The organism is Brevundimonas sp. (genome assembly GCF_035626535.1).
Taxonomy (GTDB): domain Bacteria; phylum Pseudomonadota; class Alphaproteobacteria; order Caulobacterales; family Caulobacteraceae; genus Brevundimonas.
The window spans coordinates 1-47,166 of sequence record NZ_DASPNO010000013.1; the positions used below are offsets into that span (position 1 = coordinate 1).

The window sequence follows — 47,166 nt, forward strand, 5'->3', positions numbered from 1 at the left end:
GGCGCCGTCGCCGCTCCGGCCCGCGTCGCCGCCCCGCGCCCGACCCACCGCACCGTCACCACCATGAAGACCGTCGGACGCGGCGGCGCCGCCCGCAAGCTCCAGCCCGTCGCCTCCGAAGACGGATGGGAGGAGTTCTGAGCGGTCCTCTACGAGGGGCGGGAAGGGTCGGGCCCGACCGCCGCGCGGCGGCTCAGGCCCAAGCGAACAGCAGGCGGCCCTCGCCCATGCGTTCGCGCAGGACGGGCAGGTCGTGGCGGGCGACGGAGAAGCAGCCGTAGCTGCGGCCCAGCTTGCCCTCGCGGGCCAGGAAGGCCGGGTCGGCGTAGTCGGCGCCGTGGACGATGATGGCGCGCTCGCGGGCCAGGTTGTTGGTGTATTCCAGCCCGTCGAGCAGGACGTTCGGACCCTGCTGGGCGCCGTGACTGGCCCCGGCGGTGGCGTAGGCGCCGACCGACGACATGTAGCTGTCGGGGGTGTTGGAGAACTGCCGGGCGAAGCCGGTGTGGGCCGGGTCCGAGCCGCGGCCGTGGGTGGTGCGCATCAGGGTGACGGCGCCGCCGTGCAGGTCGACCTCGTAGAGCCGCTCGTCGCCGGAGAATTTCTGGAAGTCGACCAGATACATGCGGTCGCGATTGGTGATCTTGCCGCGGTGGATGTCGAGCGCAGCCAGCGCCCGGTCCATCAGTTCCTTGCGCACCGAGCCGCGCGGATCGAGCGGGCGGGTGGAGTTCAGCTGCGAGGTGATGGCCTGGGGCGCGCGCTCGACCTGGATGACCGGCGCCGGCGGGACCTGCACTCCGGCCAGGGTGGCGACCGGACGGGCCGCCGCGGTGGCGCACCCCGACACAAGCGCCGCACCGCCCAGAATGAATCCACGTCTCGCCAACTGCATGCGACGCCCCTCGCACGTTCAAGAAGTCACGGGTTGTTTCAAATGATGTCGCCCGTAGCAACCTGAGCCTTGGCGCGAAGCGTTGGGCGTCTAAGGTGAAGAAGCCGTTTGGGGAGGGTTTCGTGAAGTCGATCACATCGCTGTTGGCGGCGACCGCCATGTTCCTGTCGGGCGCGGCCGCGGCGCAAACGCCCGCCGTCGCGCCGCTTTCCCCAACCGAGGGAACCACGTTCGTGCAAGTGGGGCGGCTTTTGGCTGATCCGTCGAGCGGGGTTGTGCAACGCGATAAAACTCTCGTGATCAGGGGGAACCAGGTCGTCGAGGTGCGCGACGGCTTTGTCGGGGAGGGTCGGATCGTCGACCTGCGCGACTCGTTCGTACTCCCCGGGCTGATCGACAGCCACGTGCATCTGACCGGGCAGCAGAACCCGAACGGGCGGCTGGAAGAGGTCACGCAGTCCAACGCCGAACAGGCCATGATCGGGGCGCGCTACGCCCGGCGGACCCTGATGGCGGGGTTCACGACGGTGGCCGATCTGGGCGGCGCCAACGAGGCGGTGTTCGCCCTGCGCGACGCCATTCGGCGGGGCGACGTGCCGGGGCCGCGGGTGATCGCCTCGGGCCAGTCGGTGTCGATCCACGGCGGCCATGGCGACATCAACGGCTACCGCGAGGACGTCATGCACCTGCTGTCGTCCGAAAGCGTCTGCTCGGGCGCCGAGGACTGCATGCGGGCGGTCCGCCTGCAGGTACGGTCGGGCGCGGACATCATCAAGATCACCGCCACCGGCGGGGTGCTGTCGAACACGGCCGCGGGGCTGGGGCAGCAGTTCTCGGACGAGGAGCTGGCGGCCATCGTCGGGGCGGCGCACCGGATGGGCCGTCAGGTGACGGCGCACGCGCACGGGGCCGACGGGATCAACAGCTTCCTGCGGGCCGGCGGCGACTCGATCGAGCACGGCACCTATCTGGACGCCGAGTCGATCCGGCTGATGCGGCGCGAGGGGGTCTATCTGGTGCCGACCCTGATGGCCGGTGATTATGTCGCGCGGATCGCCTCGGGGCCGGAAAATTTCTTCACACCCGCCCAGACCGCCAAGGCGCTGCAGGCCGGGCCTCTGATGCTGGCCATGGCCGGGCGGGCGCATGACGGCGGGGTGCGTATAGCCTTCGGGACCGACAGCGGGGTGTCGGCGCATGGCGACAACGCCGGCGAGTTCGCCCTGCTGGTGCGGGCCGGCCTGACGCCGCTGGAGGCGATCCAGACGGCGACCGTGAATGCGGCGGCGCACCTGAAGATCGAAGCCGAGGCAGGGCGGATCGCGCCGGGCATGCCGGCGGACCTGATCGCGGTGACGGGGGACCCGCTGGGCGATGTGACCGAGCTGGAGCGCGTGCGGTTCGTGATGCGGGGCGGGGTGGTTTACCGGGCGGAGTGACGTTCACCTCCCCATGAGCGACGGCGAATGGGGAGGACAGACCGCGTCAGTGGTCAGGAGGGGGCGGCGCAGGCGGCAAGGGAGTCCGGCGCGAATTCACATCGGTCTGCGCCGCCCCCTCCTGATCGCCGCTGGCGCGCCGATCTGTCCTCCCCATCGGCCTACGCCGATGGAGAGGTGACGCCTGAGCAGAAGCTCTCTGAACCCCGTCTCGTCCTCGAGCGTGGTTTTTACCGGCCAGCTGACGACCCGCGCACGCCAGTCAGGCGGGAGGCGGGACCAGTCCTTTTCGGTGGTGATCAGGCGGGCGCCGAACTGCGCGGCGCGGTCGGCGAGAAAGCGCAGGTCCCGGTCGGGGAAGGCGGCGTGATCGGGAAAGGGAGCGAAGTCGACGAGGTCAGCGCCGGCGGCCTTCAGCGAACGCTCGACCTTCCACGGCTTGGCGATGCCGGCGAAGCCGAGCAGCGGCCCGGGCGGCGGCGCGGCCGCAGGCTCGAGGCGGGCGATGAAGACCGGCAGGGCGCCGAAGGTCGCGACCAGTTCGGGGTCCGCGGCGGGAGCGTCGGCGGGGAGCAGGATCACGACGGCGTCGGCTCGGGCGAGACCGGCCTGCAGGGGTTCGCGCATGGGCCCCGACGGGAAGACGGAGCCGTCGCCGAAGGGCCATTCGTCGTCGCGCGTCTCGCCGTCAACAACGACGAGGCTGAGCGTCTTCTTCAGGGACGGGTTCTGGTGGGCGTCGTCGAGGACCAGCGCCTGTGCTCCAGCCGCGGCGGCGGCCTTGGCCCCGGCGACGCGGTCGCGGGCGATCCAGGCGGGGCTGTCGAGGGCCAGCATCAGCGGTTCGTCGCCCACGTCGGCCGCGGTGTGGACGGCGGGATCGACGCGGACCGGGCCCTCCAGCGAGCCGCCGTAGCCGCGCGACAGGGCGTGGGCGTCGACCCCTGTCTCATGGAGCAGGCGCAGCACCTCGCGGGCGACGGGGGTCTTGCCGGAGCCGCCGACGGTCAGGTTGCCGATCGAGATGACCGGGATGCCCGGGTCGACCGGCGTGGCCCGGGCGAGGCGATGGGCGGTGGCGGCGGCCCATATCCACGACGCCGGCTTGAGCAGCAGGCGGGCCATGGGCGCGTGCCGGCGCTCTCGGTCGTACCACCAGCGGGGGGTGTTGAGCTTCACCGGCTCCCCCGCGGCGGCGCGGGCGGGAGCAGCGGCGTCAGGGCGTCCCACAGACGGTCGAGGCCGGAGCCGGCCTCGGCGGCGGCGCGGCGGCCGCGCTCGCCCATGGCCTTTGCGGCCTGGTCGTCGGCGAGCAGCGGGGCGAGGACGGCGGGGAGGTCCCACGGCGCATCCACCACCGTCAGCCCGCCCGCAGCGACAAGGGCGTCGGTGACGGCGGCCCAGTTCGACATGTCCGGGCCGGTGACGGCGGGCTTGCCGAGACGGGCGGGCTCGAGCGGATTGTGGCCGCCGACGGGGGGCTTCTCCAGCGCGGCGGAGAAGCTGCCGCCCATGACCACGACGTCGGCGAGGCGCAGGAACAGGCCCATCTCGCCGAGGGTGTCGGCGACGTAGAGATCGGTGTCGCGGTCGGGCTCGCGGCCCGCGGAGCGGAGGGCGAAGCGGTAGCCGTCGCGCTGCAGGGCGGCGGCGATGGCGGCGCTGCGCTCTGGATGACGCGGCACGAGGATCAGGCACAGGCGGTCGGCCAGCTTGTCGAGGGCGCGGACGAGGGCGATCTCCTCGCCGTCGTGGGTGCTGGCGGCGACGACCACCGGCCGGTCGCCGATGGCGGCGCTGAGGCGGGTGAAGGCCCCCGGATCGTGCGGCGGCGCCGCGCCGGCCAGCTTGAGGTTCACGTGACCGTCGATGCGGGCGCCGAGGGATTCCAGCCGGGCGGCGGAGGCCTCGTCCTGGGGCAGGACGCGGTCAAAGGCCGAGACGATCTCGCGGGCGGCGGCGGGGAAGCGGCGCCAGCCGTCAGCGGTCTTTTCGGTGATGCGGGCGCTGGCGAGGACAAGTTTCACGCCGCGGCGGCGGGCCTCAAGGATCAGGTTGGGCCACAGCTCGCTCTCGACGAAGACAGCCGCGGCCGGCCGCCAATGGTCGAGGAAGGCGCGGACGGCTCCGGGCGTGTCGATGGGGGCGAACTGGTGGAGCACCCCGACCGGCAGGCGCCGGGCCAGCAGGGTGGCCGAGGTCAGGGTGCCGGAGGTGACCAGCACGGTTACGTCGGGACGCTTGTCGCGGAGGCGCTCGATGACCGGCAGCAGGGACAGGGTCTCGCCGACGCTGACGCCATGCAGCCAGACGAGGTCGCCGGCGGGGCGGGGGACGGAGGCGATCCCGAGGCGCTCGTCGACGCGGGCCGGGTCCTCCTTGCCCTGTTTGGCGCGGGCGTCGAGCAGGCGCGGCGCGAGCGGCTCGAACAGGCGGGTCAGAAGCCGGTATGCGATCAGGGCGATGCTCACCTCAGATGCGCTCCAGCCCGGTGAGGGCGTCGGCCTCGGCCTCGACGGCGGTGGTGCGTTCGGTCCAGTCGGCGGCGACCTCGGCGAGGTCCGCGCCCTCGGGGAAGTCGGCGCGGTCCCAGATCACGGCGCCCTTGCCGAAGGGCAGGGGCAGCAGGGAGCGGTCCCAGCTGTTCAGGCGGATGGCGGGGTTACAGGACAGGCCGAGAAACAGGACGGGCGCCTTCGACAGTTTCGCCATCAGCGGCAGGCCTTCGGCCATGCTGCGCACCGGGCCGCGGGGGCCGTCGGGGGTGATGGCGAGCCCGCCGACCTTGAGCTGGCGCAGGCCATCGCGCAGGGCCTGGGTCCCGCCCTTGTCGCGGTCGGCCTTGTCCTTGTTGGAAGAAGAGCCGCGCACGGCCGGGATGCCGAGCTGGGCCACGGCCTTGGCGACGAACTCTCCGTCGACGCTGCGTGAGATCACGCCCTTGACCGGCTGGGCCCGGTCGAGCGGCCAGCTGTAGGGGGCGAGGGAGGTGCGCGAGTGCCAGAACACCACGAGGACGCCGCCGCCCTGTTTCCAGACCGCCTCGGCCAGTTCCTGATTGCGGTGCTCCCAGCGGATCGTCGCGTAACAGAAGCGCATCCAGCGGGCGAGGCACCAGGCGAGGGTGCTCTGGATGACGGGATTGCGGAGGGGTCTCATGTGACGGCGGCGACGGTGACGGGCTCGCCGTCCAACGACTGCTGGCGGGCGAGGCGGGCGTAGAGACCGCCCTTGCGGACCAGTTGGGCGTGGGACCCGGTCTCGACGATGCGGCCGGCCTCGACGACGTAGATGCGGTCGGCGTTGCGGACGGTCGACAGCCGGTGGGCGATCATCAGGGTGGCGCGGCCTTTCATCAGCCGCTCGAGCGCGGCCTGGACCAGCGCCTCGCTCTCGGTGTCGAGGGCCGAGGTGGCCTCGTCGAGCAGCAGGATGGGGGCGTCCTTGAGAAAGGCGCGGGCGATGGCGATGCGCTGGCGCTGACCGCCCGACAGGCGCAGGCCGGCCTCGCCGGCGCGGGTCTGGTAGCCCTCGGGCAGGGCGGTGATGAAGTCGTGGGCGGCGGCGGCGGCGGCCGCGGCCTCGATCTCGGCCTGCGAGGCGCCGGGGCGGCCATAGCTGATGTTGGCGGCGAGGGTGTCGTCGAACAGGAAGGGCTCCTGGGTGACGAGGGCGATACGCGAACGGAGGTCGTGCAGCTTGAGTTCGCGCACGTCGCGGCCATTGACGGTCACGGCGCCGGCGGTGACGTCGTAGAAGCGCGGCAGCAGGCTGAGGATGGTGCTCTTGCCGCCGCCCGATGGGCCGACGAGGGCGACGGTCTCGCCGGGGGCGACGGTCAGGGAGACATCGGACAGCGTCGGGGCGCCGCCGCCTCCCGCAGGCGCGTAGGCGAAGCTGACGCGGTCGAGCGCGACGGTGACCGGCCCCTCGGGCAGGGGCGCGGCGTCGGGGGCCTCGCGGATCTCGGGCTGGATGTCGAGGGCGCCGAACAGGCGCCGCGCGGCGGTCAGACCCTCGGCCATGACGGTCTGCAGGTTGGTCACCTGGCGCAGCGACTGGCCGGCGGCCATCAGCAGGCCGATGTAGGCGGCGAAGGCGCCGACGGTCATGCCACCCTGACGGGCCTGCCAGCCGGCGTAGGCCATGACGGCCGCGACCACGAACATGGCCACCAGGTTGGAGAAGGGTCCGGCGAAGGCGCGGGAGTCGGCGGACTTGATGACGTGGCGCTGGCGGCGGGCGACGACCTCGCCGACGCGGGCCTCCTCGGCCGCCTCGCGGTTTTCGATCTTGATCAGGCGGACGCCGTCGAGGTTCTCCATCAGGGCGGTGGAGAGGTTGGAGGTCTCAACCATGGCTCCGGTGGTGGCCTTGCGCATCCGCTTGCCGAAGCGTCGGATGACGAAGGCGATGATCGGGGCGCCGAGGAAGACGATGGCGGTCAGCCGCCAGTCGGTCCAGGCCATATAGGCGAGGACCGCGATCAGGGTCAGGGCGTGCTGGGTGTAGTTGACCACGCCGTTGGTGAAGGCCTCGCGCACCAGATTGGCGTCGAACAGCACCGAGGAGACGAAGCCGCCGGAGTGCTGGCTGCGCAGGCGGGCGAGGTCGGCGCGGATCATCGAGCCGAACAGCCGCACCTGGATGTCGCCGACGATGCCGTGGCCGAGGCGGTTGACCAGCGCCGCCTGGCCGAGGGCGGCGGCGGTCCAAATCAGGCCGGCGCCGACGATGATCAGCGGGATGGCGGTCAGGGCCTGACCGGGCGGGACGGTGAAGACGCCCCAGATGGTCACCGGCTTGCCGAGGAACAGGCCGTCGATGGCCGGCTCGAGCAGCTGCAGCACGGTGGCGGCCATGACGCCGACGATCGCCGCGCACAGGATCGACAGGAACAGCGGCGTCCGGTGGTGCGAGAGGTAGTCGCGCCAGATGCGCGCCAGCAGCGGGCGCAGCGGCTCCTTCTCGTCGGCGGGGGCGGGCGTCGTCATCGGTCCGAGGTCGGACGGGACGGGAGGGAAGTCAAGCGGGGAGCAGGTTCTCGCTCAGTGGATGCGGAACTGGATGCGCGCCTTCAGGCCGGCCGGGTCCCAGATCTTGGAAATCGTGGCGCCGGCCTGTTGGGCCAGCTGATGGATGAGACGCGATCCGAAGCCGCGATGGTCAGGTTCACGGACTTCGGGGCCGCCGCTCTCCCGCCATTCCAGATGCACCTCGCCGCCGATGACCGACCAGGCGACATCGACGCGGCCGCCCGGTTGGCTGAGGCCGCCGTGCTTGAAGGCGTTGGTGGCCAGTTCATGGATGATCATGCTGGCGGGTTGGGCCTGATCCGGGTTGAGCTGCACGTCCGGTCCTTCGACGGAGAAGCTTTCCCTCGGACACAGGGCGAGCAGCTCTTCACAGACGATGTCGTGCAGGGCCGCGCCCTCCCATTTTCGTTCGGCGAGATTACCCTGGGCCCGCGCCAGTGCGCTGATCCGGCCGAGCAGAACCTCTCTGTAGGACTGCAGATCCGGCGCGGCCGTGAGCCGGACGAGCGACTGAACCACGGCCAGCGCGTTGCGGGCGCGGTGGTCGACCTCGCGCATGAGCAGCGTCCGGGTCTCTTCGTCCCGCTTCTCCTGGGTGATGTCCCGCACCTCGATGACGGTGCCGATGGTCACGCCCGCCTCGTCGCGCACGGGACTGGCCGTGAAGGCGACGGGATAGAAGCGCCCGCTCCGGTGCACGAAGACTTCCTCGCCCTGCTGGCGGTTGTTCTCAGGCAAGGCGCGGTCGATCGCGCACTCGTCGATGGGAAAGTGCGAGCCATCCGGCCGCTTGTGGTGGATTACGTCGTGGAGCGGCCGGCCGGTCGTTTCTTCGAGACGATAGCCCGTAAGAGCCTCGGCCGCGGCGTTCATGTAGATACAGTGCTGACGCTCATCCATCAGGAAGATGGCTACGGTGGCGTTGTCGAGCACCGCCTTCAGGCGCCGATCGGTTTCACGGAGGGACTGCTCCGCGGTGCGCCTTCTCGTGAGCTCGGCGCGGGCCTGGTCGTACAGTCGCGAGTTGTCGATGGAGATCGCCGCCTGGGCGGCGATGCCGATCATGACCCGCTCATGATAGGGCTCGAATCTGCCCGGTTCGGCGTGGCCGAAGAAAAGCCCGCCTATTACTTCACCCGACCGCGAAACCACTGGAACCGCGAGGTAGCTGCGCACCGGCAAGTGTCCGGCGGGCATACCATAATGGGGTCCCAGCTTGCCGTATCTGGGGTCGCGCGTGATGTCGTCCGAACGGACCACGCCTTCGCCATGGAAGGTTGGCGCGAATACGGGCGTGGCGCGTGGGTGAGGATAGGCGGCGAAGGCTTCCGGCTCGGCGCCGGACAGGGCGTAGAGGAGCAGAGCCTCGCCGTTCTCGTCGAGCACGTTGTAGAAGAACGCCCCGAATTCGGCCCCGGTGAGCTGAACGCCGGCGTCCACCACCGCACGCACGACCTTCTCGAGATCGAGCTGCGAGGCGATCAGCGCGCCGGTCTCATTGATGATCTGTAGAGCGTCGACTTCTTCCGCGAGCGAAGGTCGCTCCAATGTCGGCAACTCACTCTCGTTCGGCATCCGATTCCGCCTCAAGCGCAATCGCGCCGCTCACCCCGGGCGAAAAAGCACGGAACGGAAACGGGTTCCACCCCTCCGGACAGCCGTGTGAAGGCATGGCGTCGAAGCCCGGCTCGCTCTATTTGGCAGAATATGTCCCGCTACGACCTCTCCACCCGCGCCGGCCGGTTCAGGGCGCACTGGGACTATGTGTGGAAGGACCACGCCTTTCTGCGGCGGTGGTTCTCGAACGCGCACTGGCTGGGGCCGGATCTGGTGCGGACCAACCAGCCGTCGCCGCGGCAGCTGGCGGGATGGAAAGCGCGGGGCGTCAAGACGGTCATCAACCTGCGTGGGGCGCGGGACGAGGCCTGGTATGCGCTGGAGAAGGACGCCTGCGAGCGGCTGGGGCTGACCCTGATCGACGCGCCGCTGGATTCACGCGATCCGCCGCAGCGGGACCGCATCCACCGGGCGCGGGAGCTGTTCCGGACCATCGAGTATCCGGTGCTGATCCACTGCAAGTCGGGGGCGGACCGGGCCGGGATGATGGCGGTGCTGTATCGGCATTTCCATCTCGGCGAGCCGATCTCGGAGGCCATCCGGCAGCTGGACAAGAAATACCTGCACCACCGCGAGGGCCTGACCGGGGTGCTCGACTACACGCTGGAGAAATACCTGAAGGAGGTGGAGCCGACCGGGGTCAGCTTCATCGACTGGATCGACAGCGACGCCTACGACCCGAAGGCGATCCGGGCCGAGTTCAAGGCGCAGTGGTGGGGAACGCTTCTGACCGAGCGGTTGCTGAAGCGGGAGTAGGGCTCAGCCCCAGGGGCCGCGCGGCGCCTCGGACGGGGGTGGCGGGCTGTCGCCGCCCTGCTCGGCAGCGAGTTCGGCCTCGCGGCGCCCCTTGCGGTCGGCTTCCCAGCGCTTGAACCAGCGCCCCCAATCGCGTTCGCCGCGCCAGGCCGCGATCCAGATGACCAGCGCCATCAGCATGAAGACGAGGCTGGCGATTTCCTCGCCGCCGAGGGTGCGGCCGAACAGGCTCAAGGGCGGGGTTCCTGCGACGCCGCCGATGGCGCGTCCTCGTGGGTGAAGGTCTCGCGCGGGGTCGGAACCTCGCCGGGGGTGATGGGATCGTTCCAGGCGGTATCGGTCTCGCGGGGCCCGGCGGTCGGATGGTCGGGCTTGCGGCGCGTGGCCCAGATGACGATGCCGGCGCCCAGCACCAGCAGGGCCAGAACGATGAGGGCGGGGGTCAGCATGGGTCTCTCCCGGGAGGCGTGACAGTATAGGCCGAAAGCGGCCAGCCGGGGAGGGAGTTCCCGTCAGTGCTCGTGCGTATCGCCGCGCGGATCGATCAGGCGGTGGGCGTGCAGGATGAAATAGCGCATGTGGGCGTTGTCCACCGTCGCCTGCGCCCGGGCCTTCCACGCCTTGCGGGCCTCGGCGTAGTTCGGGAAGGCGCCGACGAACTCCACCTTCGACAGGTCGCGGAACACCGGGGCGTCGAGGTGGCGCAGTTCGCCGCCGATGACGAGGTGCAGCAGCTGCGGGGCGTCGGCGTCGGCGGGCTGGGTCATGGGCGTCCGGTCGGAATTGAACTAGCGGGGCGCAAGCGGAATAGGCGCTGTGCGGCGCACGATCAACGGGTGAAGGGCCGGGGCGCTGCAGATCAGGCTGGCCTGGCGCGGATCGGGCTGGTTGAAGCGCCAGGCGCCCCCGTGGTGGTCGCTGACCCTGCCTCCGGCCTCCTCGACGATCAGGGCCCCGGCGCAGACGTCCCAGTCCCACTTCGGCGTCAGGGCGATGGCGGCGTCGAAGGCGCCCGCCGCGACCAGGGCCATGCGGTAGGCGATGGCGTTGCGCTTCTCGAAGCGCATGGCCGGCCACGGCTCGGGCCAGTGCGGACCCTCCATCAGCCGGGCGTCGGCCAGCACCGAGGCGTCGTCGAGATCGGTGGTGTCGGAGGCGGTGATCAGGCGGCCGTTCAGGAAGGCGCCGCCGCCGAGCACGGCGGTGAAGGTTTCGCCCAGGGCGGGGGCGTGGATGACGGCGGCGACCGGGCGGCCGTTCTCGACGAGGGCGATGGGAATACACCACCACGGCTTGCCCTTCATGTAGGCGACGGTGCCGTCGATCGGGTCGACCACGAAGATGCGCCGGGCGGACAGGCGCCCGGGGGTGTCGGCGGTCTCCTCGGACAGCCAGCCGTGATCGGTGCGGGCGGTCAGCAGCACGTCGCGGAGCAGGCGGTCGACGGCGACGTCGGCGGAGGTGACGGGAGAGCCGCCGGACTTGGACCAGATCTTCAGCCCGGCCTCGCGCTCGGCCAAGGCCAGTTCGCCGGCGGCGAGGGCGGCGGCGCGGATCAGCTCGAGGTCGGCCGCCAGATCGGGAACGGGATCGCTCATTTGCCGGCGATGGCGACCGCGTCGAACATCAGGGACGGGCTGTTGTTGGCGCCGCGGAACTCGAGGTCGGAGCCGCGCTGAAGCCGGGCGTAAAGGTCGGTCAGCTTGCCGGCCACGGTGACCTCGCTGACGGGGTAGGCGACGGCGCCGTTCTCGAACCAGAAGCCGGACACCCCGGCCGACCAGTCGCCGGTGTTGCCGTTCAGGGAGGGCCCGAACATCGCGGTGACCAGAAGCCCGCTCCCGGCGTCGGACATCAGGCCGTCGAGATCGCGATCGCCCGGCTCCAGATGCAGGCTGTGGGTCGAGACGCCGGGCGGGCCGGCGAGGCCGCGCGAGGCGTGACCTGTCGAGGCCATGCCCAGCTGGGCGGCGGCGGCCGTGTTGAGCAGCCAGGTGGTCAGCACGCCGTCGTCGATGATGGACTGTCGGCTCACCGCCACGCCCTCGTCGTCGAACGGGGTGGAGCCGAGGCCCCGCGACCGGAACGGATCGTCGATCAGGCTGACACCCTTCGGCAGCACTGGCCGGCCGAGCCGGTCCTTGAGGAAGGAGGTGCCGCGGGCGATTGACGGCCCGGAGATGGCGCCGATCAGCGGCGACAGCACCTGCATGGCGAGGCGGTTCTCGAAGATCACCGGCGCGGTGGTCGACGCGATCTTGCGCGGGCCGGTGCGGGCGACGGCGCGGCGGCCGGCCTCGGCGCCGATGTCGGCGGGAGACGGCAGGTCGGACTGGTGACGGGCGGCGCGGTTCTCGCCGCCGCGTTCCATGGCGCCGTCCTTCTCGGCGATGACGCCGACGCCGAGCGAGAAGGCCGAACCTTGCCAGGCGCCGTCGAAGCCGTGCGAGGTGACCAACCGCCAGCGGCTGGTCGAGGTCGAGGCGTGGCCGCCCTCCGAGCGGACGACGCCGGGCACGGCCAAGGCGACGGCCTCGGCCTCGGCGGCGACGGCCTCCAGTTCGGCGGCGCTGCGTTCGGAGGGGTCGAACAGGTCGAGGTCGGCGAACGGACGGCGGGCGAGCCGCTCCTGGGGCGCCAGACCTGCGTAGGGGTCCTCGGGGGCGAGCCTGGCCATGGCCACGGCGCGCTCGACGAGCCGGGCGCGGGTGGCGGCGGACAGGTCAGAGGCGGAGACGGTGGCCTGACGCCGGCCGATGAAGACGCGCAGGCCGAGATCGCGGCTCTCCTCGCGCTCGACATCCTCCAGCTCGCCGTTGCGGACGCCGATGGAGAGGGCGGCGCGCTCGGCAGAGACGGCTTCGGCGGCGTGGGCGCCGGTCTTCAGCGCGGCGGCGACCAGATCGGACAGGATGTCGGGGGAGGCGGAGGACGGCGGACTGTCGGGCATGCCCCGATATGGCCGGGCGGCCCGGCCGGTGCAACCGGGCTCAGGCCGGAGCCATGCCCACGAGCGGGCAGGCGATCAGGAGGGCGGCGGCCGCGACCAGCGGCAACCAGGTCAGGGTCATGCCAATGACGCGCGCCGGCGGCGGCCCCTTGCCGAAGGCCAGGCCCAGCGGATGGACCACCCGGCCGACGAAGAAGGCGGCCCCGATCAGGTGGATGATCCACGCCTGCCAGCCGAGGAGCGCCAGCAGGACAAGGGCGGCGATGGCGACAGGGGTGTATTCGGCGGCGTTGCCGAAGCGCCGCGCGGCGACGATCATCACCTCGTCGCCGCCATCGCCGAGAATGATCCGCTGGCGCCGGCGGGTCATCACGACGCGGACCGACAGCACGATCAGTACGAGAATGAGAAGACCGCTCCAGAAGCCGGCGGCGTGAAGAGCGGTCATCTCGAGCATGGTCAGTTCTCGCGCCCCACCGGATAGAGCCGGTAGCGGTCATCATAGAACGGAGTTCGCTCGTAGAACCACTGCAATCGTGCGTCGCCGTTCGCCGCGAACTCAGGCTCGGCGGCGAGCTTCGCCTCGAACTCGGCCTTGAGGGCGGGATCGGCCGCCATCATGCGCTCGGCCAGCGGGGCGATAGCATAGCCCTCGATATACTCGACACGGCTGAGCACCTCGGGGAACAGGCCCCAGGCGAAGAAGCTTTCGGATGACTGCGGCTCCAGCAGCAGCACGACGACATCGCCGAGCGGCTGGTCGGTCGGCACGCGGACCGAGCCCGTGGGGAAGGTCCAGTCGCGGCGCTCGGGAGTGACCGAGGTGACGGTGACCGGCACATGGCCCTCGTTGGGCCGGGCGCCCAGCTTCGGATCGTCGAGGCGCAGCATCTCGACGGAGACGGTTCGCGGGGCGTCCAGCATCTCCATGGCGATGCCGTGGATGCGCAGGCGCTCGATGATGTCGGAGCGGTACGACGGCACCCAGTAGGCCTCGGGGCGGCGCAGGGTCAGGGTCGGGTGCGAGGAGTAGAACGGCATTTGCCACAGCTCGGGATCGGGCTCGCCGAGCCAGCGGATCTCCTGTCGGCCCGAGGCCGGGCTGTCGTACATCTCGTATCGGATGCCCTTGAAGGCGCGGGTCGCGGACGGCTGCTCGTCCTGGACGAAATTGGCCGGAATTTCCGCGGGACGCAGGGCGCTGTCGGCGGCGATGGCGGCGCGCAGGTCAGGACCTTCGGAGGCGAGCAGGCGCAGCGCCTGTTCGAGGAAGACATAGGTCCCGAGCACGCGCTGCTCGTGCGGCTTGAGGCTGTGGTTCTCGATCAGGATGGTCGGCACGTGGGCGGCGGAACCCCAGCCGTTGGAGAAGCGCTCGCCGAGGCCGCCGTCGGACAGACCCGCTTTCGGGTCGTCGCCGATACCGAAGACCAGTTCTCCGGGGATATGGCCCTGGGCCTCGAGCGCGGCGTTCATGGCCGGCTTGAAGGCGGAGTCCAGCCAGGCCGCGGTCGCGGGCGAGCGCGACCAGATGCCGTTCTCGCCGTTGTACCCGTAGGTGACGTCGTACTGGTAATCCATGCCGTCGGTGACGTGGATGTCGACGTAGAGGTCTGGCCGATACTTGAGGATCAGCCCCCGCACCGCCCGCATCTCGGGCTGGTCCAGCTTCAGGTAGTCGCGGTTGAGGTTCTGGTTGGTGGCCGTGTTGCGCCAGCCCTGGATGCGAGGCCCGCGCTGGTTCGGGCGGCTGTAAGCCGAGGCACGCTCGTGGCCGTCGACCGACAGGATCGGGATCAGGATCAGGTTGGCGCGGTCGAGCAGGTCCGACTTGCCGTGGAAGGCGATGTCGCGGAGCAGCATCATGCCCGCGTCCTTGCCGTCGATCTCGCCCGGGTGGATGCCGGCCTGGGCCAGCAGCACGGGCTTGGACGGGTCGAACGAGGCGCCGTCCCTAGAGGCGATGACAGCGTAGATGGGCCGGCCCTCGGGCGAGACGCCGAACTGCTCGATGCGGATCAGGTCCGAGGCGGCGTCGAGCCGGTCGAACCATGCCCGGGTGTCGGCGTAGGTCGGGCTGAAGTCATGCGCCGGATCGGCCTCGAACGGTGTCACCCACGGATCCGAGGCGTCGCGCAGCAGGGCCCGGCTGGCCCCGTCCCACTGCGGGGCGGGCGGCAGGAAGGACTGGTCCCAGGGCGCGGCGTTGGGAACGGACGGGGACGCGGACTGGGACATGACGGGACTCGAGACGAGGGCCGCGAGCGCGGCGAGGATCAGGGTGGAGCGCATGGCTCCCCTCATCCGCCGTCCGTCCGCCGGAGGCAACCCCGCAAGGCGAGGCTTATCCATAGGCGCGGCTTATCCATGCAGGCGCGATCGGACCGTGGGTTCAAGACGCAGGCGCTGGATCGACCGCTCCGTGAAGAGGTCAGGGACGGCGTCGGCGGCGTCCGGATCGGCGAAGGCCGCGAACCAGACCAGCACCGGCTCGCCCTCGCGCACCGGCAGCCGGGGGAAGGTGTTCGGGCTGCTGTCGGTGACCAGGGTCGCGACCGACCGCGCGCCGGCCTTCCGCAGCGCGGGGACCGCATCGCCCGCCAACCGCCGGAACAGGGGATCGTCGGGACCGTCGAAGGCGTGGACGCCGGCGATGATCCGGCCCTGTCCGGAGCGCAAAGCTCCGCGTGATTCCCGCTCGCCCGGGCTGAAGCCGGAGGTTTCGTCCAGCGGCTTCAGCAGCAGGACATTGTCGGAATCGATCATGGTTTCGTTCGCCGCCGCCCGGTGGGCCTGCCAGGCCGGGCCGTCGTAGAAGGCCTCCAGCGAGCGGCGGCGGGACTCCATGTCCGGAAAGCCGCGCAGCCAGACGAAGCGGTCCGGATCGTCGAGGTCGCGGAACTGGCCGATCAGCGTCATGCCCGCCGCCTCCTGACTCTCGACGAATTCCCGTTCGAACAGATCGATCAGGACGTTGCGCCGGCCGGGACGCAGGGTGTACTGGCGCAGCTCGACGATGGCGGGGCCGGTCACGCCGCCGCCCGCGTGAAGTCCATCACCCAGTTCAGCTCCCAGGTCTCTCCATCGTCGTAGGAGAAATGCTGCTCCCAGCGCGGCGCGCCCGAGGCAATGCGGGACCATTCGTAGCGGGCGAGGATCCGGCGGCCGCCGTCGACGTCCGGGCCTTCGAGGCGGCAGCCGTCGTCGTGGAATCGGCCGACCACCGGCGGGGAGAGCCGGCCGTCACGGTCGCTGATCCAGTAGATCGACCAGTCGCCGCTGGCGAGGTCGAGAGTCCGCAGGGCCACCCCGCGCCAGCCGCGGGCGGGGCAGTCGTGCTGCTCGATATTGCTGATCCCGCCCATGCGGGCCTCGGTGAAGGCCGTACCGGCGAAGGCGTCCCAGTCGTGGCTGCCGGCTCCCCGGCTCTTCAGCCTGCGGTGTTGGACGCTCCAGCGGCCGAACAGGAAATCGAAATCGTGGACGGCGGCGGGGTCGGGTTCGACGGGCAGGGCGGTCATGGCGAGCCTCTGAGGGACGGCGGGATTGCCGGCCGCGAGAGATAGCCACTGTAAACTGACACCTTATGTCAGGATTTATCGGCTACGATCGAAAAATGCGCGCCAGTCGACTCCTCTCGATCCTGTTGCTGCTCCAGACCCGGGGGCGGATGACGGCCGAGGCCCTGGCGGCGGAGTTCGAGGTGTCGGCGCGGACCATCTACCGCGATATCGACGAGCTCAGCGCCGCAGGCGCCCCGGTCTACGCCGACCGCGGACGGGCCGGCGGATATCAGCTGCTGGACGGGTACCGCACCCGGCTGACCGGGCTGACGGACGCTGAGGCCGAGACGCTGTTCCTCGGCGGGCTGTCGGGGCCGGCGGCCCAGATGGGACTTTCCGGCGCGGTCACCACCATGCAGCTGAAGCTGCTGGCGGCCCTGCCTCCGGAGCGGCAGGCGGCCGCGGAACGGCTGGCGGGGCGGTTCCATCTCGATCCGCTCGGCTGGTACCAGCATCCGGACGAGGCCGACCACCTGCCCGTTCTCGCCCGGGCGGTGTGGAACTGCCGGCGCATCGTGGTCAGCTACGAGAGCTGGAAGGGCGAGGTGGAGCGGGCGCTGGAGCCGCTCGGCCTTATCCTGAAAGGCGGCTTCTGGTACCTGGCGGCGCGGGCCGTGGAGGGGCGGCGGGAACCCCGGACCTATCGGGTCTCCAACATCCTCAGCCTGACCGTCGGCGAGGCGGGATTCGAGCGGCCGGAGGACTTCGACCTCGCCAAATGGTGGGCGGAGGCGTCGCGCCGGTTTGAGGCGGAACTCTTCACCGACAAGGCCACGCTGAGGATATCGGGCGAGGGCCGCCGGCGGCTGGCGAAGCTGGGGGTCGAGCAGGCGCGGATCGCGGGCGAGGCGGAGGCCGGCGCCGACGGCTGGACCGAGGTCGTCGTGCCCATCGAATCGCTCGAACACGCCGCGGTCGACTTCCTGCGCCTGGGCGCGGAAGCCGAAGTCATGGCGCCGGCGGCGCTGCGGGCTGAAATGCGCCGCACGGCCGAACGGCTGGCGGCGCTTTACCGGGCGTGAGGGCTAGCGGTTCCGCTTGGCCTCGAGGCGGTCGACCGTGCGCTGGGCTTCCTCGCGACGGCGGGTCAGGGCGTCGAGCTGGGCCTGCTGGGCCTCGGTCAGTCCGCCGGCAGTCTCGGCGGCGGCCTGGATGTCGGCGATCTCGCCGTCGATCTCGAAGATCAGATCCTCGGCCTCGGCGAGGCGGTTCAGTTCGGCCTCACTGAGACGCGGGCGCGGCGCCGGCCGGCGCGGCGCGCTCCGGCCCGTCAGGACCTGGGCGTCGGCGGGGCCGACGGGCAGGCTCATGGCAGGCATGGCGACGGCCAGGGCAAGGGCGGCGACGAGGGTACGTTTCATGGTGGAGCGTTCTCCGGGAAGGACGACCCCATTGTGTATTACAGTTCTGTCACGGGAAAGCGCTTTTTCGACACATTTCGCGATGGAAACGGCGAAGCCGGATATGTCCGCTCAGGAGGAGTCGCCGTTCTGGGACGCACCTATTTCCAGATCGGCGTTCCGTCACCGGGCAATCCGAGCGTGGCCCACATCTCCGACACCCGATCGACGACGGCGGCGTCCATGCGGATCTCCTCGCCCCACTCCCTTTTCGTCTCGGGCGGCCATTTGTCGGTGGCGTCGAGTCCGATCTTGGAGCCGAGGCCGCTCTCGGGGCTGGCGAAGTCGAGATAGTCGATCGGGGTGTTCTCGATCAGGGTGATGTCGCGCGCCGGGTCCATCTTGGTGGAGATGGCCCACATCACCTGTTTCCAGTCGCGGGCGTCGATGTCGTCGTCCACGACGATGACCCACTTGGTGTACATGAACTGGCGCAGATAGCTCCAGACGCCGAGCATCACCCGCTTGGCGTGGCCGGGGTAGGCCTTCTTCATCGACACCACGGCGATACGGTAGCTGCAGCCCTCGGGCGGCAACCAGAAGTCGGTGATCTCGGGAAACTGGGCGCGCAGCAGGGGGATGAAGACCTCGTTGAGCGCCTCGCCCAGCACCGAGGGTTCGTCCGGCGGGCGGCCGGTGAAGGTGGTCAGATAGATCGGATCGCGGCGCATGGTGATCGCGCTGACCTGGAAGACCGGAAAGGTCTCGACGGAGTTGTAGTAGCCGGTGTGGTCGCCGTAGGGGCCCTCCGGCGCGTGCTCGTCGAGCAGGACGTGGCCCTCCAGCACGATCTCGGCCTGGGCCGGGACCATCAGCGGCACGGTCTTGCAGGGGACCAGCTCGGCCTTGGCCCCGCGAAGCAGGCCGGCGAACTGGTATTCGCTGAGGGTGTCGGGCACCGGAGTGACGGCGGCGAGGATGGTGCCCGGATCGGCGCCGAGCACGACGGCGCAGGGCAGGGGCTCCTTCTTCCCGGCCTTCTTGTGCCGGGCGTAGTGCTGGGCCCCGCCGCGGTGCGCCAGCCAGCGCATGATCGCCTGGTCCTTGCCGAGCACCTGCATCCGGTAGATGCCGAGGTTGAAATCGTCCTCAGCGGAGTCTGACGGCCCCTTGGTGACGACCAGGCCCCAGGTGATCAGGGGGGCGGGCTCGCCGGGCCAGCAGCCCTGCACCGGCAACGCCGTCAGATCGATCTGGTCGCCTCTGAGCACCACCTGCTGGACCGGCGCGGACTTCACTGCCTTGGGCCGCATCGACATCACCGTCTGGGCCAGGGGCAGCATTTCCATGGCGTCGCCGAGGCCGCGCGGCGGGGTCGGGTTGCGCAGGAAGGCAAGCAGTTCGCCGACCTCGCGCAGTTCGCCGGCGGTGGTGCGGGCCTTCTTGTCCAGGGTCACGCCCATGGCGACGCGCTTCACCGTGCCGAACAGGTTGGCGAGGCAGGGGATGGGGCTGATCGAGCCGTCGGGCATGACCGGGTTCTCGAAGAGCACCGCCGGGCCGCCGTTGCGCAGCAGCCGGGTCTGGATCTCGGTCATCTCCAGATGGGTGGAGACGGGCTCCGACACGCGCACCAGCTCGCCGGCGGCTTCCAGCATGGCGATGAAGTCGCGCAGGGATTTGTAGGCCATCGATCGCTCCAGACTCACCGCTGGATTAGGCGGACGAAGCGGCGCTGTCACCCGTCGAGGCGGTCAGTGGGCGGCTGTGTCCGAGGTCAGGGCCCAGATGGGCAGGCCGAGCACGCGGGTGGCCACCGAGACCTGGGCGCTGGTCATGCGCGCGCGGCCGGCCTCGACGAGACGCAGATCGGCAGGGGTCATGCCCATGGCCTCTGCGAGTTCCTCGACGCCCGTGGCCCGCTCGGTGCGCCAGCGTTTGAGCCGGGTCCCGACGGCGACCTGATCGGGATCGGTCGCGGGAAAGCCGTGAACGCTCACCCCTCGTCGTCCCAGCAGAAGGCGGGGTCGATCCAGTCGCCGAGGCGGCCGTCCGGGCGGGCGAGGGCGTGGATGCGGTCCATCTCCTCCCCCGAGAGCTGAAAGTCGAAGATGTCGAAATTCTCGGCGGCGCGGGATTCCTTCGCCGTGCGCGGGATGGCGACGACGTTCTGCTGGATCAGCCAGCGCAGGGTCACCTGACCGGGCGTCTTGCCGTGGGCGCGGCCGATCTCGTTCAGAACCGGATCGTCGGCGATCTTGCCTTGGGCCAGCGGCGACCAGGCGGTGATCGAGGAGCCGAGTTCGCGGGCGGTGTCGAGCAGCTTCGTCAGCTTGAGGTAGGGGTGGTACTCGACCTGATTGGTGACCAGCCGGGCGTGGGACAGGGCCTGCGCCTCGCGGAATTCGGCGGACGGGAAGTTGGACAGGCCGATGCTGCGGGTCAGGCCACGCTCCTTCGCCTCGTTCAGCGCGCCAAGGGTCTCCGCGAAGGACGGCCTTTTCTTCGGCCAGTGCAGCAGCAGCAGGTTGGGGGTGAAGCCGAGGCTGGCGGCGGATTCCTCCGCCTGCTCCAGCAGGGCGTCGCGATGGAAATGATCGACCCAGATCTTGGTGGTCAGCCAGATGTCCTCGCGAGCGACATGGCCGGCCTCGACGGCGTCACGGATGCCGTCGCCGACGGCGGCCTCGTTGCGGTAGATCCAGGCGGTGTCGATGTGGCGATAGCCGATGCGCAGGGCCTGCCCGACCATGCGCCGGGCATCGTCGGGCTCCAGCATCCAGGTGCCGAAGCCGAGCAGCGGGATGGCGTGGCCGTCGACGGTGATGCTGGGCTGATCGGTCATAACAGGCTCCGGGGCGGGAGTGGCTTAACTAGGCGGCGCGCCTTCCGGTTCAACCAGCCAACCGAACATCTCGTCCCACAGGGGTTCCATGCCCCTGCGAAATGCGCCTTCGTGACCGATACGGGTCACGCCGTAGTCGGCGGGAGTTCGCACCACCATCTCGCGCGGAGCATTGGGATAGACCTCCATCAGGGCCGGCGAGGTGATCGGGGTGGCGATCGGGTCGTCGGTGAAGATCCAGGAACGGATCGGCGCCGTCACCGCCTCGGAATGGTGCGGCTGCAGCCGGTCCTTGAGCTCGTCGCGGAAGTAGGCCTCTTTCAGGCACCAGCGCCGCCAGGTTTCCCAGACACCGCGGGGCAGGTCGGTTCCGGCCCAGAGGCCGCCGCCCTTGATGTAGCCGTGGCGCATCAGGCTCCATGGGCCGTAGCCGAACCAGAAAAACAGCTCGAGAGGGTTGTAGGCGCGGTGGTGCCGTCCCCAGTAGCCGCTGCCCACCGAGACGAAGGCGTGCCGGGCGATGCGGTGCTGGTTGGGCATGAAGCCGAGGAAGTGGCCGCCGACGCTGTGGCCGACGTGAACGACGGGCAGGCCGGGCGCGGCCTCGATCAGTGCGTCGAGAGCGGCCGGCATGTCGAGCCGACCCCAGTCCGTGTAGTCCATCTGCATGGCGGCCAGGTCGTCGGGCCGCGATCCGGCGATGCCGCGGAAGTCATAGGTCAGCACGGCGGCGCCCTTGCCCGCCAGATGCCGGGCGAAGCGGTCGTAGAACCGCTTGGGGAAGCCGGTGCCCGAACTGACCAGCACCGCCGCGGCCGGCCGCTCGGCCGAGATCAGCCGCATCGACAGCGGATAGCCGTCGGCGGCGGCGGCGGTGAAGTCGCGGATGACGAGGTCCTTCATCGAGGGTCCGTAGTTATTCGCAACGAACCTAGACGATTGACGCGGGGTCAGGTCAAGCTCTCTTGGAGCGGCGACCATCCTCGGCTAAAGGCGCGGCCTGTCCTTCGCCGAGCGCCTGACCATGACCGACCTTCCCGACCGCCTGTCCGTCGATCCCGACAGCCCGTACCACGACGCCGATTTGCTGGCGCAGGGCGTCGGCGTCCGCTTCAAGGGCGAGGACAAGACCAATGTCGAGGAATACTGCGTCTCCGAGGGCTGGGTCCGTCTCGCCGTCGGCAACCGGGTCGACCGCCGCGGCAAGGCCCTGACGGTCAAGCTGCAGGGCCCGGTCGAGCCCTACATCAAGGGCGAGTGACCCTCATCTGATCCGGTCGAACTCGACCTGCTCCAGCGGGCTGTCGAGGATCAGCGAGCCATCCTCGATGATCGTGGCGCGCATGACGCGATCCATGAAGGCCCCGAACCGCTGCTCGAACGGCGTCGTGGTGCGTTCGCAGACGGCGCCGCCCTCCGGCGTCACCTCAAGCACCGGGCCGTCCTGCCGGTAGCGCCATCCGGAGAAGACGCAGGCGTTCACCTCGATCCGCCCGTCGCTGATGGTGAGCTCGATCGGCCCCTCGCCGGCGGGCGGCGGCGCGCCGTGGAACGACTGCAGCCGCCAGCGGCCGTTGATCGATTCCTTGGGCAGGGGCGGCGCGGACTCGAAGTCAAGGCTGGCGCCGGGGCCGGTCAACCTCAGCGTTTCGCCTCTCCGCTCGGCCGTGTTGACCGCAGACAGGGTGCGGTCGAACTCCCTCTCCCAGTCGCTCAGCCCGCGGGCGCACATCGCGCCGGGATTGGCCATGGTGACGACGAGCCGATCTCCCTGCCGCTCGTAGCGCCGCCAAAAGGGGACGCACTGGGACCGCGCCCGGAAGGTGAAGTCTCCGACCGACATGGTGATCGGGTGATGCGCGTCGTCCGGATCGGCGGCGGACGGGGCCGGGCGACCATTCATCGCCGTCAGCCGCCATTCGCCTCGCATGTCGGCGGGAGCCGGCATCTCGACGGGCCGCGGGACGGGCCGGGGCTGATCCGCAGGCGGGGCGGCGAGGCTGCAGGCGGCGAGACAGAGGGCGATCAGGATGACGCGCATGCGCCCAGAGCGGATGAGCAAGGCGGCGGTTTCATGTCGGACGCCAGATCGGACGGTGATAGCGACCAGTCGGGCTTATCCGGCTGCTGACAAAACTCGGGGGAGGATCGCTTCTCCCACAGGCGACCGCGGTCTAGGTTCTGGCTCCTTCTGAGTCCCGGAGCCGTCGATGTCCCTGTCCGCCCGTCTTCTCGCCGCCAGCGCCATCGCGCTGACCCTCGCCGCCGCGCCCGCGATGGCGCAGGACGCCCGGACCATCCGCGAGGCCGAACAGCTGCGCGACCGGGCTCTCCAGGACAATGTGGCCTACGAACTGGTGTCCGAGCTGACCACCCGCTTCGGGCCGCGTCTGGCGGGCTCGGAGTCGGAGCAGGCCTCGGCCCGCTGGGGCGCGGCGAAATTCCGCGAGATGGGCTTCGACAACGTCTCGATCGAGGAGTTCCCGCTGGCCCTGTGGACCCGGGGCGAGGCGCGGGTGGAGATTCTGTCGCCGTTCCCGCAGCCGCTGGAGGTAGTGTCTCTGGGCGGCTCCATCGCGACGCCGGCCGGGGGGATCGAGGGCGAGGCCGCGATCTTCGAGACCTACCAGCAGCTGCTCGACCAGCCGGAGGGCTCGCTGACCGGCAAGATCGTCGTGGTGCTGCAGGACACGGTGCAGGCCCAGGACGGGCGCGGCTACGGCGCCACCTCGCCGATCCGGGGCAACGGGCCGTTCGAGGCGGCGAAGCGCGGCGCGGTCGGCTATGTGCTCCGCTCGCTGGGCACCCATGACCACCGCTTCGCCCACACCGGCGCGACCCGGATAGGCGAGGGCACGGTGCCGTCGTTCGCCATGAGCCCGCCGGACGCCGACCAGCTGCGCCGCATGGCGGCCCTGACCGATCAGCCGGTGCGCATGCGCCTGTTCTCGAGCGCCGGATTCACTGCCGACAGCAAGAGCCAGAACGTCATCGGCGAGGTGCGGGGGTCGGGCGCGGCGGACGAGGTCATCGTCATCGGCGGCCACCTCGACAGTTGGGACCTGGGCACCGGCGCCATCGACGACGGGGCCGGCGTGGCCATCACCGCCGCGGCCCTGAAGCTGATCGAGGACATGCCGCGCAAGCCGCGCCGCACCATCCGCGTGGTCTGGTGGGGCTCCGAGGAAGTCAGCCAGCCGCCGCCCTCCCAAGGTCTGGCCGGGGCGCGGTTCTACGCCTCCAGCCGCGCCGGCGAGATGGCAAACCACGTGGCGATCAGCGAGAGCGACTTCGGCGCCGGGCCGATCTACAGCCTGACCCTGCCCGCCGGGGCCGCCGACAGCGAGTTCCGTCGCGCCGCCCAGGCGGTGCTGACCCCGCTGGGCGTGCTGTTCGACGGCTCGGCCGCGACCGGCGGCGGCCCCGACACCGGCCCGACCGTGGCGGCGGGGGTCCCGGCCTTCCGGCTGAACCAGGACGGCACCGACTATTTCGACACCCACCACACCGCCGACGACGTGCTGGACCGGATCGATCCCGACGCGATGGACCAGAACGTCGCCGCCTGGGCCGCCTTCCTGTGGCTGCTGGCCGCTTCGGATGTGGACTTCCGGGCGTTAAGGCCCGCCCAGTAGGGTTCACCCTCGCGAGCGTGGCGAAACTGGTAGACGCAAGGGACTTAAAATCCCTCGACTTCGGTCATGCGGGTTCGACCCCCGCCGCTCGCACCACCGCCGAACCGGGAGCGCCGCTGCGGCGTTGGCGTGACATGGCGCAGACGCTCTTCGACCAATCCGCCGAGACGGTGGCCCGGACCCTGATCGGGGCCGAGCTGGAGGTGGACGGCGTCGGCGGCGTGATCGTCGAGACCGAGGCCTACGACGTGTTCGACCCGGCGTCGCACAGCTTCGTGGGGCCGACCGCGCGCAACGCGCCGATGTTCGGCCCGCCGGGCCGGGCCTATGTCTACCGGATCTACGGCCTGCACTGGTGCTTCAACGTGGTCTGCGACGCGGGCCAGCCGGGCAGCGCGGTGCTGGTGCGGGCGCTGGAGCCGCGCACGGGGCTGGAGCGAATGCGTGAGCGGCGCGGACCGCTGCCGCCCGAGGGGCTGTGCTCCGGGCCGGGGAAGCTGTGCGAGGCGCTGGGGATCGACGGGAGCCTGAACGGGCGGCCCCTCGAGGCCGCGCCGTTCGCCCTCAGGCTTCACGTCCAGCCGCCGGCGCTGGTGCAAGGCGTGCGCATCGGCATCAGCAAGGGGGCGGAGACGCCCTGGCGGTTCGGCCTGGCCGGCTCGCGCTTCCTCAGCCGGCCGTTTCCGGCCGTGGCGGCGACCGCATGACCCGGATGTCGGCGACGCCGATGGAGGCGCGGACCGAACGCGAGCTGCCGGCCGGCGAGGGCTGGTGGTACGAACCCAAGTGGGACGGTTTCCGCTGCCTCGCCTTCAGGGCGGAGGGGCGGGTCGAGCTGCTGGCCAAGTCGGGGAAATCGCTGGCCCGCTTCTTTCCCGAGGTGGTCGAGCGGCTGCGGCGGATCGAGGCGGAGACGTTCAGCCTCGACGGCGAACTGCTGGCGCAGGACGGCGACAGGTTCGCCTTCGAGGCGCTGCAGCAGCGGCTGCATCCGGCGGAATCCCGGATCCGCAAACTATCGCTTGAGGCGCCGGCGACCTTCGCCCTGTTCGACATGCTGGTGGATGTGGACGGCTCGGACCTGCGGGGTCTGCCGCATCAGCAGCGGCATGCCCGGCTGGAGGCTTTCGTGGAGCGGTTCGGCGGACCGCGGCTGACCCTGTCGCCGGGCACGGCCGATCCGGAACTGGCCCGATCCTGGATGGACGACGGCAAGCTGGAGGGCGTGGTCGCGAAGCGCCGGGACGGGCCCTACGTCGAGGGCGAGCGGGCCATGGTCAAGGTCAAGCGGCTGCGTTCCGCCGACTGCGTCGTAGGCGGCTTCCGCTACGCCAGCGGAGGCGGTCGGGTGGGCTCGCTGCTGCTCGGCCTCTATGACGACGCCGGTTTGCTGAACCATGTCGGCTTCACCTCGGGCTTCGCGAAGCTCGACAAGGACGAGTTGACGCGACGCCTCGAGGCGCTGCGCGGTGGTCCAGGATTCACCGGCCGGGCGCCGGGCGGACCGAGCCGCTGGGCCACGGAGCGGTCGGGAGAGTGGGAGCCGTTGCGGCCCGAGCTGGTGGTGGAGGTGGGCTTCGACCATGTCTCGGACCAGCGCTTCCGGCATGGCACGCGGCTGCTGCGCTTCCGGCCCGACAAGGCGCCGGAGCAGTGCCGGATGGATCAACTGGAGGCGTGATGCCGGCGGCGGACAACCAGTTCGACCTGTTCGGCGCGCCGGCGGCGGCGCTGCCTGAGGGGCTGCGCTACGCGGACGACGTGGTCCCGGCCGGGGAGGCCGAGCGGCTGGTGGCGGCGTTCGCCGATCTGCCGTTCCAGGCCTTCGACTTCCACGGGTTCAAAGGCAACCGGCGGGTGGTGTCGTTCGGCTGGCGCTACGACTTCAGCGCCTCGTCATTGAAGGACGCCGAGCCGATGCCGGCCTTCCTCGAGCCGGCCCGGCGGTCGGCGGCGGCTTTCGCGGGACTGGACCCGGCGGCGATAAAGCACGCCATGGTCACCGAGTATGCGCCGGGCGCCGGTATCGGCTGGCATCGGGACCGGCCGGAGTTCGACAAGGTGATCGGCCTGTCCTTCGTCTCGCCGGCGGTGCTGAGGCTGCGCCGCAAGCAGGACGACGGGTGGAAGCGGGCGTCGCTGCCGCTGGCGCCGCGCTCGGCCTATCTGCTGGATGGAGCGGCGCGGCAGGACTGGCAGCACAGCATCACGCCGGGCGACCGGCTGCGCTATTCCGTAACCTTCCGCACCCTGCGCTGAGCCTCAGCGCTTCTTGCCGAGCTCGGCCGCGATATCCTTGACCATGCGGCCCGCCTTGCGGTGAGCGGTGACCAGCTGGTCCCGGGTCACGCCCCAGCGCTTCATCCAGTATTCGACCGCCTGCCGTTCGGACAGATCGAGCCGGTCCTTGTCGATGAAGCCGCGCTTGTCCTTGAGACCCGCCATGTGGTGTTCCCCGCCGGCCGAAACGCCGCCGGGACCATCCTAGCGCATAACTTTGTGTGTCCGGTGGCGAACCGGCCTTAACCGGGCGCGCTTTCATGGGCACAAGGGAGGTCTTCCCCTTTCCGGCCGTATGGATATTCGATGAAAAGAGCCCGGCGCGCCCGCATCGTCGCGACCCTGGGGCCCGCCAGCCGGGCGCCTGGCACGGTCAAGGCCCTCGCCCAGGCGGGAGTCGACGTGTTCAGGCTGAACTTCAGCCACGGCTCGCACGAGGATCACGCGGCGGCGCTGAAGGCCGTGCGCGGCGCGGAGCTGGCGCTGAAACGGCCGCTGGGCGTGCTGGCCGACCTGCAGGGGCCGAAGCTGCGGCTGGGCAAGTTCAAGGATGTCGAGATCGAGGTCGGGCCCGGGCGCCAGATGCGCCTCGATCTGGACCCGACGCCGGGCGACGCGACGCGGGTGCAGATGCCGCATCCGGAAATCTTCAGGGCGCTGCGCACCGGAATGTTGCTGCTGCTCGACGACGGGCGGGTGCGGCTGCGGGTCGGCGAGCGCACCGACGAATGGGCCGACGTCACGGTCGAAAGCGGTTCGAAGCTGTCGGACCGCAAGGGCGTGGCGGTGCCCGAGGCGGTGGTGCCGGTCTCGGCGCTAACGCCGAAGGACCGCGAGGACCTCGCCTTCGCCCTGCGCATCGGCGTCGACTGGGTGGCGCTGAGCTTCGTGCAGAAGGCCGAGGACATGGCCGAGCTGAAGCAGATCGTGAAAGGCCGGGCGGCCTGCCTCGCCAAGATCGAGAAGCCCCAGGCGCTGAACGAGCTGGAGAGCATCCTCGACTACTGCGACGGGGTAATGGTTGCGCGTGGCGACCTGGGCGTCGAGCTGGACCCGGAAGAGGTGCCGGTGGCGCAGAAGCGGATCATCCGCGCCGCCCGCCAGCGCGGCGTGCCGGTGATCGTGGCGACGCAGATGCTGGAGTCGATGACCAGCGCCCCCGCCCCGACCCGGGCGGAAGCGTCCGATGTCGCCAATGCGGTCTATGAGGGCGCTGACGCCCTGATGCTGTCGGCCGAGACGGCGTCGGGCGACTATCCGCTGGAGTCGGTCGGGATCATGAACCGGATCATCGAGCGGGTGGAGCGCGACCCGCTTTGGCCCGGTCTGATGGACGCCGAGCACGCCGGCATGGACGAGCATGACGTGGACGCCCTGGTCGCCGCGGCCCGCAAGGCCGGCGAGGCGCAGTCGACGGCTTGCGTGGTGGTGTTCACGACGCTGGGCGGCACGGCGCGGCGGATGTCGCGCGAGCGGCCGCTGCAGACGGTGCTGGCGCTGACGCCCAAGCCGGAGACGGCGCGTCGGCTGTCGCTGGTCTGGGGACTGGAGCCGCGGCTGAGCCGGGAACCGGCCTCGCTGGAGGAGGTCACCGACGACGCGGTCGAGAAGGCGGTCGAGTTCGGCCTCGCCGAACCGGGCCAGCGCCTTCTGATCCTCGCCGGCACGCCGTTCGGCGCGCCGGGGGCTGCGAATCTGCTGCGACTGGCGCATGTTCCGATGAAGGGGCGCGGCCACAAGGGCTGACCTCCTGAAGGGTCGGCATGATCAAATACATCGGCTCCAAGCGCGCCCTGCTGGCGGAGATCGTCCGGGCCAGCTCCGGCGTGCTGCCTGACGGCGGAACGGTTTGCGACCTGTTCTCCGGCTCGGCGCGGGTCGGCCATGCGCTGAAGAAGCAGGGCTTCCAGGTCTGGTCGAACGACCACAACGCTTACGCCCACGTGCTGGCTACGGCCTATGTGCAGGCTGACCGGGAGCGGTGGCTGGAGAAGGCGGAAGCCGTGCTGGCCGAGCTGCGGACGGTGACGCCCGAGGCGGGCTGGTTCACCAGGACCTTCTGCGAGGACGCGCGCTATTTCACGCCGGAGAACGGGGCGCGGATCGACGCCATGCGCGACCGGATCGCGGCCATGGCGCTGGAGCCGGAACTGGAGGCGATCGCCCTGGTCAGCCTGATGGAGGCCGCCGACCGGGTGGATTCCACAGCCGGGCTGCAGATGGCCTACATGAAGTCGTGGGCCAGCCGGGCGCTGAAGCCGCTGGAGCTGCGCATGCCGGACGTGCTGCCCGGTGTCGCTGCGGGACCGTGCCGGGCGACCCATGCGGACGCCGTGGAACTGGCTCCGACGGTCGAGGCCGACCTCGTCTATCTGGACCCGCCCTACAATCAGCATTCCTATCTCGGTAACTACCACTGCTGGGAGAGCCTGGTGCTGTGGGACAAGCCCGAGACCTACGGCGTGGCCAACAAGCGGATCGACGTGCGGACCCGCAAGAGCGTCTTCAATAGCCGGCCGGGCATCGCGCCGGCGCTGCAGGCGGTGATCGAGGGGGTGAAGGCGCCCAACCTGATCGTGTCGTTCAACGACGAGGGCTATCTGTCGCGGGGCCAGTTGGTCGGGATGCTGTCGGGCCGGGGCGAGGTGCAGGTCATTGAGATCGCCCGCCCGCGGTACGTCGGCGCTCGCATCGGCATTCACAATCCGAAGGGCGAAAAGGTCGGGGCCGTGGGCCGGCTGAGGAACGTCGAATACCTGTTCCTGGTCAGCGACCGGCGCGTGAATCTCGCCGATGCGGCGTGAGCGCCAGCGTAGGGAACGGCCCCGAGTCCGACCCGTTGTGTCGGGCATGGAACAGATGACAATCACCCCCTCTCGCCGCCTGCAGGCCCATCACGCCTACGGCCGGTCGGCGGACGTCTTCGAGCCCGTGGCCTGGCGGCCGCCTTCGCCGGCGCGCTTCGACACCCGGGTGGCCAATGACTTGGCGCCGGAGCCCGAGCCGACCCTGTCCGAGATGGTCGACGGCATACCCGGCTGGGTCACCGTGGTGCTCGGCGGTGTGGTCGCGGCCCTGGCGGGCGCCTTCCTGGGCGGCGCGCTGCAGATCTAGGCTTCTTCCAGCAACGCCCGGATGGGGGCCCAGCCGCGGCGGTGGGCGGGGCAGGGGCCGAGGGCCTTGAGCGCCTCCTGATGCACCGGGGCGTTGTAGCCCTTGTGGGAGGCGAAGCCGTAGCCGGGGTATTCAGCGTCCATAGCGATCATCAGCCGGTCGCGGGCCGTCTTGGCCAGAATCGAGGCCGCCGCGATCGACAGCGACAGGCCGTCGCCGCCGACCACCGTCTGCACGTCGCAAGGCAGTTTGAAGCGGTAGTTGCCGTCGACGAGGGCGGCGACCGGCTGCACCGCCATGGCCTCGATGGCGCGGCACATGGCCAGGCCGGTGGCGTGCAGGATGTTGAGCTCGGCGATCTCCTCCACCGAGGCGAAGCCGACGCCCCAGGCGATGGCGCGGGCCTTGATCTCGATCTCCAGCGCCTCGCGCCGTTCGGCGGTCAGCACCTTGGAATCGTCGATGCCCTCGGGCAGGTCGTCGCGATCGAGGATCACCGCCGCCGCCGAAACCGGCCCCGCCCACGGACCGCGCCCCGCCTCGTCGACGCCGCAGACCGGGCCACCGCACGACTGGATCAGCACCGTCTCGAGCGCCATCGTCGGGAAGGCGCGCGCGGCCTTCGGCGGCGCCTTGGCGGCGGCCTTGCCCTTGGCCTGCTTTTTCGACGGTGGCTTCACCGGTCGGCCATCGCACGAACCTGCCGGTGACGGAAGCACTCGACGCCGTGATCGTTGACCATGCCCACAGCCTGCATGAAGGCATACACAATGACGGGGCCGCAGAAGGTGAAGCCACGCTTCTTCAGAGCCTTGGCCATGGCTTCGGACTCGGGCGTGGCGACCGGGCGGGCGTCGCTGTCGGGCCAGTGGTTCTGGATCGGGGCGCCGCCGACGAAGGACCACAGCCATTCGGAGAAGTCCTCTCCGCTGTCGCGCATCTCCAGCCAGATCCGCGCGCCCTTGATGGCGCTGTCGATCTTGGCGCGGGAGCGGATGATGCGGGCGTCGCCGAGGAGCCGCTCGACGTCCGCCTCGCCGTAAGCCGCAACCTTCTCCGGATCGAAGCCGTCGAAGGCGTCGCGCATGCCCTCGCGCTTCCTCAGTATGGTGATCCAGGCCAGCCCGGCTTGAAATCCGTCCAGCACCAGCTTCTCCGACAGGGCGCGGGGGTCGTACTCGGGCACGCCCCACTCCTCGTCGTGATAGGCGACGTAGAGCGGATCGGTCCCGCACCAGGCGCAGCGGTGAAGTGAGTCGGCCATCGCCGGAGGCTAGCGCAGGGTGGCGGGCGCCGTCGCCGCCGAATGAGGGGCGGGACCGTGAGGCGACGGTCACCGCCCCTTCGCAGATCGTCAGGTGCGCGGCGTCGGATAGACGCGGTGTGGTTCGCTCGCCGGCGTCGTCTCGACGACAGGATCCCGGTGGTCGACGCCGATGCCCGCCTTGTTCATCCAGCGGTGGTTGCGGGTCCCGTACATCCCGCCGAGCACCGCGGCCACGGCGCCCAGCAGCATGGTCAGAAAGCCCCACAGGGCGAGGGTGGCTGTGGCGTCGGCCGTGTCGTCGGCCACGTCGCGGGCCTCGGGCGGTACGACGACCTGGCCCTCGACGACGCCATTCGGTCCGACCGTGCCATCGCTGATCACCACCTCGCGGGAGGGCGAGGGTTCGCTGGCTTCGCCGCCCGCGATGGCCGCCGCGCCGCCGGCGACGCCGGACGCGGTGATCACGAGCGCCAGCAGGAAGGCGACCGCCCAGACGCTCACGCCGTGCAGGCCGCCCCTGTGGTGGTCGGAGTGTTTCGCGGCCCGGCTGGCGACCGCCCCGCCCACGAACAGGGCGATGGAGTTGGCCAAGGCCATCCACATCCCGGCCGCCGCCGTGAAGCCGGTCGCGTCGCCGCTGTCGAGGCCGTAGGGGTTGAAGGACGCCGCCCCGAGGGCGACGCCCAGCAGATTGAGCATGGCCCCGACGGCGGCCGCGACGATCGCGCCGGCGAGCACCGCGGGCCATGAGATCAGGGTGTGCGGGTGATGCCCGTGGGTCGGGTGAATTGTGGTGTCGGTCATGTCCAGCCCTCTTGATTGAAGCTCGCGAGCCTCAATGTGGAGCCGTCGCCGTTGTTCCGTCCGGAGCGGTCTTTCGGTCCGGTGAGCGATCCCCGTTCACTCGATTTCCGCGAACGCCCGGACCGGGAAGGTGCCGAAGGCCTTCACCTTCGGCGGGGTGGCGGTGAACCGGAAGCCGGCATCGGGCAGCAGCTCGAGACCACGCATGTGCTCGCAGATCGGGATGCCGGCGCCGAGCAGCTGGGTGTGGGCCGGGCGCGAGCGCGTGCGAGTGTCGTCGATATTGTGGGAGTCGATGCCGACCAGCACCGCGCCCGCATCGACGAGGAAGACGGCGGCGGCTTCGGTCAGAAAGGGGTGGTTCTCGAAATAGGCGTCGGTGCGCCAGTGGCGGGCCCAGCCGGTGTGGACCAGCACGGCCCTGCCGCTCAGGTCGAGGTCCCGAAAGCTGTCGGCGTCTATGGCCTGCAGGTCGCCTGCCTGGACGACGATTCCCGGCAGGGCGGCCACGCGGTCGAGGCCGACCTCGCTGAGGTCCTCGCCGTCGGCGTAGCGGTGGAAGGGAGTGTCCAGATAGGTGCCGGTGTTGCCGACCATCTCGATGCGGCCGATCTGGAATTCCGTGCCGGGATCGTAGTTGGCCCGCGAGGCCTCGCGGCTCAGGTGGTCGCAGATCAGGGGCGCCGGGAGACCCTTGTAGGTGATCAGGCCGTCCTCGATCGTGTGGCTGAGATCGATCAGCGGCATGGGTCCGGTTCCTGGCGGGCGCGTCGGCATTGAAGCGGTCTCCAGCCTATGCTTGCTGTGGGGTTCACGTCGAGCGGAGGACGCGATGAGACCGGTGGCGATAGGGCTGCTGATGCTGGCGATCGGGACGGCGCCCGTGGCCGCGCAGGAGCGGGAGCCGCTGCGGCTGGAAGGTCTCTACCTGTTCCACACCTTCGAGCAGCAGGACGCGCAGCCGATCTGCATGGAGAGCTGGGACTTCGGCCCAGACGGGGTGATGCTGGTCTGGAGCGGCGCCGAGCGGGTGCGGGCGCGCTACCGCGTCGAGACGGACAGGGACGGCCACTGGATCGTCAGCGAGATGCTCGAGACCAACGGCGAACCGGACTGCATGGGACGGCGCGCGAGCGGCGTCCGGCCGGGCGAGAACAGGGTCTATGTTATCCCGATGAATGACGGGACGATAACGACCTGTCCCGCACCCACGCGGGCTCCAGACGGCGCGCCCTACATCAGCGGCTGCTACGGCAAGATCGTGCTGGCGTCGGAAGCGGGCTAGCGGTCCAGCCAGTCGGGCCGGCGGACCTCGACCGGACGGCCATCCACCGTCAGCGAGCCGTCGATCCGGTCCAGCCGGAGCAGCGCCATGGCCGCGCCGTCCCGACCGCTGAGCACCTCGCCGGCGCGCAGGTCGCCGTTCAGGACCTCGGCGCCGAACGGCGGCGGCGGGCCGTCGAAGGCGATGGGGAGCATGCGGTTCTTGATGGCGCCCCGCCGCTTCATTCGGGAGGTGGTCTCCTGGCCGACGAAACAGCCCTTCTGGAAGTCGAGGCCGTTGAGGAGGTCGAAATTGGCCTCGATCGGATAGGTCCTGTCGGTCGGGGCGTCGGCGGCCGGGTCGGGAACGCCGGCGGCGAGGCGGTGGGCCTGCCAGGCGGCCTCCGCAGCGTTCGTCGGGAGCTCGCCGCCGTAGCGGCGGCCGCCGAGACCGGGCGCGCGGGGGTCGGCGGTGAAGCCGTTGGCGACCTCGGGCCATGAGGCGAAGACCGGGCGGTCGTCGGCCTGGACCGTGACCTGGGCCCTGAGCTTGTACATCGACAGGCGCTGAAGCAGGGCGTCGCGGCGCTCGGCGGCGACGTCCAGCACGACCGCGTCGGCCTCGCCCCGAAGGAACAGGTCGAACAGCAGGCGACCCGGCGGCGAAAGGAGGGCGCCGAAGCGGAGTTCGCCGTCGGCCAGCGTCTCAACGTCCTGGGTCAGGAGGTTGTGCAGGAAGGGTCTCGCGTCGGGGCCGGAAACCCGGATCAGGGCGCGGCTGTCGAGGCGGGCGATGCGGGTCGTCATACGGTGCAGATAGGGTGTCGCGAGCCTGTGGACCACACCCCGTGACCCCTCATTGGCGGAAGAGAATCCGTATACGGTCCGGTCATGACGGGCCGGTTCCCTATCCTGTATATCGCCGAGGCGGGCGCGCAGGACGCGGTGCTGTCGTGCGGGGTGCTGGCGTATCTGGTCGAGGCCATGCCGCTGGCCCGGTTCACCATCGTCGGGTCTCCCGCCAGCGCGCCGCTGTTCGCCGACACGCCACGGCTGGACCGGCTGATCGTGCTGGAGAAGGAGAGCCGGCTGGACTGGTTCGGGCTGTGGAACCAGGTACGGTCGACGAACTGGGGGCTGGTGGTCGACATGCGCGGCTCGGCCCTGTCCGGCAAGCTGAAGCGGCAGAAGCGGGCGGTGCGGGGCGAGCGCGAGCCGGGGGTCCACGCCGTGGAGCTGGCGGCGCGGGTGCTGCAGCTGGACGAGGTTCCCCGCCCGCAGCTGTTCGTGTCGGAGGCGACGCAGGCGGCGGCGAATGCGCTGATCCCGGCGGGTGAGGGGCCGCTGCTGGCGGTCGGGCCGGGAGCCGAATGGATGGGACGGCGCTGGCCCGCGGAGCGGTTCGCCAAGGTGGCCTCGGCGCTGGTCGGCGAGGGCGGTCCGCTGGAGGGCGGCCGGGTGCTGGTCGTCGGGGCGGAGGCGGACCGCGACGCGGCCCACACCATCCGGCTCGCCCTGCCGCGTCATCGGACCATCGAATTGCAGGGGCGGCTGAGCCCGCTGCAGGCGGTGGCGGCGGTCGGGCGGTGCACCCTGTATCTGGGCGGGGACTCGCTTTGGACCGACCTGGCGGTGGCGTCGGGCGTGCCAGTGGTCGCCGCCTACGGGCCGTCGGACGAGGTAGAGCGCGGGCCTTGGGGCGGGGTCGCGGTGCGCGGACCGCGCTCGGTCGAGGAGTACCGCAAGATCGACCCGCGGCTGGACCAGGCGATTCTGCATATGAACGACCTGCCGGCGGAACGGGTGCTGAAGGCGGCTCGCAAGCTTCTGGCCGAGCGGGTATAGGGCCGGGCCATGACCCAGACTTACGACCTGATCGTCCGCGGCGGCGAGGTGGCCAATCACGCCGGGCGCGGCATGGCCGATGTCGGCGTGATCGATGGCCGGATCGCCTTCGTCGGCGACCTGTCTCAGGCCTCGGCGGGAGAGACGGTGGATGCAGCGGGGCTGACGGTCCTCCCCGGGGTCATCGACACCCAGGTTCATTTCCGCGAGCCGGGGCTGGAGTGGAAAGAAGACCTCGAGACCGGCAGCCGGGCGGCGGCGCTGGGCGGGGTGACCGCCGTGTTCGAAATGCCGAACACCGAACCGGCGACCACCGACCCGGAGGCGCTGGCCGACAAGCTGGCCCGGGCGCGGGACCGGATGTGGACGGACCATGCCTTCTACATCGGCGGGACGCACGAGAATGCGCGCTTCCTCGGCGAGCTGGAGCGGCTGCCGGGGTGCTGCGGGGTCAAGGTGTTCATGGGGGCGTCGACGGGGACGCTGCTGGTCGCCGACGACGATGGGGTGCGCGAGGTGCTGCGGCATGTAAAGCGGCGGGCGACCTTCCACTCCGAGGACGAATACCGGCTGGCCGAGCGCCGGCCGCTGGCCCGCGCGGGCGACTGGACCAGCCACCCTGAGGTCCGGGATCCGGAGAGCGCCATCCTGTCGACCCGCCGTCTGGTGGGGCTGGCGCGGGAGACCGGAGCCCGCATCCACGTGCTGCACGTGACCACGGCCGAGGAGGTCGAATTCCTGGCCGACCACAAGGACGTGGCGACCATGGAACTGACGCCGCAGCACCTGACGCTGGACGGCGACGAGGCCTACGAGCGGCTCAAGGGTCTGGCGCAGATGAACCCGCCGATCCGCAACAATTACCACATCGCCGGGCTGTGGCGGGGAATCGAGCAGGGCGTCGCGGACGTGCTGGGCTCCGACCACGCGCCGCATACGTTGGAAGAGAAGTCCCGGCCCTATCCGGCGTCACCGTCGGGGATGCCGGGGGTGCAGACGCTGGTGCCGGTGATGCTGACGCATGTGGCCAACCGGCGGCTGACGCTGGACCGGTTCATCGACCTGACCAGCCATGGGGCCAACCGGGTATTCGGCATCGCCGGCAAGGGGCGGATGGCCGAGGGCTATGACGCCGACCTGACCCTGGTCGACCTGAAAGCCAAACGGGTCATCAAGCACGAGGACATGGCGACGCGGTCGGGTTGGACCCCGTTCGACGGCTTCGAGGCGACCGGCTGGCCGATGGCGACGATCGTGCGCGGCCGGTTGGTGATGCGCGACGGCGAGCTGATCGGCAGCGCCCACGGGCGGCCAGTCCGGTTCCAGGAGACGCTGGCCTGACGGGAACCCGATGACTCCTGCCGGATTCTCTTTCGGTGGAAGGAGTTACGCCATGAGCAAACGCGAACTGATCGAGCCCAATCCGGGCGACAAACGCTACGCCCGCCGGGATGACGAAGGCCGGTTCACCGAGATGGTCGACGTCGGCAAGTCGCTGTCTCAGGACCGTCGGCGGGAAGCGAAGACCGAGGCCCCCAAGGGCCAGGGCGATCGTGGCGACCGCCGGCACTAGCGCGGCTGGAGGATGAAGCCGGCGATGTCGTCGGCGACATCGGGCGCGAGCGGCAGGGCCGGGTCGCTGTAGGTGGCGAGGTTGGCGGCGCGGTCGGCGGGCGCGATCTTGAGCAGGTGGTTGACGCCCTCCCACAGCACCAGCGTCGCGTCCGGCCGGGCGGCGGCCAACGCGCGGGCGTCGGTTTCGCTGGTCTGGATGTCGGTCAGGCCTTGGCCGATCATGACCGGGCCGTCCCAGTCCGCGATGAGCCGGGCCGGGTCCAGTCTGAACCACGAGATCAGATAGGGCTGCACCGACGGACGGAACAGGGCGGCCAGTTCCGGCGGCGTGTCGGGGGCGAGGCGGCCCGCCTCCAGCTCGGCCATGGCGTGGAAGGCCTGGGTGCGCATGGGCTCGGGAAGTTGCGGGCCGAGTTGTTCCTCCAGCACGATGCGGGCGGGGCGGCCCGCGCCGGACAGCAGGACGAGGCCGCAGACCTTGTCGTTCCCGCCCTCGGTGGCGGCGAGGGCCACGAGCGCGCCTTCGCTGTGGCCGATCAGCCAGGCGCAGGGCCGGCCGGTGCGGGCGGCCGCCTGGGCGGCCCAGCCGCGGGCGTCCTCGACAAAGTGGGAGAAGCGCAGGTCCGTCTCCGACATGCCGCCGGCGGCGCTTTGGGCGATGCCGCGCTTGTCAGCGCGCAGGGTGGCGATCCCCTGTTCCGCCAAGGCCTCGGCCAGCAGGCGATAGGCGCCGCCGCTGACGCCCATGGGGCTGTTGCCGTCGCGGTCGGTCGGGCCCGATCCCGGCAGGATCACGGCGACGGCGCGGGGGCTTTCGGGGGTCAGCAGGGTTCCGTGCAGGGGCGCGGGCTGCGACGGCAGGGACACGGGGGTGGCGACCGGGTCCGACAGCAGGGCGGCGAGGATCAGGCTGAGCATGGCGGTCTCCCTTTGGGGACGAGGTTCAGAAGGGCTGCCGGTCGGGATCGGCGCGCCACACGCGCCAGCTCTCGAAGATGGACCAGACGGCGGCCAGGCCGATGGCGCCGAGGAGGGCGTAGAGGCCGAGCGGGCGGGGGGCGAAGGGGGCGGTGAGCAGGCCGGCGAGGCCGATCACGAAGAAGAGGCGGCCGGCGAGCCGGTTGGACCGGTCCCAGGCGAGGCGGCTCTTGTAGGCCCAGGGCGTGCGCACGCCGACGAAGGGATTGGGACCGACCCGGCCGAGGAAGGCTCCCGTGAGCAGCAGGACGAGGCTGATCAGGGCGATCGGGACCGCGCCGCCGATGTCGGTCGTTCCTGACAGGCTGGCGGAGGCGGCGAGCAGGCTGACGAGGGGGAGGGTCAGGATCACCACAAACTGGGCGTAGCGGAGGGCGCGGGCGCGGGCGGGGTCTTCGGCCCGCCGGGAGGCGGCGCCCATGCCGCCGCCGATGAGCAGCGTCAGCAGGGCCATGCCTATGAGGACGCCGCCGACGGTTTCGCGGGTGCCCCAGTCATCGGCCCGCCCGGAGATGCCGTAGTGGATCGGCAACAGTTCGGTCGGGCCCGCGAAGACGGTCCAGACGCCGAGGCCGCCGACCACGAGGCTGAGGCCGAGCGTGGCCGCGTCCAGCGCGGATGAGGCTTTCTTCGGGGCGGTCATGGTTCTTCTCCGGGGGTCTGCCGGCCGGCGCCGGTCATCTGCAGCAGGAAGGCGAGGGCCTCCTCGACGGCGGAAATCTCGAGCCGGTAGCGGATCGAGGCCCCTTCGCGTTCAGGGGAGACCAGACCGGCCTCCTTGAGCGCGTTGAGGTGGCCGGTGATGGTCGGCCAGCTCATGTCGAAGGCGGCGGCGATGTCGCCGGACGCCATCGGCCCCTTGCGCAGCATCTCGATAATGCTGCGACGGACCGGATGCGACAGGGCTTTGAACAGGGAGTTCATAGGAAAGATCCTAATTAGGAAAAAGCCTAATAGCAAGTGGTGTGTTTTGGGAGGGAGGGAAGGCGTGCGGAATGCCGGGTCTGTGCCCGGAGATCGTGTGGGAGTACCGTTTCGACGCAGACTGACGCTCCGCGTGGAGATCGGACGCAAGCTTGCGTCGGATGGCGGTGTTATCGCCTTGCCGCAGCGCCTCCGGCGGGCGGGTCGGCCTTGCGGCCCGGACCGGGCGAGTATCCCCCTCGCCCCCTGACATCCGACCGCTGACACGGTCTGTCTCCCCCATTCGCCTGACGCGAATGGGGAGGTGAGGTTCGGACCGGCCAACGGTTTTCGTTGTCCTTGGCCAGCGGGCTGGTGTATCGAAGGCCTCCCGATGTCCGCCCTCTCCGCCCGTACCGACGCCCTCCTGCACTCGGCCCTCAAGGTCTTCGAGCAAGACGGCGAGGCTGCGCTGCACGCGGCGCTGGAGGCGTTGCCCGCGCCGATCTATGTGACCGACGCCGACGGGGTCGTAACCTTCTTCAACAGCGCCTGCATCGGCTTCACCGGCCGCCAACCGCAGGTCGGTAAGGACCGGTGGTGCGTCACCTGGAAGCTGTACACGGAGGCGGGAGCGTTCCTGCCGCATGAGCAGTGCCCCATGGCGGTCGCGCTCTCTTCCGGACGGCCGGTCCGCGGGGTCAGGGCGGTGGCCGAGCGCCCGGACGGGACCCGCGTCACCTTTCAGCCCTTCCCGACCCCGATCCTCGACGCGACCGGAGCCGTGGCCGGGGCGGTCAACCTGTTGCTGGACGTCACGGAGGTCCGGCAGGCCGCCGACCTTCGTGCCCAGGCGCAGCAGGCCCGTCGGCTCGCCCGCAGCGCCAGCGACCCGACGACCATCGACGCCCTGAAGAGCATGGCCGAGGAGTATGAGGCCAAGGCCTCCGACCTGGAGACCCGGCTCCACTGAAGCCGGCCGGGACGTTCAGATCGAGAAGCTGACCCCGCAGCCGCAGCTCGAGGCCGCATTCGGATTCCTGACCACGAACTGGGCGCCGGCGAGGTCGTCGACGAACGCGATCTCCGAGCCCTTGAGGAAGGGCAGGGAGACGGGGTCGACCAGCGCGGCCTGACCATCGGCCTCGATGCGCAGGTCGTCGGGCTCGGCGGCCTCGACCAGTTTGAAACGGTACTGGAAGCCGGAGCAGCCGCCGCCGTCGACGGCGACGCGGAGCAGGACGGGATGGCCCTCGGCCTCGGCCAGCTTCGCCAGACGGCGGGCGGCGCTTCCGGACAGGGTCAGGCCATGACCGCCGCTGGCCGGCGAGATCTGGAAAGTCGGGGCGGATTGGACGCTGCTCACGGGGCTCTATATGAGGCGCGGACGGGCGATCGCAAAGGCCCGGCGACCGAATGAGCAGCCGACGTTGATCCCCGAGCGCGCCGCCTACGCCGAATACCCCGAGCACAGCCGCGGCCGGTTGACGCCCGAGCCGATCAGCCGCACGCGCAACGCCTATGCCCGGGACCGCGACCGGATCATCCACGCCACCGCCTTTCGCCGCCTGAAGGAGAAGACCCAGGTCTTCGTGGCGCACGAGGGCGACCACTACCGCACCCGGCTGACCCATTCGCTGGAAGTGGCGCAGATCGCACGGTCGCTGGCCCACGCCCTGCGGCTGGACACCGATCTGGCGGAGACGGTGGCGCTGGCCCACGATCTCGGCCATCCGCCGTTCGGCCACGCGGGCGAGGACGAGCTGCAGGCGCGGATGGAGCCGTGGGGCGGCTTCGACCACAATGTCCAGACCTTCCGCGTGGTGACCAAGCTGGAAGAGCGCTACCCGCAGTTCGAGGGGCTGAACCTGAGCTGGGAGACCGTCGAGGGGGTGGTCAAGCACAACGGGCCGGTGTCGCACCGGCTGGACGAGCCGGCGTGGCGGGCCATCGCCGACTATGCGCCTGGCTGGGGCCTGCGGCTGGACAGTTTCGCCTCGCTGGAGGCGCAGGCGGCGGCGATCGCGGACGACATCGCCTACAACAATCACGACGTTGACGACGGGGTGCAGGCGGGCCTGTTCACGCTCGAGGACCTGAGCGACGTGCCGCTGATCGGGCCGGTGCTGCACGGGGTCCGCGGGGACTGGCCGGCCATCGACGAGCGGATGATCCGCATCGAGGCCGTGCGGCGGATGATCGGGGCCATGGTCGAGGACGTGCTGGCCGAGACAGAGGCGCGGCTCGAGGCGTCGAACATCCGCTCGACCGAGGACGTGCGCACGGCGGGGCGGCCGCTGGTCGGTTTTTCGCACGGCATGCTGGCCGATCTGGGCGTGCTGCGGAAATTCCTCTTCGAGCGGATGTATCGCCACTACCGGGTCAACCGGACGCGCAGCCAGGCGCGGCGGCTGCTGGGCGAGATGTTCGAACTGTTCATGGCCGATCCGGGCACCCTGCCGCCGGAATGGTCGGGCCGGGCCGGGACGTCTGATGAGGCGCGGCGGGCGCGGGCGGTGTGCGACTACATCGCCGGGATGACCGACCGCTACGCGATCGAGGAGCACAAGAAGCTGTTTAGCCTGGATCTGGCGCTGGACCTCTAGGCGCCCTCACCGCCGTCATCCTCGGACTTGATCCGAGGATCAGAGGCGAGAGGCGGGCTGGGCGGGGGTGGTGGCCCCGCGACCGTGCCCGCGCACCCCGGCCAGCGAGCACAGGAGGGTCTGATCCTCGGGTCAAGCCCGAGGATGACGGGAGAAGGGGAACACCCGGCCTGAAAAAGGACTCGGACCGGGATAGAGTGGAGGGCCGCGCGTCGATTCGCGCGGCACGACGGAAGGCGCGGCCATGTCTCACGAAGATCCCTATCGCCCGAACCAGGGCCGCGACCGCGGCGCCTATACGCCGCCGACCGACGACGATCTGCCGTTCAACCGCCAAGGCTACGACCCGCGCCGCGGCGGCGGGGGAGGCGGCGGCGGCAAGGCCCCGCCGATGACGCTGATCATCTCGGCGGTGGTGCTGCTGGTGCTGATCATCGCCGTGGTGGTTTACTACCGCGCCGGCCCGCGCTCGTCCGAGGACGCCCCGCCCGCCGTCGGCACGCCCGTGGGCGAGATGAAGACCGAGGCCCCGATCGACGCCCAGCCGGTCGATCCGACGGCCGGCATCGAGGCCTATTCGGAGACACCGGCCCCCGCGACGGCCCCGACCTTCATTCCTCCGCCGGAAGCGGTGCAGCCGCGGCCCGCCCCCGCGCCGATCGAAGCGGCGCAGACGCCGGCCCGACCCGCGCCCGTGACGCCCCCGCCAGCCAAGAAGGCCGAACCCACTCCTCCGGCCGCGGCCGGAACCGCCGGCGTGCAGATCGGCGCCTTCTCGACGCCGAACCTGGCCGAGCGCGAATACAACGCCGTGGTCGCCCGCTATCCCGACCTGACCGAGGGCGCGAGCCGGCGGGTGCAGGAGGTGACGGCCTCGAACGGCTCCACCGTCTATCGCACGACCGTCACCGGCCTGACCCAGGAGCGGGCGAGGGCCCTGTGCGGCGCCATCCGGGCTTCGGGCGGGGACTGCATCCTTCGGTGACGCGTTCGGCGGCGATCTACGGCTGCAGCGGGCATCGGCTGACGGAGGATGAAAAGGCCTTCTTCGCCGACGCGCAGCCGTGGGGTTTCATCGTCTTTCGTCGCAACGTCGACAGCCCGGAACAGATGCGGGCCCTGACCGATGAGATGCGCGACTGCGTGGGCGAGGCTGACGCGCCGGTGCTGATCGATCAGGAGGGCGGCCGGGTCCAGCGGATGGGGCCGCCGCACTGGCCGAAATATCCGCCCGCCGAGGCCTATCTCAAGGCGACGAATGACCCCCTGGCGGCGCGGGAGCTGGTCCGGCTGGGCGCGCGGCTGATGGCGCACGATCTGAGGTCGGTGGGGGTGAACGTCGATTGCGCGCCGGTGCTGGACGTGCCGGTGCCCGGCGCCCACGACATCATCGGCGACCGGGCCTGGGCGCGCCATCCGGAGACCGTGGCGACGCTGGGCCGGGCGGCGGCGGAGGGACTCCTGGCCGGCGGGGTGCTGCCGGTGATCAAGCATATGCCGGGGCACGGGCGGGCCTTCGCGGACAGCCATCACGACCTGCCGGTGGTGCACGCCGATCTGGCCACGCTGGATAGCTGGGATTTCGCGCCGTTCCGGGCGCTGTCGGACATGCCGCTGGCCATGACGGCGCATGTGGTGTTCGACGCGGTGGACCCGAAGCGCCCGGCGACGACGTCGAGGAAGGCGGTCCGGCTGATGCGCGAGGGGCTGGGCTTCGTCGGGCTGATCATGACGGATGATCTGTCGATGAAGGCGCTGTCGGGGAGCCTGCGCGAGCGGGCCGAGGCCTCACTGAAGGCCGGCTGTGACGTGGTCCTGCACTGCAACGGCGACCTCAGGGAGATGCGGGAGACCGCGGAGGGCGTCGGCAGGTTGAAGGGCAAGGCGGAGAAGCGGGCCACGGCGGCGCTGGCGCGGATCGTCCGCGAGCCGGAGCCGTTCGATCCGTTCGAGGCGCGGGACCGGTTGGACGCGCTGATGGCGGGCAAGCTCGAGGCGGCGCGCGGGCCGGATGTCGGGGAGGCGCAGGCGTGACCGACGCCTTTCAGCCCAATCTGGACTTCGCCGCGGTCGAGCAGGCCGACGAGCGCGAGGCGTTCGTGGTCGATCTGGAGGGCTACGAGGGGCCGCTGCACGTGCTGCTGGCGCTGGCGCGGACGCAGAAGGTCGACCTGCTGAAGCTGTCGATCACGAAGCTGGCGGAACAGTATCTGGCCTTCGTGCAGGAGGCGCGGCGGCGGAATTTCTCGCTGGCCGCGGACTATCTCGTGATGGCCTCGTGGCTGGCCTATCTGAAGTCTCGCCTGCTGCTGCCGCGCACGGACAAGAAGGGCGAGGAAATGCCGGCCGAGGAGATGGCCGCCGCCTTGGCCTTCCGGCTGCAGAAGCTGGAGGCGATGAGGAAGGCCGTGGAGGCGATCACCTCGCGGCCGCAGCTGAAGCGTGACGTGTTCACGCGCGGCGACCCGGAGGCGCTGGTCATCATCCCGTCGGACAGGATCGACGCCAGCCTCTACGAGCTGATGGCCGCCTATGTGACGCAGCGGCGGCGCGAGGAACAGCGGCGTTATAATCCCGGCCAGAGGGTCGAGGCCTTCGGGCTGGAGGCGGCGCGGGACTGGCTGCGCGAGGTGCTGCCGCAGCTGGAGGAGTGGACGCCGCTGGAGCGGGTGGCGCCGGAGAAGCACGGTGCAGAGGGGCCGTCGCAGGCGAGCTTCACCGCCTCGACGCTGTCGGCCAGCCTGGAGCTGGTGAAGGAGGGGGCCATGGACGTGAAACAGGCTGAGGCCTTCACGGAGCTGTATCTGAAGCGACGCGGAATAGGGCAGCCGCTGGAGCTGGTTCCGTGATCCAGTTCGCCCCTGATCATCTGGAGATCGAACGCCGGGTGGAGGCGCTGCTGTTCGCCGCCGCCGGGCCGTTGTCGGCGGCGGAGATCGCGCGGCGGCTGCCGGAGGGGGCGGACGTCGGCGGGGCCATTTCGGCGCTGCGCGAGCGCTATCAGGGGCGGGGCGTTGAGCTGGAGTGCGTTGCGGACCGCTGGCGTTTCCGCACCGCCCCCGACCTGAGCTTCATGATGACCGAGGAGCGCGAGGAGCCGCGGCGGCTGTCGAAGGCGGCGCTGGAGACCCTGGCCATCATCGCCTACCACCAGCCCTGCACCCGGGCCGAGATCGAAAGCGTGCGCGGCGTGTCGCTGTCCAAGGGCACGCTGGACCTGCTGCTGGAGATGGGGTTCGTGAAGCTGAAGGGCCGGCGGCGCACGCCTGGACGGCCGGTGACCTATGCGACGGCGGACAGGTTCCTCGAGCATTTCAGCCTGTCGAGCCTCTACGACCTGCCGGGCGTGCAGGAGATGAAGGCGGCGGGGCTGCTGGACCTGTCGATCCCGGTCGGCTTCGAGGTGCCGGACCCGTCGCGGGCGAGCGATGATGACGATGCGCCCCTGCTGCCGGGCGAGGAGGACTCGCCGGAGTTCGCGCAGGATTTCGTGGCTGAGGACTAAGCGGTACCACTCCGTCCGGACAAATATCGTTGTTCGGGTTGAACCTGCCAAGCCGTTCTACCTAAGCTGTACGGTAATGCAGTTGGCAAATTAGGGAGAAGGCGAATGGTTACCGCTGTGAAAATCTCGGGTTTGGATCAAGGACGTACTCACCGTCCGGAAAAGGCATCCTCGACGATGTCTTTCTGACATTGGACCCGAAGCCTCCGGGCGGTTGGGCAGCCCTGTTCGACCTCCTCTGGAGCCGCCATCTCTATATGCAGAAGCGGCGGGCCAGAGTCGTAGGCAATGGGCTCATTGTGACGACCACGGTCGGCGAGTTGGAAGGCGGATTGCTCGACGAACTCAAAAAGGTCGTCGCGGCTACGAACGAGGCGGCCCTCGCTCAAGCTGAGGAAGAGCAGCGTCAGCGCCAAGCTCATGCTGACCAAGAGAAGGCGCGCCGCGATGCGTTGGCCGAGGGAGCTAAGCGGCTCAAGTTCGATTGATCCGCTAACGGCCGCGCCCCGGCTTTCCATGTGTCAGCGCTCGGTCGGGACATGGTGCAATCGCTCCGAACCCTTGCTAAGCCGCTGCGATGATCGCACGCCTTCGTCCCGTTCCCTTCGACCTGGGTCCCGTCCATTTCGTGGGCATCGGGGGGATCGGCATGAGCGGCATCGCCGAGATCATGCTCAAGATCGGCTATTCGGTGCAGGGTTCGGACGCCAAGGCGTCGGCGAACACCGAGCGGCTGGAAAAACTGGGCGCCCGGATCTTCATCGGCCACGACGCGGCCCATGTCGGCGACAGCGTTTCGGCGGTGGTTTATTCGACGGCGGTCAAGGCCTCGAACCCCGAGATGATGGCGGCCCGGGAGCGTCGCATCCCGCTGGTCCGGCGGGCCGAGATGCTGGCCGAGCTGATGCGGCTGCAGTTCTCGATCGCGGTCGGAGGCACCCACGGCAAGACGACGACGACCTCGATGGTGGCGGCCATCCTCGACGCCGGCGGGCTGGACCCGACAGTAGTCAACGGAGGCATCATCAACGCCTACGGCACCAACGCCAAGGTCGGCGACGGCGACTGGATCGTGGTCGAGGCCGACGAGAGCGACGGCAGCTTCCTGCGCCTCAAGTCGACGGTGGCCATCGTCACCAATATCGACCCCGAGCACCTCGACCACTACGGCGATTTCGACGGGGTGCGGAAGGCGTTCGTGGACTTCGTCGAGAACATCCCCTTCTACGGCTTCGCCGCCGTCTGCCTCGATCACCCGGAGGTGCAGCGGCTGGTGGCCTCGATCGATAACCGCCGGCTGGTGACCTACGGCATCAACCCGCAGGCCATGGTGCGGGCCGACAACTGCGACATGGGCGCGGACGGCTGCCGCTTCGACGTGGTCATCCAGGGGCGGGGTCTGGCGGCGCTGGACGAGCCGACCCGGATCGAGGGCCTGCATCTGCCGATGGCCGGCTGGCACAATGTCTCCAACGCGCTGGCGGCGATCGCCGTGGCGCGCGAGCTGGACGTCTCGGACGAGGCGATCAGGGCCGGGCTGGCCGGGTTCGGCGGGGTGCGGCGGCGCTTCACCACGACCGGCGTGGTCGGCGGGGTACGCATCGTGGACGACTACGGCCACCACCCGGTCGAGATCGCCGCCGTGCTGAAAGCGGCGCGACAGGTCGTCCAGACCAGCGAAGGCGGGGGCCGCGTCATCGCCGTCGTCCAGCCGCATCGCTACACCCGGTTGCGCGACCTGATGGAGGATTTCTCGACCTGCTTCTCGGACGCCGACGCCGTCATCGTGGCCGACGTCTATGCGGCCGGCGAGACGCCGATCGAGGGCGTCGACAAGGAGGCGCTGGTGGAGGGAGTCCGGCGGTTCGGGCACCGCTCGGTGCAGGCGTTGGACCGGGTCGACGCACTGCCGGGGGTGATCGCGGGCGAGGCGAAGGCGGGGGATCTGGTGGTGCTGCTCGGCGCCGGGGACATTACCCAGTGGGCCTACGCCCTGCCGGGGCAGCTGGAGGCGCTGGGTTGAGCTACTGGCGCCTTGTTGAGCCCTATTGGGACATGGTGAGCATCTACGGCAGTGCGGACGAGTTTACCCGGCAGTTCGCCGGGTTGCCGATTGTCTCCCAGCATCTCTACGCCACCCATTGGACCCAAAGTGAGGTTCAGAATGGGGGGCTCGGGCAGTTTTTTGACAACTCGACCGGCATCCTTGCTCCCGAGGCGGTGGCGGGATTTCGGGCGTTGGGAATGCCGCAGGCAGCTGCGGCGCTGGTTGAGGCCATGAACCAGTTCGGTGATCCGTATCCGCGGGAGCGCGAGGGGCGCGAGGCGGTGACCCCTTCCGCGCCTATCGAGAACCAGTTTGCCGAGTTGCTGGAAACGGAGGCCGGTGGCTTCTGGGATGCAGCCGACCGCTTTGCCGAAAACCACGGATCATGACCTCAGCCTCATCTTACCCCCCCGTGCGCGGCAAGTTGCTGCGGGACGAGCCGCTGGGGCCGTTCACCTGGTTCCGGGTGGGCGGGAAGGCGGATGCGCTGTTCATCCCGGCCGATCCGGACGATCTCGCCGACTTCCTGAAGGCGTTGGACCCGGGCGTGCCCGTGACCGTGCTGGGCGTCGGCTCCAACGTCATCGTGCGGGACGGCGGCGTCGAGGGCGTGGTGATCCGGCTGGCGGGGCGTCCGTTCGCGGGGATCACGACCGAGGGCGACACGATCACGGCCGGCGCCGGGGCGCTGGACTCGATGGTGGCGAAGGCCTCCGCCAAGGCGGGGCTGGCGGGGCTGGAGTTCTACGCCGGCATTCCGGGCACCATCGGCGGGGCCCTGACCATGAACGCCGGCTGCTACGGCGCCGAGACGAAGGACGTGCTGGTCTCGGCCTGGGGGCTGACGCGGGCGGGCGAGCGCGTCGAGTATGCGCTGGCCGACTTCGGCTACACCTACCGCCA

The 47,166-nt window shown here is 70.2% G+C and carries 55 protein-coding genes, 1 tRNA gene and 1 pseudogene; 26 read left to right on the forward strand and 31 right to left on the reverse strand.

Annotation, left to right across the window (positions count from 1 at the left end; genetic code table 11):
* Window positions 1–193: 193 nt before the first annotated feature.
* Window positions 194–895 (reverse strand): murein L,D-transpeptidase catalytic domain-containing protein, encoded by a 702-nt coding sequence (locus tag VEC04_RS01080; RefSeq protein WP_324772966.1) that lies wholly within the window; start codon window positions 893–895, stop codon window positions 194–196.
* A gap of 158 nt (window positions 896–1,053) precedes the next feature.
* Here VEC04_RS01080 and VEC04_RS01085 point away from each other — a divergent pair, with 158 nt between their 5' ends.
* Window positions 1,054–2,334, forward strand: coding sequence for a metal-dependent hydrolase family protein (locus VEC04_RS01085; protein WP_324773072.1), 1,281 nt, complete (start codon window positions 1,054–1,056; stop codon window positions 2,332–2,334).
* A gap of 189 nt (window positions 2,335–2,523) precedes the next feature.
* Here VEC04_RS01085 and lpxK read toward each other — a convergent pair.
* From lpxK to VEC04_RS01110, 5 genes and pseudogenes are all read right to left on the reverse strand, one after another.
* Window positions 2,524–3,513: pseudogene (gene lpxK / locus VEC04_RS01090) on the reverse strand (tetraacyldisaccharide 4'-kinase); the annotation flags it as partial.
* Window positions 3,510–4,805 carry a 3-deoxy-D-manno-octulosonic acid transferase gene (locus VEC04_RS01095; RefSeq protein ID WP_324772968.1) on the reverse strand — a complete coding sequence of 432 codons (1,296 nt, stop codon included), beginning with the start codon at window positions 4,803–4,805 and terminating at the stop codon, window positions 3,510–3,512. The pseudogene lpxK and the gene VEC04_RS01095, both read right to left, overlap by 4 nt.
* 1 nt (window position 4,806) lies before the next feature.
* Complete coding sequence (locus VEC04_RS01100; protein WP_324772970.1) at window positions 4,807–5,493, reverse strand: lysophospholipid acyltransferase family protein; 687 nt, start codon at window positions 5,491–5,493, stop codon at window positions 4,807–4,809.
* Window positions 5,490–7,328 (reverse strand): ABC transporter ATP-binding protein, encoded by a 1,839-nt coding sequence (locus VEC04_RS01105; protein ID WP_324772972.1) that lies wholly within the window; start codon window positions 7,326–7,328, stop codon window positions 5,490–5,492. The genes VEC04_RS01100 and VEC04_RS01105 overlap by 4 nt, the downstream gene beginning before the upstream one ends.
* 54 nt (window positions 7,329–7,382) lie before the next feature.
* The gene (locus VEC04_RS01110; RefSeq protein WP_324772974.1) at window positions 7,383–8,945 is read right to left on the reverse strand and encodes a sensor histidine kinase; all 1,563 of its coding nucleotides are present in this window, start codon (window positions 8,943–8,945) and stop codon (window positions 7,383–7,385) included.
* Between the two features lie 132 nt (window positions 8,946–9,077).
* Between VEC04_RS01110 and VEC04_RS01115 the strand changes: the two genes are divergently transcribed.
* Window positions 9,078–9,743, forward strand: coding sequence for a fused DSP-PTPase phosphatase/NAD kinase-like protein (locus tag VEC04_RS01115; protein WP_324772976.1), 666 nt, complete (start codon window positions 9,078–9,080; stop codon window positions 9,741–9,743).
* 3 nt (window positions 9,744–9,746) lie between these two features.
* Here the strand turns inward: VEC04_RS01115 and VEC04_RS01120 are convergent, their stop codons facing one another.
* The 9 genes from VEC04_RS01120 to VEC04_RS01160 form a co-directional block, all read right to left on the reverse strand.
* A complete protein-coding gene (locus tag VEC04_RS01120) occupies window positions 9,747–9,977 on the reverse strand; it encodes a hypothetical protein (RefSeq protein ID WP_324772978.1) in 231 nt (76 codons plus the stop codon).
* Window positions 9,974–10,192, reverse strand: a complete 219-nt coding sequence (locus VEC04_RS01125) for a hypothetical protein (protein WP_324772980.1) — start codon at window positions 10,190–10,192, stop codon at window positions 9,974–9,976. The genes VEC04_RS01120 and VEC04_RS01125 overlap by 4 nt, the downstream gene beginning before the upstream one ends.
* 63 nt (window positions 10,193–10,255) lie before the next feature.
* Window positions 10,256–10,510 carry a DUF4170 domain-containing protein gene (locus tag VEC04_RS01130; RefSeq protein ID WP_324772982.1) on the reverse strand — a complete coding sequence of 85 codons (255 nt, stop codon included), beginning with the start codon at window positions 10,508–10,510 and terminating at the stop codon, window positions 10,256–10,258.
* Window positions 10,511–10,531: 21 nt separating this feature from the next.
* The gene (locus tag VEC04_RS01135) at window positions 10,532–11,341 is read right to left on the reverse strand and encodes a 3'(2'),5'-bisphosphate nucleotidase CysQ (RefSeq protein WP_324772985.1); all 810 of its coding nucleotides are present in this window, start codon (window positions 11,339–11,341) and stop codon (window positions 10,532–10,534) included.
* Window positions 11,338–12,693, reverse strand: coding sequence for a TldD/PmbA family protein (locus VEC04_RS01140; RefSeq protein WP_324772987.1), 1,356 nt, complete (start codon window positions 12,691–12,693; stop codon window positions 11,338–11,340). The genes VEC04_RS01135 and VEC04_RS01140 overlap by 4 nt, the downstream gene beginning before the upstream one ends.
* A gap of 40 nt (window positions 12,694–12,733) precedes the next feature.
* Window positions 12,734–13,150 (reverse strand): MAPEG family protein, encoded by a 417-nt coding sequence (locus VEC04_RS01145; RefSeq protein WP_324772989.1) that lies wholly within the window; start codon window positions 13,148–13,150, stop codon window positions 12,734–12,736.
* A 2-nt stretch (window positions 13,151–13,152) separates the two neighbouring features.
* Entirely contained in the window at window positions 13,153–14,985 is a 1,833-nt protein-coding gene (locus VEC04_RS01150) for a M14 family metallopeptidase (protein WP_324772991.1), read from the reverse strand.
* Window positions 14,986–15,054: 69 nt separating this feature from the next.
* Window positions 15,055–15,726: an NIPSNAP family protein gene (locus tag VEC04_RS01155; RefSeq protein WP_324772993.1), complete on the reverse strand. Its 672-nt coding sequence runs from the start codon at window positions 15,724–15,726 to the stop codon at window positions 15,055–15,057.
* Complete coding sequence (locus VEC04_RS01160; protein WP_324772995.1) at window positions 15,723–16,214, reverse strand: DUF1579 domain-containing protein; 492 nt, start codon at window positions 16,212–16,214, stop codon at window positions 15,723–15,725. Before VEC04_RS01160 ends, VEC04_RS01155 begins: the two co-directional genes overlap by 4 nt.
* A gap of 95 nt (window positions 16,215–16,309) precedes the next feature.
* Between VEC04_RS01160 and VEC04_RS01165 the strand changes: the two genes are divergently transcribed.
* Window positions 16,310–17,278, forward strand: coding sequence for a helix-turn-helix transcriptional regulator (locus VEC04_RS01165; protein WP_324772998.1), 969 nt, complete (start codon window positions 16,310–16,312; stop codon window positions 17,276–17,278).
* A gap of 3 nt (window positions 17,279–17,281) precedes the next feature.
* Here VEC04_RS01165 and VEC04_RS01170 read toward each other — a convergent pair whose 3' ends face one another.
* From VEC04_RS01170 to VEC04_RS01190, 5 genes are all read right to left on the reverse strand, one after another.
* Window positions 17,282–17,617, reverse strand: coding sequence for a hypothetical protein (locus tag VEC04_RS01170; protein ID WP_324773000.1), 336 nt, complete (start codon window positions 17,615–17,617; stop codon window positions 17,282–17,284).
* A 140-nt stretch (window positions 17,618–17,757) separates the two neighbouring features.
* Window positions 17,758–19,287 carry a UbiD family decarboxylase gene (locus tag VEC04_RS01175; protein WP_324773001.1) on the reverse strand — a complete coding sequence of 510 codons (1,530 nt, stop codon included), beginning with the start codon at window positions 19,285–19,287 and terminating at the stop codon, window positions 17,758–17,760.
* Between the two features lie 63 nt (window positions 19,288–19,350).
* Window positions 19,351–19,596: a helix-turn-helix transcriptional regulator gene (locus tag VEC04_RS01180; RefSeq protein WP_324773002.1), complete on the reverse strand. Its 246-nt coding sequence runs from the start codon at window positions 19,594–19,596 to the stop codon at window positions 19,351–19,353.
* The gene (locus VEC04_RS01185) at window positions 19,593–20,441 is read right to left on the reverse strand and encodes an aldo/keto reductase (protein ID WP_324773004.1); all 849 of its coding nucleotides are present in this window, start codon (window positions 20,439–20,441) and stop codon (window positions 19,593–19,595) included. Before VEC04_RS01185 ends, VEC04_RS01180 begins: the two co-directional genes overlap by 4 nt.
* A gap of 24 nt (window positions 20,442–20,465) precedes the next feature.
* Window positions 20,466–21,344: an alpha/beta fold hydrolase gene (locus tag VEC04_RS01190; protein WP_324773006.1), complete on the reverse strand. Its 879-nt coding sequence runs from the start codon at window positions 21,342–21,344 to the stop codon at window positions 20,466–20,468.
* 121 nt (window positions 21,345–21,465) lie between these two features.
* Between VEC04_RS01190 and VEC04_RS01195 the strand changes: the two genes are divergently transcribed.
* Complete coding sequence (locus tag VEC04_RS01195; RefSeq protein WP_324773008.1) at window positions 21,466–21,702, forward strand: DUF3297 family protein; 237 nt, start codon at window positions 21,466–21,468, stop codon at window positions 21,700–21,702.
* Between the two features lie 3 nt (window positions 21,703–21,705).
* Here VEC04_RS01195 and VEC04_RS01200 read toward each other — a convergent pair whose 3' ends face one another.
* Window positions 21,706–22,482, reverse strand: coding sequence for an META domain-containing protein (locus tag VEC04_RS01200; RefSeq protein WP_324773010.1), 777 nt, complete (start codon window positions 22,480–22,482; stop codon window positions 21,706–21,708).
* 169 nt (window positions 22,483–22,651) lie between these two features.
* On the opposite strand from VEC04_RS01200, the gene VEC04_RS01205 reads away from it, so the two are divergent.
* From VEC04_RS01205 to VEC04_RS01225, 5 genes are all read left to right on the forward strand, one after another.
* Entirely contained in the window at window positions 22,652–24,076 is a 1,425-nt protein-coding gene (locus tag VEC04_RS01205) for a M20/M25/M40 family metallo-hydrolase (RefSeq protein ID WP_324773012.1), read from the forward strand.
* Between the two features lie 11 nt (window positions 24,077–24,087).
* Window positions 24,088–24,172 (forward strand) — tRNA-Leu (locus VEC04_RS01210).
* A gap of 38 nt (window positions 24,173–24,210) precedes the next feature.
* Window positions 24,211–24,783: a DNA-3-methyladenine glycosylase gene (locus VEC04_RS01215; RefSeq protein ID WP_324773014.1), complete on the forward strand. Its 573-nt coding sequence runs from the start codon at window positions 24,211–24,213 to the stop codon at window positions 24,781–24,783.
* Window positions 24,780–25,757 (forward strand): ATP-dependent DNA ligase, encoded by a 978-nt coding sequence (locus VEC04_RS01220; RefSeq protein WP_324773017.1) that lies wholly within the window; start codon window positions 24,780–24,782, stop codon window positions 25,755–25,757. Before VEC04_RS01215 ends, VEC04_RS01220 begins: the two co-directional genes overlap by 4 nt.
* The gene (locus VEC04_RS01225) at window positions 25,757–26,335 is read left to right on the forward strand and encodes an alpha-ketoglutarate-dependent dioxygenase AlkB (RefSeq protein WP_324773019.1); all 579 of its coding nucleotides are present in this window, start codon (window positions 25,757–25,759) and stop codon (window positions 26,333–26,335) included. Before VEC04_RS01220 ends, VEC04_RS01225 begins: the two co-directional genes overlap by 1 nt.
* A 3-nt stretch (window positions 26,336–26,338) precedes the next feature.
* On the opposite strand, the gene VEC04_RS01230 is transcribed toward VEC04_RS01225, so the two are convergent.
* Window positions 26,339–26,521 (reverse strand): DUF3606 domain-containing protein, encoded by a 183-nt coding sequence (locus VEC04_RS01230; RefSeq protein WP_324773021.1) that lies wholly within the window; start codon window positions 26,519–26,521, stop codon window positions 26,339–26,341.
* Window positions 26,522–26,662: 141 nt separating this feature from the next.
* Between VEC04_RS01230 and pyk the strand changes: the two genes are divergently transcribed.
* From pyk to VEC04_RS01245, 3 genes are read left to right on the forward strand one after another with little or no spacing between them, the layout of a single operon-like run.
* Window positions 26,663–28,102 carry a pyruvate kinase gene (gene pyk / locus VEC04_RS01235; protein ID WP_324773023.1) on the forward strand — a complete coding sequence of 480 codons (1,440 nt, stop codon included), beginning with the start codon at window positions 26,663–26,665 and terminating at the stop codon, window positions 28,100–28,102.
* Between the two features lie 17 nt (window positions 28,103–28,119).
* Window positions 28,120–29,160, forward strand: a complete 1,041-nt coding sequence (locus VEC04_RS01240; protein ID WP_324773025.1) for a DNA adenine methylase — start codon at window positions 28,120–28,122, stop codon at window positions 29,158–29,160.
* A 46-nt stretch (window positions 29,161–29,206) separates the two neighbouring features.
* Entirely contained in the window at window positions 29,207–29,470 is a 264-nt protein-coding gene (locus VEC04_RS01245) for a hypothetical protein (RefSeq protein WP_324773027.1), read from the forward strand.
* Here the strand turns inward: VEC04_RS01245 and VEC04_RS01250 are convergent.
* From VEC04_RS01250 to VEC04_RS01265, 4 genes are all read right to left on the reverse strand, one after another.
* A complete protein-coding gene (locus tag VEC04_RS01250; RefSeq protein WP_324773074.1) occupies window positions 29,467–30,069 on the reverse strand; it encodes a ribonuclease HII in 603 nt (200 codons plus the stop codon). The genes VEC04_RS01245 and VEC04_RS01250 overlap by 4 nt on opposite strands.
* Before the next feature lie 77 nt (window positions 30,070–30,146).
* A complete protein-coding gene (locus VEC04_RS01255; protein ID WP_324773029.1) occupies window positions 30,147–30,734 on the reverse strand; it encodes a DNA-3-methyladenine glycosylase I in 588 nt (195 codons plus the stop codon).
* A 90-nt stretch (window positions 30,735–30,824) separates the two neighbouring features.
* A complete protein-coding gene (locus VEC04_RS01260) occupies window positions 30,825–31,541 on the reverse strand; it encodes a hypothetical protein (RefSeq protein ID WP_324773031.1) in 717 nt (238 codons plus the stop codon).
* A gap of 96 nt (window positions 31,542–31,637) precedes the next feature.
* Entirely contained in the window at window positions 31,638–32,288 is a 651-nt protein-coding gene (locus tag VEC04_RS01265) for a cyclase family protein (protein ID WP_324773033.1), read from the reverse strand.
* Between the two features lie 85 nt (window positions 32,289–32,373).
* Here VEC04_RS01265 and VEC04_RS01270 point away from each other — a divergent pair, with 85 nt between their 5' ends.
* A complete protein-coding gene (locus VEC04_RS01270; RefSeq protein WP_324773035.1) occupies window positions 32,374–32,826 on the forward strand; it encodes a hypothetical protein in 453 nt (150 codons plus the stop codon).
* Here VEC04_RS01270 and VEC04_RS01275 read toward each other — a convergent pair.
* A complete protein-coding gene (locus VEC04_RS01275; protein WP_324773037.1) occupies window positions 32,823–33,611 on the reverse strand; it encodes a folate-binding protein YgfZ in 789 nt (262 codons plus the stop codon). The genes VEC04_RS01270 and VEC04_RS01275 overlap by 4 nt on opposite strands.
* Window positions 33,612–33,695: 84 nt before the next feature.
* Here VEC04_RS01275 and VEC04_RS01280 point away from each other — a divergent pair, with 84 nt between their 5' ends.
* The 3 genes from VEC04_RS01280 to VEC04_RS01290 are packed head-to-tail and all read left to right on the forward strand — an operon-like array spanning window position 33,696 to window position 36,222.
* On the forward strand, window positions 33,696–34,649 hold the full coding sequence (locus tag VEC04_RS01280; RefSeq protein ID WP_324773039.1) for a glycosyltransferase family 9 protein: 954 nt from the start codon (window positions 33,696–33,698) through the stop codon (window positions 34,647–34,649).
* A gap of 9 nt (window positions 34,650–34,658) precedes the next feature.
* Window positions 34,659–35,990, forward strand: a complete 1,332-nt coding sequence (locus VEC04_RS01285) for a dihydroorotase (protein ID WP_324773041.1) — start codon at window positions 34,659–34,661, stop codon at window positions 35,988–35,990.
* A gap of 52 nt (window positions 35,991–36,042) precedes the next feature.
* Window positions 36,043–36,222, forward strand: coding sequence for a hypothetical protein (locus VEC04_RS01290; RefSeq protein WP_324773043.1), 180 nt, complete (start codon window positions 36,043–36,045; stop codon window positions 36,220–36,222).
* Here the strand turns inward: VEC04_RS01290 and VEC04_RS01295 are convergent.
* Genes VEC04_RS01295 through VEC04_RS01305 form a run of 3 tightly spaced genes read right to left on the reverse strand, consistent with a single transcriptional unit; the run spans window position 36,219 to window position 38,126 of the window.
* Window positions 36,219–37,142 carry an alpha/beta hydrolase gene (locus VEC04_RS01295; protein ID WP_324773045.1) on the reverse strand — a complete coding sequence of 308 codons (924 nt, stop codon included), beginning with the start codon at window positions 37,140–37,142 and terminating at the stop codon, window positions 36,219–36,221. The genes VEC04_RS01290 and VEC04_RS01295 overlap by 4 nt on opposite strands.
* Before the next feature lie 25 nt (window positions 37,143–37,167).
* Window positions 37,168–37,845, reverse strand: a complete 678-nt coding sequence (locus VEC04_RS01300) for an SdpI family protein (protein ID WP_324773047.1) — start codon at window positions 37,843–37,845, stop codon at window positions 37,168–37,170.
* Entirely contained in the window at window positions 37,842–38,126 is a 285-nt protein-coding gene (locus VEC04_RS01305; RefSeq protein ID WP_324773049.1) for a metalloregulator ArsR/SmtB family transcription factor, read from the reverse strand. Before VEC04_RS01305 ends, VEC04_RS01300 begins: the two co-directional genes overlap by 4 nt.
* A gap of 373 nt (window positions 38,127–38,499) precedes the next feature.
* Between VEC04_RS01305 and VEC04_RS01310 the strand changes: the two genes are divergently transcribed.
* Entirely contained in the window at window positions 38,500–39,078 is a 579-nt protein-coding gene (locus tag VEC04_RS01310) for a PAS domain-containing protein (protein WP_324773051.1), read from the forward strand.
* Window positions 39,079–39,093: 15 nt separating this feature from the next.
* Here VEC04_RS01310 and erpA read toward each other — a convergent pair whose 3' ends face one another.
* A complete protein-coding gene (gene erpA, locus VEC04_RS01315; RefSeq protein WP_324773053.1) occupies window positions 39,094–39,471 on the reverse strand; it encodes an iron-sulfur cluster insertion protein ErpA in 378 nt (125 codons plus the stop codon).
* 10 nt (window positions 39,472–39,481) lie between these two features.
* On the opposite strand from erpA, the gene VEC04_RS01320 reads away from it, so the two are divergent.
* The 9 genes from VEC04_RS01320 to VEC04_RS01360 form a co-directional block, all read left to right on the forward strand.
* The gene (locus tag VEC04_RS01320; protein WP_324773055.1) at window positions 39,482–40,711 is read left to right on the forward strand and encodes a deoxyguanosinetriphosphate triphosphohydrolase; all 1,230 of its coding nucleotides are present in this window, start codon (window positions 39,482–39,484) and stop codon (window positions 40,709–40,711) included.
* A 244-nt stretch (window positions 40,712–40,955) separates the two neighbouring features.
* Window positions 40,956–41,696 carry an SPOR domain-containing protein gene (locus VEC04_RS01325; RefSeq protein ID WP_324773057.1) on the forward strand — a complete coding sequence of 247 codons (741 nt, stop codon included), beginning with the start codon at window positions 40,956–40,958 and terminating at the stop codon, window positions 41,694–41,696.
* Window positions 41,651–42,745: a beta-N-acetylhexosaminidase gene (gene nagZ / locus VEC04_RS01330; RefSeq protein WP_324773059.1), complete on the forward strand. Its 1,095-nt coding sequence runs from the start codon at window positions 41,651–41,653 to the stop codon at window positions 42,743–42,745. The genes VEC04_RS01325 and nagZ overlap by 46 nt, the downstream gene beginning before the upstream one ends.
* Window positions 42,742–43,560 (forward strand): ScpA family protein, encoded by an 819-nt coding sequence (locus VEC04_RS01335; RefSeq protein ID WP_324773061.1) that lies wholly within the window; start codon window positions 42,742–42,744, stop codon window positions 43,558–43,560. Before nagZ ends, VEC04_RS01335 begins: the two co-directional genes overlap by 4 nt.
* Entirely contained in the window at window positions 43,557–44,216 is a 660-nt protein-coding gene (scpB, locus tag VEC04_RS01340) for an SMC-Scp complex subunit ScpB (protein WP_414642629.1), read from the forward strand. Before VEC04_RS01335 ends, scpB begins: the two co-directional genes overlap by 4 nt.
* 299 nt (window positions 44,217–44,515) lie before the next feature.
* Complete coding sequence (locus VEC04_RS01345) at window positions 44,516–44,704, forward strand: hypothetical protein (protein WP_324773064.1); 189 nt, start codon at window positions 44,516–44,518, stop codon at window positions 44,702–44,704.
* A gap of 89 nt (window positions 44,705–44,793) precedes the next feature.
* A complete protein-coding gene (gene murC, locus VEC04_RS01350) occupies window positions 44,794–46,239 on the forward strand; it encodes a UDP-N-acetylmuramate--L-alanine ligase (RefSeq protein ID WP_324773066.1) in 1,446 nt (481 codons plus the stop codon).
* Window positions 46,236–46,652: a DMP19 family protein gene (locus VEC04_RS01355; protein WP_324773068.1), complete on the forward strand. Its 417-nt coding sequence runs from the start codon at window positions 46,236–46,238 to the stop codon at window positions 46,650–46,652. The genes murC and VEC04_RS01355 overlap by 4 nt, the downstream gene beginning before the upstream one ends.
* A partial coding sequence (locus tag VEC04_RS01360; RefSeq protein ID WP_324773070.1) for an FAD-binding protein occupies window positions 46,649–47,166 on the forward strand: 518 nt, incomplete at its 3' end. The genes VEC04_RS01355 and VEC04_RS01360, both read left to right, overlap by 4 nt.

Excerpts from the sequence above, each read along its gene's own strand:
- VEC04_RS01285 (WP_324773041.1), top strand. The coding sequence starts at position 34,659 with ATGACCCAGACTTACGACCTGATCGTCCGCGGCGGCGAGGTGGCCAAT.
- VEC04_RS01305 (WP_324773049.1), bottom strand. The coding sequence starts at position 38,126 with ATGAACTCCCTGTTCAAAGCCCTGTCGCATCCGGTCCGTCGCAGCATT.
- VEC04_RS01150 (WP_324772991.1), bottom strand. The coding sequence starts at position 14,985 with ATGCGCTCCACCCTGATCCTCGCCGCGCTCGCGGCCCTCGTCTCGAGT.
- VEC04_RS01225 (WP_324773019.1), top strand. The coding sequence starts at position 25,757 with ATGCCGGCGGCGGACAACCAGTTCGACCTGTTCGGCGCGCCGGCGGCG.
- VEC04_RS01200 (WP_324773010.1), bottom strand. The coding sequence starts at position 22,482 with ATGCGCGTCATCCTGATCGCCCTCTGTCTCGCCGCCTGCAGCCTCGCC.
- VEC04_RS01205 (WP_324773012.1), top strand. The coding sequence starts at position 22,652 with ATGTCCCTGTCCGCCCGTCTTCTCGCCGCCAGCGCCATCGCGCTGACC.
- VEC04_RS01085 (WP_324773072.1), top strand. The coding sequence starts at position 1,054 with ATGTTCCTGTCGGGCGCGGCCGCGGCGCAAACGCCCGCCGTCGCGCCG.
- VEC04_RS01135 (WP_324772985.1), bottom strand. The coding sequence starts at position 11,341 with ATGAGCGATCCCGTTCCCGATCTGGCGGCCGACCTCGAGCTGATCCGC.
- pyk (WP_324773023.1), top strand. The coding sequence starts at position 26,663 with ATGAAAAGAGCCCGGCGCGCCCGCATCGTCGCGACCCTGGGGCCCGCC.
- VEC04_RS01160 (WP_324772995.1), bottom strand. The coding sequence starts at position 16,214 with ATGACCGCCCTGCCCGTCGAACCCGACCCCGCCGCCGTCCACGATTTC.
- VEC04_RS01140 (WP_324772987.1), bottom strand. The coding sequence starts at position 12,693 with ATGCCCGACAGTCCGCCGTCCTCCGCCTCCCCCGACATCCTGTCCGAT.
- VEC04_RS01320 (WP_324773055.1), top strand. The coding sequence starts at position 39,482 with ATGAGGCGCGGACGGGCGATCGCAAAGGCCCGGCGACCGAATGAGCAG.
- VEC04_RS01265 (WP_324773033.1), bottom strand. The coding sequence starts at position 32,288 with ATGCCGCTGATCGATCTCAGCCACACGATCGAGGACGGCCTGATCACC.
- VEC04_RS01255 (WP_324773029.1), bottom strand. The coding sequence starts at position 30,734 with ATGGCCGACTCACTTCACCGCTGCGCCTGGTGCGGGACCGATCCGCTC.
- VEC04_RS01130 (WP_324772982.1), bottom strand. The coding sequence starts at position 10,510 with ATGACCCAGCCCGCCGACGCCGACGCCCCGCAGCTGCTGCACCTCGTC.
- VEC04_RS01270 (WP_324773035.1), top strand. The coding sequence starts at position 32,374 with ATGAGACCGGTGGCGATAGGGCTGCTGATGCTGGCGATCGGGACGGCG.
- VEC04_RS01170 (WP_324773000.1), bottom strand. The coding sequence starts at position 17,617 with ATGAAACGTACCCTCGTCGCCGCCCTTGCCCTGGCCGTCGCCATGCCT.
- VEC04_RS01125 (WP_324772980.1), bottom strand. The coding sequence starts at position 10,192 with ATGCTGACCCCCGCCCTCATCGTTCTGGCCCTGCTGGTGCTGGGCGCC.
- VEC04_RS01080 (WP_324772966.1), bottom strand. The coding sequence starts at position 895 with ATGCAGTTGGCGAGACGTGGATTCATTCTGGGCGGTGCGGCGCTTGTG.
- VEC04_RS01275 (WP_324773037.1), bottom strand. The coding sequence starts at position 33,611 with ATGACGACCCGCATCGCCCGCCTCGACAGCCGCGCCCTGATCCGGGTT.
- VEC04_RS01195 (WP_324773008.1), top strand. The coding sequence starts at position 21,466 with ATGACCGACCTTCCCGACCGCCTGTCCGTCGATCCCGACAGCCCGTAC.
- VEC04_RS01250 (WP_324773074.1), bottom strand. The coding sequence starts at position 30,069 with ATGGCGCTCGAGACGGTGCTGATCCAGTCGTGCGGTGGCCCGGTCTGC.
- VEC04_RS01220 (WP_324773017.1), top strand. The coding sequence starts at position 24,780 with ATGACCCGGATGTCGGCGACGCCGATGGAGGCGCGGACCGAACGCGAG.
- VEC04_RS01110 (WP_324772974.1), bottom strand. The coding sequence starts at position 8,945 with ATGCCGAACGAGAGTGAGTTGCCGACATTGGAGCGACCTTCGCTCGCG.
- VEC04_RS01290 (WP_324773043.1), top strand. The coding sequence starts at position 36,043 with ATGAGCAAACGCGAACTGATCGAGCCCAATCCGGGCGACAAACGCTAC.
- VEC04_RS01240 (WP_324773025.1), top strand. The coding sequence starts at position 28,120 with ATGATCAAATACATCGGCTCCAAGCGCGCCCTGCTGGCGGAGATCGTC.
- VEC04_RS01325 (WP_324773057.1), top strand. The coding sequence starts at position 40,956 with ATGTCTCACGAAGATCCCTATCGCCCGAACCAGGGCCGCGACCGCGGC.
- VEC04_RS01190 (WP_324773006.1), bottom strand. The coding sequence starts at position 21,344 with ATGAAGGACCTCGTCATCCGCGACTTCACCGCCGCCGCCGCCGACGGC.
- VEC04_RS01165 (WP_324772998.1), top strand. The coding sequence starts at position 16,310 with ATGCGCGCCAGTCGACTCCTCTCGATCCTGTTGCTGCTCCAGACCCGG.
- VEC04_RS01175 (WP_324773001.1), bottom strand. The coding sequence starts at position 19,287 with ATGGCCTACAAATCCCTGCGCGACTTCATCGCCATGCTGGAAGCCGCC.
- VEC04_RS01145 (WP_324772989.1), bottom strand. The coding sequence starts at position 13,150 with ATGCTCGAGATGACCGCTCTTCACGCCGCCGGCTTCTGGAGCGGTCTT.
- VEC04_RS01300 (WP_324773047.1), bottom strand. The coding sequence starts at position 37,845 with ATGACCGCCCCGAAGAAAGCCTCATCCGCGCTGGACGCGGCCACGCTC.
- VEC04_RS01245 (WP_324773027.1), top strand. The coding sequence starts at position 29,207 with ATGGAACAGATGACAATCACCCCCTCTCGCCGCCTGCAGGCCCATCAC.
- murC (WP_324773066.1), top strand. The coding sequence starts at position 44,794 with ATGATCGCACGCCTTCGTCCCGTTCCCTTCGACCTGGGTCCCGTCCAT.
- VEC04_RS01115 (WP_324772976.1), top strand. The coding sequence starts at position 9,078 with ATGTCCCGCTACGACCTCTCCACCCGCGCCGGCCGGTTCAGGGCGCAC.
- VEC04_RS01295 (WP_324773045.1), bottom strand. The coding sequence starts at position 37,142 with ATGCTCAGCCTGATCCTCGCCGCCCTGCTGTCGGACCCGGTCGCCACC.
- VEC04_RS01105 (WP_324772972.1), bottom strand. The coding sequence starts at position 7,328 with ATGACGACGCCCGCCCCCGCCGACGAGAAGGAGCCGCTGCGCCCGCTG.
- VEC04_RS01100 (WP_324772970.1), bottom strand. The coding sequence starts at position 5,493 with ATGAGACCCCTCCGCAATCCCGTCATCCAGAGCACCCTCGCCTGGTGC.
- VEC04_RS01215 (WP_324773014.1), top strand. The coding sequence starts at position 24,211 with ATGGCGCAGACGCTCTTCGACCAATCCGCCGAGACGGTGGCCCGGACC.
- VEC04_RS01185 (WP_324773004.1), bottom strand. The coding sequence starts at position 20,441 with ATGACCGATCAGCCCAGCATCACCGTCGACGGCCACGCCATCCCGCTG.
- VEC04_RS01260 (WP_324773031.1), bottom strand. The coding sequence starts at position 31,541 with ATGACCGACACCACAATTCACCCGACCCACGGGCATCACCCGCACACC.
- VEC04_RS01310 (WP_324773051.1), top strand. The coding sequence starts at position 38,500 with ATGTCCGCCCTCTCCGCCCGTACCGACGCCCTCCTGCACTCGGCCCTC.
- VEC04_RS01230 (WP_324773021.1), bottom strand. The coding sequence starts at position 26,521 with ATGGCGGGTCTCAAGGACAAGCGCGGCTTCATCGACAAGGACCGGCTC.
- VEC04_RS01280 (WP_324773039.1), top strand. The coding sequence starts at position 33,696 with ATGACGGGCCGGTTCCCTATCCTGTATATCGCCGAGGCGGGCGCGCAG.